Origin of the sequence: Anaerococcus sp. HMSC068A02 (assembly GCF_001811125.1) — a bacterium.
GTDB classification, from domain to species: Bacteria; Bacillota; Clostridia; order Tissierellales; family Peptoniphilaceae; genus Anaerococcus; species Anaerococcus vaginalis_C.
In genome coordinates this window covers 27601-85271 of record NZ_KV803774.1, presented here as the reverse complement: position 1 = coordinate 85271, position 57671 = coordinate 27601, and the positions used below count along the sequence as shown (strand labels likewise).

General features: G+C 29.8%; 54 protein-coding genes, 1 tRNA gene and 1 other annotated feature (1 of these 56 running past the window's edge). Of the genes, 9 read left to right on the top strand and 46 right to left on the bottom strand.

Annotated elements, in window-relative coordinates; translation table 11 throughout:
• Together typA and HMPREF2782_RS08930 are read right to left on the bottom strand one after the other, a co-directional pair.
• On the bottom strand, positions 1–1578 hold the 5' portion of the coding sequence (gene typA / locus HMPREF2782_RS08935) for a translational GTPase TypA (RefSeq protein ID WP_070642496.1). 249 nt of this gene lie to the left of the window's left edge; 1578 of the gene's 1827 nt are visible here — the first part of the coding sequence; its start codon is at positions 1576–1578; the stop codon falls past the left edge of the window.
• Positions 1579–1696: 118 nt separating this feature from the next.
• On the bottom strand, positions 1697–2095 hold the full coding sequence (locus HMPREF2782_RS08930; protein WP_070642494.1) for an ATP-binding protein: 399 nt from the start codon (positions 2093–2095) through the stop codon (positions 1697–1699).
• A gap of 135 nt (positions 2096–2230) precedes the next feature.
• Between HMPREF2782_RS08930 and rd the strand changes: the two genes are divergently transcribed.
• Together rd and HMPREF2782_RS08920 are read left to right on the top strand one after the other, a co-directional pair.
• The gene (rd, locus tag HMPREF2782_RS08925; protein ID WP_004814307.1) at positions 2231–2389 is read left to right on the top strand and encodes a rubredoxin; all 159 of its coding nucleotides are present in this window, start codon (positions 2231–2233) and stop codon (positions 2387–2389) included.
• Between the two features lie 61 nt (positions 2390–2450).
• Positions 2451–3047: a TVP38/TMEM64 family protein gene (locus HMPREF2782_RS08920; protein ID WP_070642491.1), complete on the top strand. Its 597-nt coding sequence runs from the start codon at positions 2451–2453 to the stop codon at positions 3045–3047.
• 32 nt (positions 3048–3079) lie between these two features.
• Here HMPREF2782_RS08920 and HMPREF2782_RS08915 read toward each other — a convergent pair whose 3' ends face one another.
• From HMPREF2782_RS08915 to HMPREF2782_RS08865, 12 genes are all read right to left on the bottom strand, one after another.
• On the bottom strand, positions 3080–3910 hold the full coding sequence (locus tag HMPREF2782_RS08915; protein ID WP_070642489.1) for a glycosyltransferase family 8 protein: 831 nt from the start codon (positions 3908–3910) through the stop codon (positions 3080–3082).
• A gap of 12 nt (positions 3911–3922) precedes the next feature.
• Positions 3923–4897 (bottom strand): YitT family protein, encoded by a 975-nt coding sequence (locus tag HMPREF2782_RS08910; protein ID WP_070642487.1) that lies wholly within the window; start codon positions 4895–4897, stop codon positions 3923–3925.
• Between the two features lie 56 nt (positions 4898–4953).
• Entirely contained in the window at positions 4954–6135 is a 1182-nt protein-coding gene (locus tag HMPREF2782_RS08905; protein WP_070642485.1) for a coenzyme F420-0:L-glutamate ligase, read from the bottom strand.
• A gap of 67 nt (positions 6136–6202) precedes the next feature.
• The gene (locus tag HMPREF2782_RS08900) at positions 6203–6577 is read right to left on the bottom strand and encodes a hypothetical protein (RefSeq protein WP_004838041.1); all 375 of its coding nucleotides are present in this window, start codon (positions 6575–6577) and stop codon (positions 6203–6205) included.
• A 2-nt stretch (positions 6578–6579) separates the two neighbouring features.
• A complete protein-coding gene (locus HMPREF2782_RS08895; RefSeq protein WP_070642482.1) occupies positions 6580–7317 on the bottom strand; it encodes an NAD-dependent protein deacylase in 738 nt (245 codons plus the stop codon).
• A gap of 25 nt (positions 7318–7342) precedes the next feature.
• Complete coding sequence (locus tag HMPREF2782_RS09545) at positions 7343–7507, bottom strand: hypothetical protein (protein ID WP_186821676.1); 165 nt, start codon at positions 7505–7507, stop codon at positions 7343–7345.
• A gap of 7 nt (positions 7508–7514) precedes the next feature.
• A complete protein-coding gene (locus tag HMPREF2782_RS08890) occupies positions 7515–8249 on the bottom strand; it encodes an ABC transporter permease (RefSeq protein ID WP_070642479.1) in 735 nt (244 codons plus the stop codon).
• Between the two features lie 9 nt (positions 8250–8258).
• The gene (locus tag HMPREF2782_RS08885) at positions 8259–9047 is read right to left on the bottom strand and encodes an ABC transporter permease (protein ID WP_019118246.1); all 789 of its coding nucleotides are present in this window, start codon (positions 9045–9047) and stop codon (positions 8259–8261) included.
• The gene (locus HMPREF2782_RS08880; protein WP_039920334.1) at positions 9044–9742 is read right to left on the bottom strand and encodes an ABC transporter ATP-binding protein; all 699 of its coding nucleotides are present in this window, start codon (positions 9740–9742) and stop codon (positions 9044–9046) included. Before HMPREF2782_RS08880 ends, HMPREF2782_RS08885 begins: the two co-directional genes overlap by 4 nt.
• The gene (locus HMPREF2782_RS08875) at positions 9735–10085 is read right to left on the bottom strand and encodes a hypothetical protein (protein WP_004838035.1); all 351 of its coding nucleotides are present in this window, start codon (positions 10083–10085) and stop codon (positions 9735–9737) included. Before HMPREF2782_RS08875 ends, HMPREF2782_RS08880 begins: the two co-directional genes overlap by 8 nt.
• Positions 10086–10113: 28 nt before the next feature.
• Positions 10114–10368 carry a barstar family protein gene (locus tag HMPREF2782_RS08870; protein ID WP_070642476.1) on the bottom strand — a complete coding sequence of 85 codons (255 nt, stop codon included), beginning with the start codon at positions 10366–10368 and terminating at the stop codon, positions 10114–10116.
• A complete protein-coding gene (locus tag HMPREF2782_RS08865; protein ID WP_070607260.1) occupies positions 10369–10818 on the bottom strand; it encodes a ribonuclease domain-containing protein in 450 nt (149 codons plus the stop codon). It lies immediately after the preceding gene.
• 43 nt (positions 10819–10861) lie between these two features.
• Between HMPREF2782_RS08865 and HMPREF2782_RS08860 the strand changes: the two genes are divergently transcribed.
• Positions 10862–11314, top strand: a complete 453-nt coding sequence (locus tag HMPREF2782_RS08860; protein ID WP_070642474.1) for a 2-thiouracil desulfurase family protein — start codon at positions 10862–10864, stop codon at positions 11312–11314.
• An 82-nt stretch (positions 11315–11396) separates the two neighbouring features.
• Positions 11397–11473: transfer RNA gene (locus tag HMPREF2782_RS08855), tRNA-Pro, on the top strand.
• Positions 11474–11969: 496 nt separating this feature from the next.
• Here HMPREF2782_RS08855 and HMPREF2782_RS08850 read toward each other — a convergent pair.
• From HMPREF2782_RS08850 to HMPREF2782_RS08830, 5 genes are all read right to left on the bottom strand, one after another.
• Positions 11970–12905, bottom strand: a complete 936-nt coding sequence (locus HMPREF2782_RS08850; RefSeq protein WP_070642471.1) for an ABC transporter permease — start codon at positions 12903–12905, stop codon at positions 11970–11972.
• Positions 12898–14016, bottom strand: a complete 1119-nt coding sequence (locus tag HMPREF2782_RS08845; RefSeq protein WP_070642468.1) for an ABC transporter permease — start codon at positions 14014–14016, stop codon at positions 12898–12900. The genes HMPREF2782_RS08850 and HMPREF2782_RS08845 overlap by 8 nt, the downstream gene beginning before the upstream one ends.
• Positions 14009–15532 (bottom strand): ABC transporter ATP-binding protein, encoded by a 1524-nt coding sequence (locus tag HMPREF2782_RS08840; protein ID WP_070642465.1) that lies wholly within the window; start codon positions 15530–15532, stop codon positions 14009–14011. Before HMPREF2782_RS08840 ends, HMPREF2782_RS08845 begins: the two co-directional genes overlap by 8 nt.
• Before the next feature lie 105 nt (positions 15533–15637).
• The gene (locus HMPREF2782_RS08835; RefSeq protein ID WP_070607243.1) at positions 15638–16711 is read right to left on the bottom strand and encodes a BMP family lipoprotein; all 1074 of its coding nucleotides are present in this window, start codon (positions 16709–16711) and stop codon (positions 15638–15640) included.
• Positions 16712–16809: 98 nt separating this feature from the next.
• Positions 16810–17841 carry a M42 family metallopeptidase gene (locus HMPREF2782_RS08830; RefSeq protein ID WP_070642462.1) on the bottom strand — a complete coding sequence of 344 codons (1032 nt, stop codon included), beginning with the start codon at positions 17839–17841 and terminating at the stop codon, positions 16810–16812.
• Between the two features lie 214 nt (positions 17842–18055).
• Here HMPREF2782_RS08830 and HMPREF2782_RS08825 point away from each other — a divergent pair, with 214 nt between their 5' ends.
• Together HMPREF2782_RS08825 and HMPREF2782_RS08820 are read left to right on the top strand one after the other, a co-directional pair.
• Positions 18056–18772, top strand: a complete 717-nt coding sequence (locus tag HMPREF2782_RS08825; RefSeq protein ID WP_019118256.1) for an MIP/aquaporin family protein — start codon at positions 18056–18058, stop codon at positions 18770–18772.
• A 34-nt stretch (positions 18773–18806) separates the two neighbouring features.
• Entirely contained in the window at positions 18807–20294 is a 1488-nt protein-coding gene (locus tag HMPREF2782_RS08820) for an NAD(P)/FAD-dependent oxidoreductase (RefSeq protein WP_070642461.1), read from the top strand.
• Positions 20295–20328: 34 nt separating this feature from the next.
• On the opposite strand, the gene HMPREF2782_RS08815 is transcribed toward HMPREF2782_RS08820, so the two are convergent.
• The 3 genes from HMPREF2782_RS08815 to HMPREF2782_RS08805 are packed head-to-tail and all read right to left on the bottom strand — an operon-like array spanning position 20329 to position 23351.
• Positions 20329–21657, bottom strand: a complete 1329-nt coding sequence (locus tag HMPREF2782_RS08815) for an ABC transporter permease (protein WP_070642458.1) — start codon at positions 21655–21657, stop codon at positions 20329–20331.
• Complete coding sequence (locus tag HMPREF2782_RS08810; RefSeq protein WP_070642456.1) at positions 21647–22645, bottom strand: COG1361 S-layer family protein; 999 nt, start codon at positions 22643–22645, stop codon at positions 21647–21649. Before HMPREF2782_RS08810 ends, HMPREF2782_RS08815 begins: the two co-directional genes overlap by 11 nt.
• Entirely contained in the window at positions 22635–23351 is a 717-nt protein-coding gene (locus HMPREF2782_RS08805) for an ABC transporter ATP-binding protein (protein WP_070642454.1), read from the bottom strand. The genes HMPREF2782_RS08810 and HMPREF2782_RS08805 overlap by 11 nt, the downstream gene beginning before the upstream one ends.
• 275 nt (positions 23352–23626) lie before the next feature.
• Here HMPREF2782_RS08805 and HMPREF2782_RS08800 point away from each other — a divergent pair, with 275 nt between their 5' ends.
• Positions 23627–25552, top strand: a complete 1926-nt coding sequence (locus HMPREF2782_RS08800; RefSeq protein WP_070642451.1) for a G5 domain-containing protein — start codon at positions 23627–23629, stop codon at positions 25550–25552.
• A gap of 131 nt (positions 25553–25683) precedes the next feature.
• On the opposite strand, the gene HMPREF2782_RS08795 is transcribed toward HMPREF2782_RS08800, so the two are convergent.
• From HMPREF2782_RS08795 to HMPREF2782_RS08775, 5 genes are read right to left on the bottom strand one after another with little or no spacing between them, the layout of a single operon-like run.
• Entirely contained in the window at positions 25684–27342 is a 1659-nt protein-coding gene (locus HMPREF2782_RS08795) for a peptide ABC transporter substrate-binding protein (protein WP_070642447.1), read from the bottom strand.
• Complete coding sequence (locus HMPREF2782_RS08790) at positions 27326–28327, bottom strand: ABC transporter ATP-binding protein (protein ID WP_070642444.1); 1002 nt, start codon at positions 28325–28327, stop codon at positions 27326–27328. Before HMPREF2782_RS08790 ends, HMPREF2782_RS08795 begins: the two co-directional genes overlap by 17 nt.
• Positions 28317–29324, bottom strand: coding sequence for an ABC transporter ATP-binding protein (locus HMPREF2782_RS08785; protein WP_070642442.1), 1008 nt, complete (start codon positions 29322–29324; stop codon positions 28317–28319). The genes HMPREF2782_RS08790 and HMPREF2782_RS08785 overlap by 11 nt, the downstream gene beginning before the upstream one ends.
• 7 nt (positions 29325–29331) lie before the next feature.
• Positions 29332–30357: an ABC transporter permease gene (locus tag HMPREF2782_RS08780; protein ID WP_070642439.1), complete on the bottom strand. Its 1026-nt coding sequence runs from the start codon at positions 30355–30357 to the stop codon at positions 29332–29334.
• Between the two features lies 1 nt (position 30358).
• Positions 30359–31288 carry an ABC transporter permease gene (locus HMPREF2782_RS08775; protein ID WP_070642436.1) on the bottom strand — a complete coding sequence of 310 codons (930 nt, stop codon included), beginning with the start codon at positions 31286–31288 and terminating at the stop codon, positions 30359–30361.
• Positions 31289–31626: 338 nt separating this feature from the next.
• Here HMPREF2782_RS08775 and HMPREF2782_RS08770 point away from each other — a divergent pair, with 338 nt between their 5' ends.
• Positions 31627–32067 (top strand): LytTR family DNA-binding domain-containing protein, encoded by a 441-nt coding sequence (locus HMPREF2782_RS08770; protein ID WP_070642433.1) that lies wholly within the window; start codon positions 31627–31629, stop codon positions 32065–32067.
• Between the two features lie 9 nt (positions 32068–32076).
• Positions 32077–32502 carry a DUF3021 domain-containing protein gene (locus HMPREF2782_RS08765; protein ID WP_070642430.1) on the top strand — a complete coding sequence of 142 codons (426 nt, stop codon included), beginning with the start codon at positions 32077–32079 and terminating at the stop codon, positions 32500–32502.
• A 70-nt stretch (positions 32503–32572) separates the two neighbouring features.
• On the opposite strand, the gene HMPREF2782_RS08760 is transcribed toward HMPREF2782_RS08765, so the two are convergent.
• From HMPREF2782_RS08760 to HMPREF2782_RS08670, 19 genes are all read right to left on the bottom strand, one after another.
• Positions 32573–32932 (bottom strand): DUF1667 domain-containing protein, encoded by a 360-nt coding sequence (locus HMPREF2782_RS08760; RefSeq protein WP_070642427.1) that lies wholly within the window; start codon positions 32930–32932, stop codon positions 32573–32575.
• Positions 32929–34188 carry an NAD(P)/FAD-dependent oxidoreductase gene (locus HMPREF2782_RS08755; RefSeq protein ID WP_070642424.1) on the bottom strand — a complete coding sequence of 420 codons (1260 nt, stop codon included), beginning with the start codon at positions 34186–34188 and terminating at the stop codon, positions 32929–32931. The genes HMPREF2782_RS08760 and HMPREF2782_RS08755 overlap by 4 nt, the downstream gene beginning before the upstream one ends.
• A gap of 11 nt (positions 34189–34199) precedes the next feature.
• Complete coding sequence (locus HMPREF2782_RS08750; RefSeq protein ID WP_070642422.1) at positions 34200–35621, bottom strand: NAD(P)/FAD-dependent oxidoreductase; 1422 nt, start codon at positions 35619–35621, stop codon at positions 34200–34202.
• Between the two features lie 128 nt (positions 35622–35749).
• A complete protein-coding gene (glpK, locus tag HMPREF2782_RS08745; protein WP_019118271.1) occupies positions 35750–37255 on the bottom strand; it encodes a glycerol kinase GlpK in 1506 nt (501 codons plus the stop codon).
• Positions 37256–37266: 11 nt separating this feature from the next.
• The gene (locus HMPREF2782_RS08740; protein ID WP_004838009.1) at positions 37267–37839 is read right to left on the bottom strand and encodes a glycerol-3-phosphate responsive antiterminator; all 573 of its coding nucleotides are present in this window, start codon (positions 37837–37839) and stop codon (positions 37267–37269) included.
• Positions 37840–38103: 264 nt separating this feature from the next.
• Positions 38104–38814: a pseudouridine synthase gene (locus tag HMPREF2782_RS08735; RefSeq protein WP_070642419.1), complete on the bottom strand. Its 711-nt coding sequence runs from the start codon at positions 38812–38814 to the stop codon at positions 38104–38106.
• Positions 38795–39130, bottom strand: coding sequence for a PadR family transcriptional regulator (locus HMPREF2782_RS08730; RefSeq protein ID WP_004838007.1), 336 nt, complete (start codon positions 39128–39130; stop codon positions 38795–38797). The genes HMPREF2782_RS08735 and HMPREF2782_RS08730 overlap by 20 nt, the downstream gene beginning before the upstream one ends.
• A 40-nt stretch (positions 39131–39170) precedes the next feature.
• Complete coding sequence (locus HMPREF2782_RS08725) at positions 39171–41759, bottom strand: ATP-dependent DNA helicase (protein ID WP_070642417.1); 2589 nt, start codon at positions 41757–41759, stop codon at positions 39171–39173.
• Complete coding sequence (locus tag HMPREF2782_RS08720) at positions 41756–42274, bottom strand: GNAT family N-acetyltransferase (protein WP_070642599.1); 519 nt, start codon at positions 42272–42274, stop codon at positions 41756–41758. Before HMPREF2782_RS08720 ends, HMPREF2782_RS08725 begins: the two co-directional genes overlap by 4 nt.
• A 108-nt stretch (positions 42275–42382) precedes the next feature.
• Positions 42383–43231: a MetQ/NlpA family ABC transporter substrate-binding protein gene (locus HMPREF2782_RS08715; RefSeq protein ID WP_070642414.1), complete on the bottom strand. Its 849-nt coding sequence runs from the start codon at positions 43229–43231 to the stop codon at positions 42383–42385.
• A 16-nt stretch (positions 43232–43247) separates the two neighbouring features.
• Positions 43248–44120 carry a MetQ/NlpA family ABC transporter substrate-binding protein gene (locus HMPREF2782_RS08710; RefSeq protein WP_070642411.1) on the bottom strand — a complete coding sequence of 291 codons (873 nt, stop codon included), beginning with the start codon at positions 44118–44120 and terminating at the stop codon, positions 43248–43250.
• Positions 44121–44140: 20 nt separating this feature from the next.
• Complete coding sequence (locus HMPREF2782_RS08705) at positions 44141–44806, bottom strand: methionine ABC transporter permease (protein ID WP_070642408.1); 666 nt, start codon at positions 44804–44806, stop codon at positions 44141–44143.
• Positions 44793–45821, bottom strand: coding sequence for a methionine ABC transporter ATP-binding protein (locus HMPREF2782_RS08700; protein ID WP_070642406.1), 1029 nt, complete (start codon positions 45819–45821; stop codon positions 44793–44795). Before HMPREF2782_RS08700 ends, HMPREF2782_RS08705 begins: the two co-directional genes overlap by 14 nt.
• Positions 45814–47031 carry an amidohydrolase gene (locus HMPREF2782_RS08695; RefSeq protein ID WP_070642597.1) on the bottom strand — a complete coding sequence of 406 codons (1218 nt, stop codon included), beginning with the start codon at positions 47029–47031 and terminating at the stop codon, positions 45814–45816. The genes HMPREF2782_RS08700 and HMPREF2782_RS08695 overlap by 8 nt, the downstream gene beginning before the upstream one ends.
• Positions 47032–47093: 62 nt before the next feature.
• Positions 47094–47318: a binding site (T-box leader), on the bottom strand.
• A gap of 269 nt (positions 47319–47587) precedes the next feature.
• The gene (glmS, locus tag HMPREF2782_RS08690; protein WP_070642403.1) at positions 47588–49408 is read right to left on the bottom strand and encodes a glutamine--fructose-6-phosphate transaminase (isomerizing); all 1821 of its coding nucleotides are present in this window, start codon (positions 49406–49408) and stop codon (positions 47588–47590) included.
• A 564-nt stretch (positions 49409–49972) separates the two neighbouring features.
• Complete coding sequence (nifJ, locus tag HMPREF2782_RS08685; protein WP_070642401.1) at positions 49973–53506, bottom strand: pyruvate:ferredoxin (flavodoxin) oxidoreductase; 3534 nt, start codon at positions 53504–53506, stop codon at positions 49973–49975.
• An 87-nt stretch (positions 53507–53593) separates the two neighbouring features.
• The gene (locus HMPREF2782_RS08680; protein ID WP_004837997.1) at positions 53594–54817 is read right to left on the bottom strand and encodes a dicarboxylate/amino acid:cation symporter; all 1224 of its coding nucleotides are present in this window, start codon (positions 54815–54817) and stop codon (positions 53594–53596) included.
• A gap of 316 nt (positions 54818–55133) precedes the next feature.
• Positions 55134–56657, bottom strand: a complete 1524-nt coding sequence (locus HMPREF2782_RS09375; RefSeq protein WP_083304916.1) for an ATP-binding cassette domain-containing protein — start codon at positions 56655–56657, stop codon at positions 55134–55136.
• A 240-nt stretch (positions 56658–56897) separates the two neighbouring features.
• Positions 56898–57671 (bottom strand): SHIRT domain-containing protein (locus tag HMPREF2782_RS08670; RefSeq protein WP_186821675.1); only part of this gene is annotated, 774 nt, incomplete at its 5' end.

The window sequence follows — 57671 nt, the reverse complement described above, 5'->3', positions numbered from 1 at the left end:
GACTTCTCCCTCATAAACTTCATCTTGAGGCTTTACAAAAAGTTGTCCTCTTGATTGGGCAGCGTGAAGTCCATAAGTAGTTGCTACTCCTGTTTCAAAAGAAATAAGTGAACCTGCTTGTCTTTTTGCAATATCTCCCTTATATCTTTCGTAAGAATCAAATTCTGTATTTAAAATTCCAGTTCCTTTTGTATCTGTTAAAAATTCTTGCCTATAACCTATAAGTCCTCTTGCAGGAATTTTAAATACCATTCTTGTGTATCCTGATGAATTTGGAGCCATATCCATTAGCTCTCCTTTACGAAGACCTAATTTTTCTATTATTGAACCTGTGTATTCTTGATCAACATCTATTGTTGCAAGCTCCATTGGCTCAAGTATTTTTCCATTTTCATCTTTTTTAAACATAACTTCAGGTTTTGAAACTTGGAATTCATATCCTTCTCTTCTTAAATTTTCTATCAAAACTGAAAGATGAAGCTCTCCCCTTCCAGAAACCTTAAATGCTTCTGTTGAATCTGTTGTTTCAACTCTAAGTGATACGTCCGTTTCTTTTTCTTTAAATAATCTATCTCTAATATGTCTGCTTGTTACATAATCTCCATCACGTCCTGCAAATGGTGAATTATTTACTGAAAAGGTCATTGAAAGTGTTGGCTCAGAAATTTTTGTAAATTCTATTGGCTCCATATCATCTTCAGTACAAATTGTATCTCCAATATTTATATCTTCCATTCCAGAAAGAGCTACAATTGAACCATATTCTGCTTTTTCTACTTCACTTCTTTGTAGTCCTTCAAATTCATAAATTGTAACAATTTTTGATTTTACTTTTCTATCCTTGTCATTGTAATTTACAATTATGCAAGAATCATTTTTATTTATTTGTCCACTTTCAACTTTTCCAATTGCAATTCTTCCAAGATAATTGTCATAGTCTGTCGTTGAAACCAAAACTTTAAATGGAGCATTTTCTTTTGCTTCAAAAGCTGGTGTGTAATCAATTATTGTATCCAAAAGATCTGTCATATCATTTTTTACTTCACCAAATTCTAAACTTGCCCAACCTTCTTTGGCTGATGCAAAAACAAATGGAGAATCAAGATATGATTCATCAGCTTCAAGGGAAATAAATAAATCCAAAACTTCATCCATTACTTCTTCAACTCTTTGGTCAGGTCTATCAACTTTATTTATACAAATAATTGCAGGAAGATTTAATTCGATTGCCTTTCTCAAAACAAATTTTGTTTGAGGCATTGGACCTTCACGACTATCTACAACCAAAACTACAGCTTCAGCCATATTTAAAACTCTTTCAACCTCTCCACCAAAATCGGCGTGGCCTGGAGTGTCGATTATATTTATTTTTATTCCCTTATAATTGATCGCAGTATTTTTTGAAAGAATTGTAATTCCTCTTTCTCTTTCAATAGAATTTGAATCCATAACTCTTTCATCAACTTGTTGATTTTCTCTAAAAATTCCGCTAGTTTTTAAAAGACCATCAACAAGAGTTGTCTTACCATGATCAACATGGGCGATTATCGCCACATTTCTTATATCTTCACGTTTCATTAAATCACTTCTTTCTTAACTAATATAAACTATTTATTCATCAATTTATTATATCATATGTGATAAGATTATCAATAAATAACAAAAAAAATACTTGATAAAAAAAACTTACCAAGTATTATATATATAATTTTCTCTTGGAATCTCTTTTTACAAAAGCGATTATAATATTATCTTTAATAATAAGCTCATCAGCTAAACTATAAACAAGTTTAATTCCCCTGCCGTGATCATGGAGTCCGTCATTTTCAAAAAGATAATCTATTCCTTCTCCCTCATCTTTTACTTTTATCAAACAGCAAGTATCATCCATAATAAAAGTTGTGTCAATCATCTTGTCGTACTCACACCTATTTCCATGCTCGTAGGAATTTATTATAAGTTCATCCAAAATTAATCTTATTTTAAAAATTAAATTTTCATCTATATTTTTATTTTTTAAATTTAAAACAAGCCCATCCCTAAATTTTTTTATCATTTTTAGGTCAGTAGGCATTGTGTTTCTAATAAGTTCCATCTTACCCCTCATCTCTTATTAATAAATTTATACCCAAATAAAAATTTTTTGTTAATTTTTGTCTAAAAAGTTAAAATTATTGCTTTTTTTGTTTTTGTAGTATAATGTATGTATAACAAATGAAAGGAGAATATTATGAAATACGTATGTACAGCTTGTGGATATATCTATGATCCTGCTAATGGAGATCCAGATAACGGAATCGATGCAGGAACAGAATTCAAAGACCTTCCAGAAGATTGGGTATGCCCAGTATGCGGAGTTGGCAAGGATATGTTCGAAGAACAAGAATAAGATTTTTTAAAAGGGAGGCTATCGCCTCTCTTTTTTATAAATTCGTATTCATGATTTTTTTATGAAATATTTTTTAAAAAAACATAGCAAAGAAATTAAAATCTTTATAAGCCTTGGAATTTCTATTTTATTTTTGACCTTTCTTTATAGATTGTACAAATTGGGAATACTCACAAATTCGGATAAATTATACGATTATATTGGAGCTTTTACTTATCTTGCCCCTCTAATATTTATAATCCTAAAAGTTTTGATTGGATTTGTTCCTTTTATTCCAACGACAATTTTTATAGTAATAGGCTTTGCCTTGTTCGGTCAAAAATTTGGTCTATTTTTAAATTACATAACAGGTCTTATGACTGCTGTTTTAAATTACACTTTAACTAGAATTTATGGTAAAAGATTTTTGAATTTATTTTTGCCAAAAAAAAGCCTTAAAAAATACGAAAGCGCAACAAGGCAAAGCACAAAAAGATTTAAAAAAGTTTTATTTCTAACAAGCGCTATGCCCTTTGCTCCTGACAACGCCTTATCAATGGTTGCAGGATTTAAAAAATTAAAATTTGAAGATTATTTAAAAATAATGTTTGTGGCTAAATTTATAGAAATTGTGATTATAGCATATTTAATGTATCATTTAAAATTATTTTTAGCATAAAAAAACTCCTATTTTTTAAAATTAGGAGTTTTTTATATATTCATTGCTTTTTTCCAAAAATATAAATAAAGTGATGTAAATACGCCTAGATTATTTTCTTCTAACCAAGGTTTTCTTTTTCCACAAAAATGTAAAAAGCAAGTATTTGAAATTATATAGGACAAATTATATTTTTTATCCTTCAATTTGTATGCCAAGTATCTTCTTGCATCATAATTATATTTTATTTCGTCAATTTTTATTATTTTATTTCTAAAAACTACATTCAAAAGATCTTGATCTGGCATTATAAGCCCCAAAGATTTGGTATTTTTTACATAATTTAAAACTTCTTTTTCATAGCTTTGACTATTTCTTGCAAGTTTTAGATTTATCATCAAAATTCCTGAATTAAAATAATTTTCTATATCCTTATGTCCTGATGAAATAGATAGCCTTGCTACATTTGCAGATTGAACCGTTGGAATAGTATGAGTTGCTGCTGCAAAATAATTATTCCCTAAATCCATATTGTAAAGTTTTTCGCAAGAATTTAAAACTAAAACGTCAGGATCTAAATATAAAATCCTATCCAAATTTTCTGGCAAATATTTATAAGCCAAAAGCCTATAATACATTTCTTCTGTATAATAAAAAGTTGTTTTTGCATTAGAAAAAAGATTGGTAACTTTTATCGGATTTAATTTTGCCCTTTTTGAGCTTGCTTTTATTACAAATTTTTCAATTTCTTCTATTTTTTCATCTCTTATGTCTTTGTGAATCAAATAAATTTCAAAATTTGTATCATTACTTTCAAATAATGAATATAGCATAGTTTTTAGAGGATTTAAATAATTTTCATCACATGAAACCAATATATTCATAGTTTTCCCTTTCTATTGAAGGTCTGTAGTATAAAAACCCTTGCCTATTATTGATGATGTATCTAGGACTGTTATAAAACAACGAGGGTCAATTTCTCTTATATATTTTCTAAATAAAACAGCCTCATAATCATTAGTTACACACAAAAACACTGATTGGTCTTTTTTATAATAAAGTCCTGTTCCATCCAAAACTGTAGCCGACCTATTTAATTTATCTCTAATAAATACACTTATTTCTTCTTGCTTGGATGTAATAATTAAAAATAGTTTTGCTGTATTAAATGATGATATAAATTGATTTACTACAACTCCTTTCATCAAAAGACCTAGACAAGATAAAAGTCCAATTTCTATTCCAAATATTTTGATTGATAAAATTGTTAGAATAGAATCTCCCATCAAAAGTGATTTTCCAATATTTAAATTTGTGTATTTATTTATAATCATAGCGATTATATCTGTCCCGCCACTTGATGCGGATAAATTAAATAAAATTGATGAGCCAAGAGCTGGTATTAAAACTGCACAAAATAATTCTAATAATTTATTATCTGTAAATGGAGTTGTGTGAGGTAAGACTTTACTTAGAGCAAGGGCCGTTAAGGAATTTAATATGGATACATAGCCAGTCTTTAAAACAAAATTTTTACCCAAAATAAAATACGCCAAAACTAACAAAGTAACATTTAAAATCAAAGTTATAAAGGCAGGAGATAAGGCAAGACTATTTGAAAGCAGTATGGACGCCCCCTCTACTCCTCCAATTACAAAATGATTTGGATATTTAAAAAAATGTGTTCCATTTGCCATAAGTATGGCGGCAAAGCTCATAAGTAAAAATTTCTTTTTTTCACTCAAGGGCTTGTGGGCAAATTTATCTTTTTTTCTATCTTTTCTAAGTATTTTTATTGCAGCATTTCTATCAAGAATATGTTTAATTTTTTCCTTGTCGGAATAATTATTAGGATCTATATTTTCATTCATTTTTGTTTATTTTTTTATCCTCCAACTTTATAAAAAAAAAGCCTAACGGCTTTTTTTTAGTCATTCGAATAATTATCAAAATATCCTTGTATAAGAACAACAGGAGTTCCCTTATCACCTGAGCCTGATGTCAAATCGCAAAGTGAGCCTAAAAGATCTGTGATTTGTCTAGGAGTTGTTCCTAAGGTTTCATTTGTTCCTTTTAAATCAGCTGCTTTTTGTGAAATTCTTTCTCTCATTTTTGCAGTTCTTTCATCTATTGATAAGTCTTTTAATTCTGTATCAGCTATATATTTTATTTTCAATTCATTTGGTGTTCCAGAAAGTCCTTTTGTATAAGCTGGAGATACAACAGGATCTGCAAGCTCCCAAATTTTTCCAACTGGATCTTTGAATGCTCCGTCACCGTAGATCATCACTTCAACTTCTTTATTATATTTTTCAATAAATTTTTCTTGAAGTTCGTCTACAAATGTTTGACCATCTCTTGGGAATAATTTTACAACATCTTCTGTTGAAAGATTTGAACCAAGTAAACCGTAATCTTCATTATATCCTGAGCCATCAACTGATTTTGTCATTATTTCATCTAGACCATAAATTTCTTCAGCACCAGATTTTTCTAGAAGTTTTTTAGTTAAATCTCTTGTGTGGATTTGGCAAACTAAAACACTTTTTGTAAATTTTAGTACATCTTTTGGATTGTTGAAGAAATGTACTTCGCTGTTTTTTGCCATTTCTTTGTAAAGAGAAATATAATCAACTCCAGTAAATTGATGTTTATAATCTCCTGCAAGTTTTCTAAATTCTTCTTCTGACAAAATATCTGAATAAGGATTTACATCACTTTCAAATAAATCCATTCTGTCCATAATGTAGTTTCCTACCTCATCTTGTGGATAAGATAAGCAAATGTGAAGTTTTTTTCCACTCAAAGCAAAAGCTTTTAGCATTATTGAAAATCTATTTCTGCTTAAAATTGGAAACAATATTGCTATTTCGTCAGATTTAAATTTATCATTTATATCTTTAGCAATTTGTTCACAACTTGCGTAGTTTCCTTGAGCTCTTGCTACAAGGGATTCTGTAATGCAAACTACATCCTTATCATTTATTTCGATATTTTTTGATTCAACAGCCTTGTTTACACTATCAAATACAATATCTACTAAGTTATCTCCTGTCTCAATAATAGGTGTCCTAACACCCATTGATACTGTTCCTATTAATCTATCCATACATGCTCCTTCCTCACGTATTATACATTAATTTTTTTAAAAAATAAAGTTAAAATTTTATTTTTTTTTATGATTTTACTTTTTGTTTAGTCTTGCATTTTGGACATTTTACGATTATTTTTCCTTTGCCTTTAGGAATACGTAATTCTTGTCCACATGATTTACATTTAATATACTTATATTTTTTATCTCCAAATATTTTCCTTTTAATACTCCTATATTTTTTTTGAATAGGATTTAAAAATTTTAATTTGAAAATATAATTTTCGCTGTTTCTTTTTATTTCGTTTGTTGATATAGTCCTAAATATAGCATAAAAAACTATCACAAGTGGCATTGCTTGTAAAAAATTAATTTTTAAAAAATAATTTATAAGCATTAAGCCAATTGCAAACCATACAAGTCCTATAGATAGCTCGTCAATTCCATGTCTTTTTTTCAAAATTAAACACCTTCTACTAATTCTTTCATTATTTTTGATATATCTCCTTTCAAAAGATAATCTGCTTTATTATCTTTTGGGGTAGGATCCCTATTAATTACTATAAGTTTGTTTCCCCTATAAAAATCTATTAAACCTGCTGCAGGATAAACAACTAAACTTGTTCCCCCGACAATTAATGCATCTGCTTCGCTAATTAATTTTACCGCATAGCTAATGTTATCATTGTTCAAACTTTCTCCATACAAAACAATATCAGGTCTAACAACTGAGCCACACTCATCACACTTAACTACATTTTTAAATTTTTTAACATAAGCTAGGTCAAAATTTTTACCGCAAGATGTGCAATAATAATCTCTTAAATTTCCGTGAAGCTCAATAACATTTTTACTTTTTGCTTCTTGATGGAGAGAATCTATATTTTGGGTAATAATTCCCTTTAGCTTTCCTTCTTTTTCAAGTTTTGTTAAAGCAAGATGACAATCATTTGGTTTTATCCCTTCAATCATCAAATTTTCTTTTGCGTATTCCATAAATTCATCAGGATGGTTTACAAAAAATTCATGGCTAAGCATATATTCAGGTGAATATGATGAATTATTTTCTCTATTATAAAGTCCGGTTGCAGATCTAAAATCTGGAACTCCAGATGCTGTTGATACTCCTGCCCCTCCAAAAAATACAATATTATTTGATTCTTTTATGATTTTTTTAACTTCATTAATTTTATTATCCATAATATCTCCTTACTATGACTATACCCTACTTAGATTTTTTAAATTTATTATCAATGCTTGCTCCAAAAAATGCGCCTATTACTGCACAGACTACTGCAACCATTTCTTTGTTTGGAAAATTGTAGGCATTATTTAAAATTATTGAAATAATTACTCCTCCTACAATTCCTAAATACATATTTTTGTTCATAAATCCCTCACGATAAGTCTAAATCTTTTCTTAATATTTTTGCATTTATCCAAAATAATCCTAGAAATATCAAAATATAATAAATAAATCCTGTCAAATTTATATATGATTCTCCCTTGTATTTTATATAAGAATAAACAAAAGCCATATAATTATAATTTTTCAAAATAATCTTATTGTGTAAAAGTAAAAAATTTTTATTTATGAAAAACGCAAGAGCAAATATGGCTGTTGTCATTATAAAAATTAAAAATACAGAAATTTTTCTTTTAAACAAATACCTATCCATTTGCATATATAAAAATACTAAAAGAGCACTTATATTTATCAAAATCATTATAAATACCAAAGATAAAAGTGTTTTTGTATTTAAATATGTTCCTACTATATAAAATAAAAACAATGACAAAAACACCAAAAGCCAATAGAAAATATTTATTACTATTAGTTTTGACAAAATAAATTCTCTTGCACTTATTGGTAAGGAAAATGTAAGTATTGACCTGTTTGTGTAAAGGTCTTTGTAAAAACTATTTATAATAAAATAAGAAATTGTTAGGATAAAAACTACAACTACAATTATTTCTATTGAATTTATGGCTGAATTTATTTCTAGCGTTCTTGAAAATGCTCCAATTGTTTTGATTGACATCATTGAGATTAAAAGAATTACAAAACTTGCAATTGTTGATATGAAAAATTTCATATTCGATTTTGCATCATATTTTAAATATTTTCTCATAATAATCTCCTAAAAATCAATCTTCTCTTCTATCAAAAATACATTATAAAAAAATGTAACTGCTATTATCAAAATAGAAAATGTCAACATCCAAATATTTATTCCCAAAACTTTTCCGTCAACTCCATTGTAAAGCATGGAAATATCTACTCCATTTATATTTATTATCCTTTGGATAGCAAAGTCTTTAAATCTTAAAATCACAGGACTTATTGTGTAAATATTTCTTAAAAGCCAAACTATTATTGTAAATAAAACAATGGACAAAACCACCGACACAAATGAATAATATCTTCTAAAAATTTGTACTTTTGAAAGGGTTATTCCAAAAACCAAAAGAAGATAGGCAATTGAATAATAGATTTCTAAAACAAAAATATATACCATAAGAACCTTTATGGATATATTTATTAAATCATCATAAATCCCCAAAAATTTTGAGCTTATAATTAAAGATCCTACAAAAACAACAAGGCTTAAAAAGCCTATCACAAGACTTGCCAAAAATTTTGCAAAAATAATCTTAGCTACAGAAATATTTATGGTAAAAGTTATGTAAGATGACTTGTCAAAAATATCTCTTTTGTATCTAATGGTAAAAAATATCAAACAAACTGACAAAATTATAAGGGCAAGAGCTATAAGGAGAATAAAAAATGAAGTGTTTTTATTTTCCAACTCAAAGCTATTTAATTTATAAAATATTCCAACAAGACCTTGAGAAAGTATGGCAAATAATGCCATCAAAAGAAAAAATCCCCTTGATCTTTTTAATTCATATTTCAAAAATCTAATCATATTACAAAAATTTCCTTATACAAATCTACCATTTGTTTTTTATACTTATCTCTCAAATCTTCGGCGTCTTCTTCCAAAAGAATTTGTCCTCTTTGGATAAAAGCTGCCCTATCAAAAAGATTTTCCAAATCTCCAATTTGATGAGTTGTAATAATAATTGTCCTACCAATATCTACAGTTTTTATAATTGCAGATAAAATCATATCCTTTGCAATAGGATCAACTCCCTCAATCGGCTCATCCAAAATATATAATTTTGTATCACGAGAAAGAGTCAACGCCAAAAGAAGTCTTTCTTTCATTCCCTTTGATAATTTATCAGAATAACCTTCCTTTGGAATTTTCATAAATTCAAAAAGTTCCTTGCAAACTCTCATATTAAAATCATCATAAAAATCCTTGTAAAGATTTACCGTATCTTCAATAGTCAAATTATCATAAAGATGGTAGGCATCAGGCAAATATGAGATGATTTTTTTAGTTTCAACTCCAACTTTTTTCCCATCAATTAAAATTTCTCCATCATTAGGCTTGATAAGGCCCATAATACATTTTAAAAGAGTAGTTTTTCCTGAACCATTTGGACCCATAAGTCCTAAAATTTTCCCTCTTTCAAGTTTTAAATCAATCCCATCAAGCACATTTTTTTTGCCATAAGTTTTTTTCAAATTTTTTATTTCTAATATATTATCCATTAGCATTCATCCTCAAAGATACAAAATCATAAACTCCCTCATTTGTAATTCCTATTGAATTCATATTTTTCAAAAATTCATTCAAATATCCATTTGCAAATTCCACAATTAGGGCATTTCTTTTGTTTTCATCAATTTTCATATAATAATAATCACTTTTTGCCTCAATCAAATCCTCATCCAAAAGTCTTTGGTAAGTTTTATCCACATAAGAAGGATTTACCCTAAATTTATTAATAAGAAATTCCTTATCATAAAACTTATCCCCATTTTTTAGAAAATTATTTATAATATTTTTGGCAACAAAGTTTCTAATTTCATTATTTACTGACCTATCTTCCATATTAGCTCCTTTTCTTTACTATATTAATCTATGATAGAAAATCAATTTCCAAATCAAAACAAAGACTTGCCTTCATAAAACAAGACAAAAGCCTATCCCCATAATCATTCAAATTTTTATAAATATGAGGATAATTTTTAATAACAATTTTCTCATCAAGCATAGAAAGTTCATCAAAAAGCCCATCAAGATTATTTACTTCATATTCAAAATCAATTTTTTCATTCAAATAAGAAAAGGCCTCATCCCTTGACTTAAATTTATTTCCATCCAAACAAATCATCTAATTCTCCTTGGTAAAACTTTTGTAATGGTCTTTGGTGTAAAAAATATTAAAATCCTCATCATAAATAAGTCTTTCGCCACCACGTCTTCCACCAAAATAATTTACATCACATTCCTTGTAATTTGCATCAGGTAAATTTTTTTCAAAATTCCCAAAATAATCTCCGCCAATTACACCCTTATCAGTAACTTCCCATAAATTTCCCTTTTTAGGAATCCAACCAAGTTTTTTAGCCTCTTTTTTTGTCAAAAAATTTGGAGGAAGTTTTTTATAAGCTTTAATATAATCAACTACATCATCTTTTTTATAATAAGCCTTATCTTCAAGAAGACTTGTACATTCAACTTCTTCATTAGAATTAATATTTTCATGCTTTACACATCCAGTAAAAGCAAAAATAAGAAAAAAACTTAAAATAAATTTATAAAAAAAGTTTTTAATTTTCATTTAATTACTCCTTTGCTATAATTATATCAGAAAGGATAAAAATATGAATGTATTAATATCAAGATGTCTTTTGGGAATAAATTGTCGCTATGATGGAAAAAATAACGAAATAAAAAATTTAAAAGAAAAATTTCCCCAAGTAAATTTTATAGATGTATGCCCAGAAGTAGATTCAGGAATGAAAACACCAAGAAAGCCATGTGAAATAAAAAATACTAAAGTTATAAATGTTGATGGAGTAGATTTTACAAAAAATTTCAAAAAAGGTGGACAAATCGCCCTAGAAATTTGTAAGAAAAATAATATAAAAATCGCCCTCTTAAAAGCAAAATCTCCATCTTGCGGAAAAGATTTGATTTATGATGGAAATTTTAGTAAAAATTTAATAAAAGGCGATGGAATAACTTGCCAAATTTTAAAGAAAAATGATATAATAATTTTTACCGAAAAGGAAATTGAAGAATTTTATTTTTACCTAAAAGCTGAAATTAGCTAATCTTAAAATTTTAAAAAATTTTTAAAAAAATATTTGACAAATATTTTTAAAGCTGGTATATTATATATTGTCGTTAGGACATCGGGGTGTGGCGCAGCTTGGTAGCGCGCGTGGTTTGGGACCATGAGGCCGAAGGTTCGAATCCTTTCACCCCGACCATTTTTTTGCAAGCTAAAGCTTGCTTTTTTAGTTGTAATACGTAAATTTTCCCTTTTAAAATTGCACCGAGCGGTGCTTTTTTTATGCCTATTTTTAAAAATAAATTCTTTTGCAATAAAAAAGAAAAACAACTCATAGCAAATTTTATAAATAGATCTCTCCACTCCCTCATACTAAAACATGTTTGTTTCACAAACTCTCCAGTGCTACCACACTTTGTTTTAGGGATAAATATTCCAAATCAAGGCATATTTACCCGATCGAGATGGGTTACAGTTCCTTTTATTTTATTGCTAAAGTTTATATATGGAATCTTTTCTGGTTATACAATTTTTTTAAATTAAATTTAAAAATCATTCTACTCTTTCATTAGTAATTAACTGAAAACAAAAATAACCCATCTCGACCTTGTGGAGAGATCTCATTTATTAAATCTATCTATGAGTCCTCTTTTGATTCTGCGATCGAGATGGGTTATTTTTATATTCTGTTATTTTTAAATATCTTCTGTCAAATATGGCTTACCACTTGCTTTTGGTGCATTTGATTTTTTATTAAATAAAATTAAGAAAATCAAAATTGAAATGTATGGAATCATTGAAATAAATTCCATTGGAAGGCTTATGGTTGTTCCTGTTAAATAAGTTGCTATAGCTTGGGTTAATCCAAAAAATAATGAACCTATCAAAACTCCTTGTGGTTTCCAATTTCCAAATATTACACAAACGAGTGCAATGTATCCTTGACCTGCAATTAAGGTTGGAGAAAATACACTTACTACTGCAAGTGACATAGAAGCTCCTCCAAGTCCTCCCATAAATCCTGAAAACATTACTGCAAGATACCTAATTTTTCCTACAGAAATATCTAAAGTTTCAGCTGCTTTTGGATGTTCCCCCACTGCAATTAACCTTAGTCCCCATTTTGTTTTATATAAAAATACATAAAGCAAAATTACAGATATTAAAGCAATATAAACTGTTGCATATTGAGAAAAAATATTTTTTAAGGCTTGATTTGTAATCAAACCGTCAAATAATCTAGGAATTTTATTTTCCAAAGCAATTGATGGAGTTTGAGTTGCGCCATCAAAAAATAATCTTGCTAAAAACAAAGCCAAACCTGGTGCTAATGTATTTATAGCAATACCAGAAATTGTTTGATCTCCTGCAAATGTAACTGAAACAAGTGCATGGATTAGTCCAAAAAACATTCCAGCAAGACCTCCTGCCAAAAATCCTAACCATGGATTTCCTACATAATATCCTACTGTCGCTGCTACTAAAGCACCTATTGTCATCATTCCTTCAAGTCCAATATTTACAACTCCAGATTTTTCTGAAATCATTCCACCAAGGCCAGTCAATAATACTGGTGTAGCATTTGAAAGTGTATTTCCAATTATTAATCCTAAAACTGCCAAATTAAGCATTATTTCCCGCCTTTCTATTTTTCTTTCTGTTTACTTTTGCTTTTATAATTCTAAATATCAAAGGAATAGCAGTAAATAAAATTATTGTTCCTATAATTATAGAAATTAATTCACTAGGAACTCCCATTGTTCTTTGTAAATTACTTCCTGCATATTTTAATGAGCCCAAAAATAAGCCTGAGAAAATACATCCTATTGGATTGTTAGATGCCAAAAGTGAAACTGCAAGTCCATCAAATCCAAAATTTTCCATAGCTGATAATAAAGGAAGTGAATAAGTGTAACCCATTACTTGAGTTACGCCTGCAAGCGAACACAAACATCCAGAAATTGCCATTGATTGGATTATTTTTTTATTTGCATCAATTCCACCGTACTCACTTGCTTCTCTGTTTAATCCTACGGCTTTTAATTTATAACCAAGACTTGTTTTTTCAAGAATAAACCAAATAATAATTACGCTAACAATAGCAAGAATTATTCCTAAATGAATTGGTGCTCTAAAAAATTTTCCAAAAAATCCATCAAATTTTTGGCTAGCGTTTGTAACTAGAGTAACTTTTGCTGAATCATTTATATCAAATGTTCCCATAGAATTTGGTTTTTGATAGCGATAAACTATAAAATTTTGAAAATAAAATGCTACCCAGTTAAGCATTATAGTAGAAATTACTTCGTGAATTCCAAATTTTGCTTTTATAAATCCTGCAAGTCCTCCATACAAAAATCCTGCCAAAAGTGCAACAATTATTGTAACAATAACATGGATTAATGGTGGAAGTTTTAGTAAGTAGCCCATCAAAAATCCTACAGTTGAACCAATTATAAATTGTCCTTCTGCTCCCATATTAAAAAGTCCTGTTTGAAAAGCAAAACATACGCCAAGACCTGTAAGAATAATTGGTGTTGAATTTACAAGAGCCCAGCCGATATTTCTTGGGGATTTAAAAATTCCTTCTACTAATTTTCCATAAGCTTCAAGAGGATGGTAACCTGTAAGGGATAAAACTATAGCTCCTACCAAAAGTCCCAAGATTATTGATACAAGAGTAAATAATAATTTTGAATTTGAAAAAGAATTTTTTCTTTTTGTTTTTGCTTTCTTATTCATGATCTCCTCCTGCCATTAATCTTCCTACTTCGTATTCATCAGTTTCTTTTGGATCAAGCTCTCCTACAATTTGTCCATCATAAATTACGCAAATTCTATCAGATAAATCCATTACTTCATCTAATTGAAAACTTATTAATAAAACTGCCTTACCTTGATTTCTAAGCTCTACCAAATATTGGTGGATAAATTCTATTGCTCCAACGTCAAGTCCTCTTGTTGGTTGAGCAGCTATTAATAAATCCGGATCATTTGTAATCTCTCTTGCGATAATTACTTTTTGTTGGTTTCCACCTGAAAGACTTCCTGCTTTTTCGTTTATATCATTTGGTCTTATATCAAATTTTTCAATCAGATCATTTGCATTTTCTTCTATTTTTTTGAAATTCAAAATTCCATTTTTTGAAAAGTCTTTATCTATATTCTCCAAAATCAAATTATCTTTAATTGGATATTCTAAAACCAGACCTCTTTTTTGCCTATCTTCTGGAATTTGGTTCATGCCAAGGTCAATTATATTTCTAGGAGCTTTATTAGTAATATCTTCTCCTTTTAAAATAACTTTGCCTTTTTGAGCTTTTCTCATTCCAGAAATGGCATCTATTAATTCTGTTTGACCGTTTCCATCAACTCCTGCAATTCCTAGAATTTCTCCTTTTCTTATCGAAAGATTTAAGCCTTTTACCTTGTCAACTTTTCTGTTGTCCTTAACCCAAAGATCTTCTATCTTAAATATTTCTTCGCCAAGGTCAATTTTTTCTTTTTTTACATTAAAGCTTACATCACGGCCTACCATTTTTTCAGCAAGATCAGCCTCACTTACGTCTTTTACATTAACTTTGTCGATGTATTCTCCCCTTCTAATTATGGTACAAGTATCTGCCATAGCTTTAATTTCTTTTAATTTGTGGGTAATTATTATAACTGATTTTCCAAGTTCAGTTAATTTTTCAACTATTTCTATAAATTCATTTATTTCTTGAGGAGTTAAAACTGCTGTTGGCTCATCAAAAATCAAAATATCTGCTCCATGATATAAAGCTTTTAAAATTTCAACTCTTTGTTGTTGTCCAACAGATATATCCGCAACTTTGCTGTCTGGATCTATAATAAGTCCATATTCTTGGCTTAATTTAACAACTTCTTTTTTTGCCTTAGCTCTATCAATGAAGGAATTTTTTCCTTCATAACCTAATATTATATTTTCTGTTACTGTAAAGGGTTCTATCAGCATAAAATGTTGGTGAACCATTCCTATGCCCATGCTAATTGCTTTTTTTGGTGAATTATTTATAATTTCTTCGCCTTTTATGTAAATGTTTCCTTCAGTTTGAGGAAACATTCCATATAAAATATTCATAAGAGTAGTTTTACCAGCTCCATTTTCTCCAAGCAGAGCGTGTACTTCACATTTGTGAAGGTCAAAATCTACGCCTTTTAAAACTTTCTTGTCGCCAAAGCTTTTATGAATATTTTTTAATGAAACAACTGGGCTTTCATTTAAATACTTATCCATAATACCTCACTATTAATTTAGAATTTTCTAAATATTTTTGTAAAAAAAAGAGTAGTTTTTCTTCCTACTCTTTTAATTACTTATTTTTTCTTAGTAGATTTTTACTTATTTGTCGTAACCCATTGATTTAAATTCTTCTTCGTTTTGTGGAACTTTAATTTTTCCATCAACGATTTGATTTCTTAAATCTTCAACCTTGTCTTTAACTTTTTGGTCTACTAGGTCATTATCTCCATAAGCTATATCCAAAGCTTCTCCATCTTTAAGTGAGAATGCTCTTGTTTCTCCACCTTTGAATTTTCCATCTTTGTAATCATCAAGTGTTAATTGAACAGCTTTACCTACGCCTTTAACTGTTGAAGCCAAAATATTATCTGGAGCTTCTTCTTTTTGGTCACGGTCAACGCCGATTACGTATTTGTTATTTTCTTTTGCTGCTTCAAATACTCCAATTCCTGTACCACCAGCTGCATGGAAGATTACATCTGCACCTTTTTGATACATTTGGTTAGCAATATTTTTTCCTTTTGCTTGGTCAGCATAAGAATTTGCGTATTGAACTTGAACTTCTATGTCTTTTCCTTTTTCTTTTGCTGCTTGTTTTACACCAGCTCTAAATCCATATTCAAATCTATCGATTACTGCTGATTCCATTCCACCTACAAATCCAACATTGTTAGATTCTGTTTTCATTCCTGCAATATATCCAACTAAAAATGAGTTTTCATTATCTGCAAATGTTATTCCTAAAAGATTTTCAATTTTATCAGGATTTGCGTTGTCGATTATTGCATAATTTTGATCTGGATTATCTTTTGCAGCCTTGCTTGTTGCATCATAAAGAGCGTATCCTACTGTAAAAATCAAATCTGATTCACTATCAAGTGCTGATTCAAGGTTTGGTTGATAATCAGAATCTTTGTGTGATTCAATATAATCAAATTTAATTTTTCCATCTTTTTCGTAAGCTTTTAATCCTTCATAAGCAGATTGGTTAAATGATTTATCATTTATTCCGCCTTGGTCAGTTACCATTGTAGCTGATACTTTTGCTCCATTTGCGTTAGAAGCTGTAGAAGCCATTGAACCGTTATCAGAATCTTTTTTTGATCCACAAGCTGTAATGCTTAGTGAAAGTGCTAGAGTTAGAGCTCCAGCCATAATTTTTTTAATTTTCATCTCTCCCCCTTAAATTAAGAAATTGTTTTTTTGTGTAATACTATTTTATATGAAATTTATCTTTCTGTCTAGCTATTTTACAATAATAAAATTATTTTTCATTTTAATATATAAGTTTTTAATAAATCAAACAAATTCATCAAGGCATTTTCGTGACATCTTTCATAGCCATGAGATGCTGAAATTCCACAACCTACAAGGGCGTGCCTATAATCATAAAATGAGCTCATAGCAGCAGATGCATCTGAACCATAAAATGGATAAATATCAATTGCAAAATCAATTCCAATTTTTTTGGCTATATTTATTAAATCATTTGTTAAATCAAAATTGTAAGGACCTGATGAATCTTTTGCACAAATTGAAACCAATCTATCATTTGTTTTTAAATCATCAAAAACAACACCCATATCTACTGCAATCATGTCCTTTATTCCAGATGGATGGCCCGAACTTGCTCCATGTCCTACTTCTTCATAAGTTGTAAACATCATATAAATATTTCTATTAAATTTTATATTTTCTTCTTTAATTTCTTTTGCAAGGGCAAGCAAAACTCCACTTGATGCCTTATCATCAAGATGACGTGATTTTACAAAACCATTTGAATATCTAAATCTTGAATCAAGAGCAATAAAATCTCCAGGATTTATTCCAAGTTTTTTTACATCCTCATCACTTTCAACAAGCTCATCGATAACAACTTCCATTTCATCAAAATTTCTTTTTGAAATTTTTGGTGTATCTGAGCCATGAACTGAAGGCTCATTTAATCTAAAGACTCCTTCAAATTCTTTTCCATCTCTTGTAAAAATTTTTACATTTTCAAATTCTGCATAATTTAATGGAAAGCCACCAAGAGTTGTAACTTGAATTCCTCCATTTTCTTTTATACTTCTTACCATAAGACCAAGTGTGTCGATATGAGCTGATAATAAAAGTCCATCATCTTTATTTTTTTCATCTACATAAATTGGAACGATTACATTTCCCTTGTTGTTTTGGTAAGGCTTGTATCCTAAATTTTTAAATTCTTCCATCAAATATTTTTCGCATTTTTTTGTAAAACCAGTTGGTGATGGTCTTGTGCATAATTCTTTTATATAAGTTATTATTGTATTTTTGTCCATTTTTACTCCTTTATTTTCTTATAATTTAATTATAAATTAAAAATTTTTCCTTGTAAATTTAAAAATAAAATAAATATTTGTATTCTAAAAATATATGTGCTATAATATGAGTGTAAACATTTTCACAGCTAAATATAAAAAGAGACTTTGCAACAAATTTATCCCATTATTTTTGTTGCTTTTTTTATATTTAGTAATAAAACAGGAGGTTATTATGAGAGACATAATACTAGGTGAATTTTTTGGAACAATGTTACTTATTTTATTAGGAGATGGAGTTGTTGCAAACGTTCTATTGAATAAGAGTGGACAAAAAGGTGCAGGTCCTGTTCAAATTACATTTGCTTGGGGTCTTGCAGTTATGATTCCAGCTTGTATTTTTGGTGCATTAACAGGTGCTCATTTTAATCCAGCCCTATCAATTGCCCTTGCATTTAATGGTGGAATCGAATGGAATACAGTTCCTTCTTACATAATTGGACAAATGCTTGGAGCATTTTGCGGAGCTATTTTAGTTTATATTTTATTCAAAGATCATTATGATGCAACAAGCGATGATCCATTAACAGTTAGAGCTACTTTCTGCACAGCTCCAACTATACCAAATACTTTTAGAAACCTATTATCAGAAATTATTGGAACTTTTGTTTTAGTATTTGCTATTTTAGGATTTGGTAATGTAGCTGGCGCTGGAATGGGCGGCGTTGACAAATTATATGTATTTGGTCTTATCGTTTCAATTGGTATGAGTTTAGGTGGACTAACAGGTTATGCAATTAATCCTGCAAGAGATTTGGGACCAAGAATTGCTTATGCAGTATTACCTTTCAAAAACAAAGTAGATCCAAACTGGGGATATTCATGGATTCCTGTTGTTGGACCAATAATTGGTGGTATCTTAGCAGTTCCAGTTTTTAATTTTATATTTTAATTATTTATAAATTTTAAGAAAAGAGAAGAATAAAATGTATGATGTAATAGTAATCGGTGCTGGTGTAACTGGTGCATCAATTGCAAGAAGACTTTCCAGGTATAAATTAAATATTTTAATTTTAGAAAAAGAAATTGATGTGTCTATGGGAGCAAGCAAGGCAAATTCTGCAATAGTTCACGGTGGTTATGCTGAAAGTCACGATGAGCTAAGAGGAAGAATTTGTTACAAGGGAAGAGTGGAATTTAATAAGTTAAACCAAGAGCTAAACTTCGGATTTTTGGAAAACGGATCTTTGGTTTTAGCTTTTGATGAAGACGATGAAAAAGAACTTAATAAACTCTACAAAATGGGTCTTGAAAATAATCTTGATGATATTGAAATAATTAATCAAGAAAAACTTAGACAAATTGAGCCAAATGTATCCGATGATGCAATATCCGCTCTTTATTGCAAAGGAGCTGGTGTTTGTTCTCCATACGAATACGTTATTGCCCTTGTAGAAAATGCCATAGAAAACGGTGCTGAATTAAAACTTCAAAGTGAAGTTGTTGATATAAAAAAACAAGAAGATATTTTTAAAGTAAAAACTTCTGATGACAATATTTATGAAGGAAAATTTGTAATAAATGCTTCTGGATTAAATGGAGCAAAAATTTCAAGTATGATTACAGAAACTGATTTTACAATCCATCCAAGAAGTGGCGAATATTTACTTATGCAAAAAGGAACTGGCGAGAAAATAAAGCAAGTTTTATTCCAAACGCCATCTAAAAAATCAAAAGGAATTCTTGTAACAAGAACCTACCACAACAATCTTCTTTTGGGCCCTGATGCCATTGATGAAGAAGAAATTGATCTTGGAACACACATTGAAAGGCTTGCAGAAATTTACAAGCTTGGATTAAAATCTGTAAAAGATGATGTAATTGATTTAAAAAAATTTATCCGCTCCTTTGCAGGACTTAGACCTGCTTCATCAACGGGAGATTTTATAATAGAAAATACCAAAACTTCTGGTTTTATAAATGTTGTAGGAATCCAATCTCCAGGTATAACTTCTTCTCCAGAAGTTGCCAAAATTGTTGAAAATATTTTAAAAGATTTAAATTTAAAATTAGAAGATGATCCTTCCTACAATCCTTATAGAAAACCTATTATAGAATACAAAGAGCTTGAAGATTTTAATAAGGTAAAAGATAAAATTGATTTGCCACTTGGAAATCCTGAAAGACTTGTATGCAGATGCGAGCAAGTTAGCGAAAAGACAATAAGAGATGCAATGAACAGGGGTATCCCTTGTCTTACATTTGACGCAATAAAAAGACGTACAAGAAGTGGAATGGGATTTTGCCAAGGAAATTTCTGTAGGCAAAGAGTTCTAGAAGTTATGGAAGACGAAACAGGAGAAAAAATTTTAAACAGAAAATTCGACAGCGAACATTCCGGAATTTCTAGAATAAATAAAAAAGATATTAATAATTTCATAAAAGAATTAGAAGAAAAAAATTTAGAAGAATAATATAAAACCACAGGCTCCATGCCTGTGGTTTTTTTTAATTGCTTCTTAATGTTTCTATTGCTGATAATTTTGTTGCTCTTATTGCTGGTAGATAGCCTGCTAGGATTCCTATAAATGATGAAAAAATCACCGCCATAACTCCTAGCCAAATTGGGATATTAAATTCCAAAGCTGTATCCATGGCCTGGGCGAATCCTGCTAGCAAAAATTTATTTGCTATAAATCCTAACAAATAAGAAATAAGTAAGCCTACAAGCCCTCCAAAAAATCCTATAAATCCTGATTCTAATAAAAACATAGTCTTTATATCTGAAACGCTTGCGCCAATTACTTTCATAAGACCAATTTCTTTTTGCCTTTCGTATATGCTCATAAGCATTGTATTTATTATTCCTATTGCGGCTACAATAAAGGCAATTGAACCTATTCCTGCAAGTATGAGCATTATTGTTTTTGTGGATTTATTTATCTCTTCTATCATATCTATTGATGATGATGTTTGATAACCCATCGACTTTACTTCATCTTCTACTGCTTTTACATTTTCATATTCATCACATACAAGGGTAATATTTTCGTACAAATAATTTGATTTTTTCCCTCCATTTTCGCTCATATCATCAAGGCTTGGGCTTTGCAATTTTTTATCTTCTTTTTGCAAAGTTTTATAAGTTTTTTCATTTATATACATTCTACTTTTTTCTAAAAAACTTGATTCATTCATTATCCCCTTAACTTTTATTTCAAGATCTGTGAAAGTTGGCTTGGAATTTCCTTCTTCGTCTGTGGGATTATTTTCCATATCTTCATAGCCTAATCTTAACATAAATTTTTCTTTTAAAATATTTAAGCCTTCAACGTCTTCTTGTTCAAAGGATTCACCTTGTTTTTTCATCTTGTATAAGTGATAGTCTGAACCCAAAATCATATACAAATCATCTGATGGATTTAAATTTGATCCTGAATCAAGCATGTCAGATTTTATTTGAGCAAAGACCTTATCAGGTATAAGGCTTATTCCATTATTTGCTTCAAGTTTTGTATCTTTATTCTTTTTCAAAAAAATTTCTGTATATAAATCCTTATGAGGAATTACATATTTTACATGTTTTATTTTTTTAAACTTGCCTATGCTACTTTGATTTATAGAAGTTTGTGCTTTGTCAGAACTTATTTCTATATTTTCCAATCCTCCAAAAGATTCAACCATATCTCTTTGTTGTTTTGCCATTGCCAAACTCAAGGAAATCATCATTATTATTGACACTGTTCCAATCAAAACTGAAAGTATGGTAAGAATAGTTCTAGATTTTCTTCTCAAAAGATTTCTAAAGGCAATATCTATCCTATCTTTAATTTTCATCTAAATCTAATTCCTTATTTTTTTTCTTTTTACTCCTTTTTCTTATAAAATAAATCAATAAAACTATTAGAAAAATAGAGCCGATTCCTATAACAGGTGCCATATTAAAATCTTGTTCTACCTGTTCGGTAGATTCTATTGGCTTGCCATTTTCATCCACATTTTCATTTTGGGACATTTGAACTTGTTTTTTAAAAGTTTTTTCTTCCTTGTGAACCTCTCCCTTGGAATCTTCATAAGTTAAAATTATTTTTCCCTTTAAAGGACCTTCTTTTTTAGGATTCATATTAAAAGAAAAAGATTCGCTCGCTCCTTGTGCAAAATTTCCAATAAAATGACTATTTTCATCTACATCAAAGCCTTCTCCTTCGACTTTGCACATAAAATTTGTCAAATTATCCTTGCCAGTATTGTAAATATTCATAGAAACATTTGTATCTTCTCCAACAAATAGTTCATCTATATTTATATCACTTGTACTTATTGCTGCAGTTGCTACAACAGGTATTCCTATACTTTCTGTGGTTTGATATTGATTGCCAAGATAATCTTCATATTCAAAATTAACGCTCATTTGATAATTGCCAGCTTTTGTATTAGGCAAAACATTCATTTTTATAGTTTCTGTTGAATAATTCCAAGGATAAATTGCAGACCTATAAAAAGTATTTGACCTTTCAACTGGTGTAAAAACGGATCCCTCATTCCCATAAGCAGTCGTCCCCGAACCTGCTTGATTATTTCCAGAAACTTGCTCAGTTGAAGATGATTGGTCAAGAGAAACTTTCAAATTAAATATAGCATTTTGTGCATTCGTGTTATACAAAGTTAAAATTATATCAAAATCTTTTCCAGCTTCAACCATTTTTGGTTGGATTTTATATGAAGAAATAATTAATTTTGGTTTATTTCTTATTTGAGCTTGCTCATTGGCAGAATCATCTTGTTTATTAAAATTTGTATTGTTTTCAACTTGATTATTTTCCATTTTTTAACACCTCATCTATACTTAATTTTTCATGTATTTTTTCTATAAGTCCATCTCTCATAAAAAGGGTTCTATCAGCAAATTCTGTCATTTCCTCATCATGAGTTACCATAATAAGAGTTTGATTATTTTTTCTAACAATCGATTTTATCAATTCCATAATTTCAAAAGAAGTTTTTGTATCAAGATTTCCCGTAGGCTCATCAGCAAAAATAATATTTGGATTTCCCACAAAAGCACGTGCAATGGAAACTCTTTGTTGTTGTCCACCAGAAAGCTCGTTTGGTTTATTGTAAACTCTTTTAGAAAGTCCCATGTCTTTTAAAATTTGGTAGGCTTTCTCTTCCCTTTCTTTTTTACTTTCGCCTTTAAAAATTAAAGGCAAAGCCACATTTTCTATAGCAGTAAGATAAGGCATAAGATTATATGATTGAAAAACAAAACCAATATTTAAGTTTCTAAATCTAGTTATATCTTCCTCACTCAAAGAATTTAAAGAAATATTTTTGTATAAAACATCTCCAAAAGAAGGTCTTTCAAGACCTGCAAGAATATTTAACAAGGTCGATTTGCCAGAGCCAGAAGTCCCAAGCAAAGCAATAAATTCGCCCTTATCAATTGTTAAATCAATTCCATCCAAGGCTTTAATAATATTTGATCCCAGCCTATAATATTTTTTTACATTTTGTATTTTAATAAAAGTCATAAAACTCCCTTTTAATAAGCGTATCTAAAACCATAAATTGTTTTTCTTATTATATAATTTTTATAAAAAAACAATCAATAGTTAATTTAAAAATTTTCAAATTAAATAAGTATTTATATAAATTTATAAGTTGATTTAATTATTATTTAGTTTTTTTAAATTATAATAATTTTAGATTTTTTTAATTATTCAAGTATAGTTTATATGTGAATGGAAAACAGATTTTGTTATTAGTAATAACAAAAAAAGTCAAAAAACATTAAAAAGGAGAACACATGAAAAAAGATAGAAGAAAGATAAGCACTCCAATTTTTGCAGCAGCCCTATCATTAACAATGATTCTTCAAGCTCCAGCAACAGCTTTTGCAGAAAATGAAAAAGCTTCTGAAAGTCAAAACCAAAGTATTGTAGAAATATCTACAAAAAATGAAGAAGTAAATAATCAAAAAGTACAAAATGAACAAAAAGCCTTTAATTTTAGCGAAAATAATATAAATAGCCTAAAAAATGCAGGATACTCTTTAGAAGAAATTTCAGTATTTGAAAATCAAATTAGAGAATCTTTGAAAAGTAATCCAGCTTTTAAAGTTGAAAATTTTGTGAATGAAAAAATAGGACAAAAAGCTAAAGAAAATAAAGTTGAAGAAAATAAAAATCCTGAGAAAAAAATTCAACCATCTCAAAATATAATCAATGACGAAAATAAGGACAAAACCAATAAGTCTAATGATGCATTAGAAATTAATAATGAAAACAAGCCGGAAAATAGTAGAGTAAATGCTTTCGCAAAACATGAGAATGTGAAAGTAAGAATAGGCTGGAAATATAGTGATAGTAAAGGATATTACAACCAAGCCGATGAGGGTAAACCTGTATCCTTTAATTACTCTATAAGAATTCAATATATCGGAGAGAACGGCAAAAAAAATTATACATCTGTTACGAAGCGTTTTGATGGTAAAATAGGAACACCTTTAGAATTTGATATCAAAACAGATGAAATAAAAGATGATAACGATCAAATTATTAAGGATTTTAATGTTGAAAGTATTGATATAAAACCTGATGATGAAAATTATATATATCAAATTTCAAATCAAAATCAACCTAATAAAGGCATAATAGGTGGTTATATTACACAAAACATGAACACTTCTCTTGTGGGAATAAAAGATCCCAATGCTATTATCTTAGATGAAGATAAAGAAAGTCTAAATATTGAATTTACAATAACACAAATTCATAATGGGCAAATAACAGAAAAACTTACAAATAGAAGAAAACTAATTTCTTCTAACAGAAAATTCCAAGAAGGTGAATTTAAATTATATAATGATAGGTCCTTTAAAAGAGCTCTTATTCAAAACTCACTTAATTTATATAGTCACTCTTCAGAAAAATTTAAAGATTTTATACTAAAAGCAGAATTTACAGGCGATAATGCTGAACGTTTAAGAAAGCTTTATTCTTTAGATATGCAAGGAAATGACCTAGATGGTTGGAACCTAACTCTTAAATCCAAAATCCTAAAGGAAGATAAAAGAGAGGAATCAGAAATAAAATATAAGACTGTCTATGAAGATGATCCTACACTAGAAGAAGGAAAAACAAAAGTAAAACAAGAAGGTGTAAACGGACTAAGTGTTACCTATACTCCTTATTACTACGTTATAAACGAAGACGGAACTAAAGAAATTATAAAAGAATTAACTGATGAAAAAGTAGAAAAAGTAGAAAAAAAACCAGTAGATAAAATCATCCTAAGAGGAACAAAAAAAGTCGAAAAAAATAAAGCTCCAATTCTTGAGGTTAAACCATCAAAAGAAATTGATCTTGGAGAAAAATTAGATTTAAAGAAATTAATACTAAAGGCTTTTGATCCTGAAGATGGAGAAATGATTGACAAAGTTGTAATCGATAAGGGAAATTTTGATAACAATAAAGCTGGTGAGTACAAAATAAAATTCACTCTTACTGATAAAGACGGATTAACAACAACAGCTTTATCAACTATAACAGTAAAAGAATATAAAATAGAAAAAGAAAAAGAAAAAGATGAAAAGAAACCTATAGTTTCTAAAATTGTATCTAACAAAAATAACAATAATAATGTTAAAACAGGAGTAGGTTCAATTTCAAGTCTTCTTGCCCTATTGGGAATGGCAAGCGGCGGACTATTTGTTTCTAAAAAAAGAAAATAAATTGAATGATTAAATTTTAAAGATTTTAAAGTAATAATTTAGAAAATCTTAATAAAAAAGGTGATGAATCAGAATTATATTCTGAATCATCACCTTTTTATTTTTAAATTTCCCTACTTACTATAATTTTTTTAGAATCCTGTTGCTGATTTAAAGAAGAAATATCCAAGTGGTGTGTAGTACATTCCTTTGATATTTGGTTTCATCATGTATGGATTTACATAGAAATAAATTGGAGCTACTACTGAATCATCTTTTATTAATATGTCTTCAGCCTTGTGCATATTTTCCATTCTTTCTTTTTGATCTGATGTTGCTTTAGCTGCTTTTACATATTTATCAAATTCTTCATTTTTATATTGAGCGTCGTTATTTCCACCGCCTGTTAACCACATATCGATAAAGCTCATTGGATCGTTGTAGTCAGCAATCCATCCGTGTCTTGCTATATTGTAGTTTCCTTCTTTTCTTTCTTTCAAGAATACATTCCAATCTTGGTTTTGAAGATTAACTTGAACGCCTAGATTTTCTTGCCACATATTTTGTAAAGCTTCTGCTATAGCCTTGTGGTTATCGTCTGTATTGTATAGATAATCAATTTGTGGGAAGCCCTTGCCGTCTTTAAATCCAGCTTCTTCCATAAGTTTTTTGGCTTCTTTAATATTTTTTTCATAATCGTCAGATTTTATTGAATAATAATCTCCACCAACTGTTCTAAAGTCATCGCCTTTAGCTCCATCTGCATCATAAACTCCTGCTGGTACAAAACCGCTAGCAGCTTTTTCTCCTCTTCCTGTAACTTGATCAACTATAAAGTTTCTATCAATTGCAAGTGAGAATGCTTTTCTAACTTTTGGATCGTCAAATGGTTTCTTTTCTGTATTGAAACATACAAAATATGTTCCTACGTATGGAAGAGTCTTTAATTCTTTTGTATCTAGAAGTTTTTTAATTTCTTCTTGTGGTGCTGAGTTTACAAAATCCAAATCTCCTGATCTATAAGCAGCATAGATTGCGTTTTGATCATCTTGTAAATGGAAAGATAATTTTTCAGCCTTAACTGATTTTGCATCATAATATTCTGGGTTTTTAACCATTGTAAGTGTTTGGTTGTGTTCCCATTTTTCAAGTTTGTAAGGTCCAGATGATACTAATGTATCTGGGGAAGTTGTCCAAGTTTCATTTTTCTCAACTATATCTTTTCTTACTGGCATTACTGCTGGGAAAGCACAAATTTCTTCAAAGTATGGACATTTTACACCTAAATTTACTACGAATGTTTTATCATCTGGTGCAGAAATATCTAATTTTTTATCGTCATATCCTTTTACCATATCAAGCATATATTCATAATCTGCTCCAGTTTTTGGATCAACAAGTCTGTTCCAAGCATATACAAAATCATTTGCAGTAATTGGTTTTCCATCTGACCATTTTGCATCTCTTAATTTAAAAGTCCATGTCAAACCATCTTCAGATACATCCCATTTTTCTGCAAGACCTGGTTTTAAAACTGCGTTTCCTTTTCCATCGTCATCCCATCTGATTAAAGATTCAAACAAATGAGAAATCATCAAGCCACCATCAGCTGATGTATTTAATTGTGGATCTATTGTTTCTGGTTCTGATGCAATATTTATATCCAATACTCCATCTTTTTTGCCTTCTTCTTCGTTTGTTGCAACATTAGAATTGCTACTATCATTGCTTTTAGAATTGTTTCCTCCACATCCTGTAAATAGCATTGATAAACTCAACAAGCCTACTAATAATTTAGCCTTCATTTTCATTTTTATTACCTCCTAAATTGTGACAACTTACATAGTGTCCTTCTTCTACTTCTCTAAACTCCGGCTCTTCCTTTTTACAAATTTCTGTCGCATACGGACATCTTTCATGAAACCTACAACCTTTTGGCGGATTAATCGCCGATGGAACTTCTCCTTCTAGCTTTATTCTTTTTAACGATCTAGTAAGTTTGGGATCTGGAACTGGTATAGCTGTTAATAGAGATTGGGTGTAAGGATGTAATGGGTTTTCATAAAGTCTTTCGGCATCAACAAGTTCAACCATTTTTCCCAAATACATTACTCCAATCCTATCTGAAATATGTTTTACAACTGACAGGTCGTGAGCTATAAATAAATATGTAAGCCCCATTTCATTTTGCATATCTTCAAGCATATTTACAATTTGAGCTTGAATGGAAACATCCAAGGCTGAAATCGGCTCATCACAAACAATAAATTCTGGCTCAACTGCAAGTGCTCTTGCAATTCCTATCCTTTGTTGTTGTCCTCCTGAAAATTCGTGAGGATACCTATTTGAGTGTTCTTCGTTTAATCCTACTGTTCTTAAAAGTTCATTTATTCTTTCTTGCCTATTTTTTTTGTATAGACCGTGAATGTCTAAAGCCTCTCCAACAATTTCTTGAACTGTCATTCTTGGATCAAGGGATGCTGATGGATCTTGAAAAATTATTTGCATTTTTCTTCTTAATTTATACATTTCTGGGCGAATATTTTTTTCGCTATCAAAAATTGTTTCTCCATCATAGATTATTTTTCCACTTGTCGGTTCGTGTAATCTTAGAATTGTTCTTCCGAGTGTTGTTTTTCCACAACCAGATTCTCCTACAATTCCAAGTGTTTCTCCTTTTCTTATAAAAAAGGATACATTATCTACTGCATGAACTTTGCTTACTTTATTAAAGGAAGATTGAACTTCAAAATGTTTTACTATATTTTCACATATTAATAATTTATTATCTTCCATTTATTGACTCCTTTATGTGTAGGAAACATTTTGATCTGTGTCCATTTCCCATTTCAAGCATTGGTGGTTCTTTTTTTAGACAAATATTCATGCAATGTTCGCATCTTGTCGAAAATCCACATCCTTCTGGTGGATTTAGCATATCCACAGGAGTTCCTTTTATACTTTCAAGCCTTACTTGTTCTTTTGAATCAATTCTTGGCATTGATTTTAAAAGCCCCTTGGTGTAAGGATGTTTAGGATTGTAAAATATTTCTTCTACACTTCCTTGTTCTACAATTCTTCCTGCATACATTACACTAACTGTATCACAAATTTGTGCAACTACTGCAAGGTTGTGAGTGATAAAAATTACACTCATTTTTGATTTATTTTGAAATTCTTTTATTAATTCAAGAATTTGCGCTTGAATTGTTACGTCAATAGCTGTTGTCGGCTCATCTGCTATCAAAATATCTGGTTCGCAAATAAGGCCCATCCCAATCATTACCCTTTGCCTCATTCCTCCTGATAATTCGTGAGGATATTGTTTCATACGTCTTTTGGGATTGGAAATTCCAACGCTATCAAGCATTTCAACGGCCTTTTGGTAGGCCTCATCTTTTGAGCATTTTTTGTGTACCAATAAAGCTTCCATAAGTTGGTTTCCAATTGTATAAACTGGATTTAGGCAAGTCATTGGATTTTGAAAAATCATGGAGCATTTTGCTCCCCTAAACTCACTCATTTTATTTTTGTCATAATCAAGAACATTTTCTCCCTTATAGAGAATTTTTCCTGATTTTACCTTACCTGGCTCTTGTAAAAGTCCCATTATGCCATAACTTTCTACAGATTTTCCAGAGCCAGATTCTCCAACTATTCCCATAATTTCATTTTCGTGTAGGGTATAATTTATTGAATCAACCGCCTTAACTTCTCCAACAGGTGTGTAAAATGATATGCTTAAATCTTCAATTTTTAAAACTTCTTTTTTATTTTCTTTTATATTTTCCATAAGCCACCTATTTTTTCAACCTTGGATCTAAGGCATCTCTTAGTCCGTCTGCAAATAAATTCAATGATAAAATCATCAAACTTAATAGTAAAGAAGGAATTATTAATCTATAAGCGTAGGAATAAATTCCTCCAAGAGCATCTGCTGCCAAAGCACCAAGGGATGTCATAGGTGCTGAAACTCCAATTCCCAAAAATGATAAAAATGATTCTAGAAATATTGCTGATGGTATTTGCATGGCAGTCATAACTATTACTTGTCCTATACAATTTGGAAATAAGTGCCTTCTAATTATTCTTTTTTTAGAACCACCCAAAGCTTCAACTGCTGTAACAAATTCTTGTTTTTTTAGCATTAAAACTTGTCCTCTTATAATTCTTGCCATTCCTACCCAATAAAGTAGACCAAAGGCAATAAATATTGAAATAAGAGCAGGTCCTAGGACACCAATTTTTTTTGCAAATTCTGATGATGAGGAATTTACAAAAGATTTCATAGGTTGTGATATACCAATTGATAATAAAATTACTACAAGTACATCTGGAATTGAATAAATCAAATCCAAAATTCTCATCATTATAGCATCTACCCTTCCACCAAAATATCCAGAAATTGCTCCATAAATTGTTCCTATTATCAAAACAATAAATGATGCAAAAATTCCAACTATAAGTGAAACTCTAGTTCCATACATTGTACGAACCATCAAATCTCTTCCTAATTTATCAGTTCCAAAAGGATACCTAAGACAAGGAAATAAATTTTCATCGCCTCTGTATTGAGTTGTGTAATCTCCTTTTACCAAAAATGGTCCGATAAAAGCAAAGATACAAACAACAATCAAAAATCCAATAGAAACCATTGCAACTTTATTTTCTTTTAGCCTTCGTAAGGCATCTTGAAGATAGGAAGTTGGAGGAGTTTTGGTCATGAAATTTTCTTTTGAGCTTTCAGATGCAAGCTCAAAATCATCAGATGAAAATTCATATTCCTCTAATTTTAATTTTGAATTTAAATTAAATAAATCTTCCATACTAATCTCCTTTAGTTAAGTCTATTCTTGGATCTATAAATCTGTATAAAATATCAACAACCATATTCATAACAATTACCATAAAGGCAAAAAAAAGTGTTGTCGCCATTATTATTGGATAATCTCTATTTAAAACTGAGTTAATAAAATATCTACCAAGTCCTTGAACAGAAAAAACTGATTCAACTACCATAGATCCTGTAATAATTCCAGCAGTAAGTGGTCCAAGATAAGTTAAAACTGGAATAAAAGCATTTTTTAGGGCGTGTTTAAATAAAATTTTTCCTTCAGAAACTCCCTTTGCTCTTGCAGTTCTAATGTAATCTTGACCAATTGCATCAAGCATTGATGATCTTGACAACCTTGCTATGTAGCACATAGGATAAAATCCTAAAGAAAAACATGGCATAAAATAAGAGCCAACAGTGTTAAGTCCCATTGTTGGAAAAATTTTTAATTTTACACCAAAAAATAAAAGTAGGAGAGTTGCTACTACAAAGCCAGGAGCGGAAATTCCTATGGTTGTCAAAACCCTCAAAAATGAATCCAACTTTTCGCCTCTGTGATAAGCTGCGAGAGCACCCAAAGGAACTCCCACCAAAGTCGCCCACAAAAGTGCGATAAGTCCAAGTTTTACACTTGTTGGAAGCATTTCTTTTATAATATCGATAACTGGTCTGTTTTTTTGCATTTTTAAAGATACGCCAAATTCTCCGTGAAGAGCATTTACAATAAATTTTTTTAGTTGCACAGAATAAGGTTGGTCTAATCCATATTTTTTATTTAAAGCCTCTAGCACCTCAGGCGATTGAGATTTTTCACTTGCAAAAGGTGAACCAGGCACGAGCTTCATGAGAAAAAAAGTAATACAAGTTACCAAAAGCAAAACTGCTATTGCTTGTAAAATTCTCTTTATTATGTACTTAATCATATTTCCTCCTTGTTTTATCTAATTATATACTTTATCAAGATAAATTGCAAGTACGGTAAATTGTTAATGTGATAACGTTATAAACCTAGCTTTATCAATACTTTTCGCCGATTTCAAAAAATGAAAATTTAAAATATTTTTTCAAAAAAATTTATTTTTTTTAATTTTTTTCTTATAAAAACTAGATTTTAAATATAGTTTTAATATTTATTTATTCTACACTTATTTCCTTCAAATTTTTTGATAAAAACCGCTTATAACTTTTTAGTAACCGCTTGTCCAAATTTTGTAGTCAAGGCAAAAATTTTTATGTATTATATAAACACAAGGAGGATTTAATGAAAGTCGAATTAATAATTGATGAAAGTTTAGATGAAAGTCTTGTAAAAATTTATGCTCCTTCATATAACGAAGATATTGAAAATATAAAAAGAAGTCTTGAAACTACAAATATTGATAAGATTCTTGTTTTTAAAGATGAAGAAATTTATCTTTTGGAATATGAAGAAATTATTAGGTGTATTACTAAGGATAAAAATGTATTTATTGAAAGCAAAAACGGTGAGTATAAATCAAGAATAAGACTTTACGAGCTTTACGAAAGGCTAAATAAAAATAAATTTATAAAAATATCAAGATATGAAATTATAAATCTTGATTATGTAAAAAAACTAGACCTTTCATTTAAAGGAACAATAGCAGTGGAATTTAAAAACGGAAGCATTTCCTATGTTTCTAGAAGATATTTAAAAGAATTTAAAAAAGCCTTAGGATTTTAGGAGGAAATTATGAAATATTTAAAAAATTTATTAGCATCATTTTTGGTAGGAGTTGGCATTGGAAGTGTCATAGAAATATTTATCTCCCTTGCTATAGGAAAAATCACTTTGGGAGTTCCAGAATTTTTAAATGGACAAGACTCACTTTTAAAGGCAAGAATTATTGAGATAATCTTATATGGTGGTTTTGGAATAGTGTCTTTTATTGGAGATAAAATAATAAAAGAAGATAATTTGTTAAAGGCAAGTCTTTTACATTTTTCAATTTTAGCCATATATTTTATAATAGTAGGATTTTATCTAAAATGGCTACCAAATATACAATCTGCTGTTATTTCTTTAGTATTTTTTATCATTATTTACTTGATTATTTGGACAGTAATATATTTTTCAACAAAATCTGATATTGAAAAATTAAATAAAAAATTTAAGTAAAAGAAAAGTGATGAGCTAAAATTTTTTTATGCTCATCACTTTTTCTTAGTTAATGCTATTTAATTTGCTTTTACTTTCTGTTTGCTGTAGCTATTAATGAAATTCCAGTATCTGCTATATTTTCTATAACTACATCTCCAACATGAACTGGGGCTTTTATTTTTGCCTTATTTATTTCATCCATCGCCTCATTCATTTTGTTTTTTGGAATTGCATCGGCAGTTTTTACTGAAACTGAATATTCTTTTCCACCATCAAGTTTTACAGTTGATGTAACAACCCTTACTGGATTTTTTACTTCGTTTCTAGCGTAAACTTCTCCTCTTTTACAGGTATTTCCTGTAACATCGGTTATATTTCCTTCTTCATCCATTGTTACTGTCACAAGGCAGCCTAGAGGACAATTTATACAAGTTAAATCCTTTTTCATATTTCCTCCAATTTTATTTCTATTTCTTTTGTATCTTCATTTATATCTTTTTTCTTTAAAATTAAGTTTTCCATCTCTCCTGGAGCATAAACTAATTTTCTTTTCTTTGTTACTTCTTTTCCGTCAACAAACATTTTTAAAATTCTATTTTGATAAACATTGTTTACCCTAAACCTAATTATAGCTTCATCTTGCATGGTGTCTGGATTTATATATTGTGGTAGTGTATAAGAAATTCCATCTCCTGCCTTTAAATAAATTGGCTCTTTTTGAGATTTTTGGAAATTATCTTTAATATAATCTGCTGCATTTTTAGCTGCAAGTTCACTTTCTTCTGTTACATAATCTACCAAATCATGAACGTGCAATACATTTCCTGCTGCAAATACTCCATCAACATTTGTCATTAGCCTATCTGAAACTACTGCTCCTTTTGTTTTAGGATCAATTTCAATTTTTGCTTGTTTTGTAAGTTCATTTTCTGGCAAAAGTCCTACTGAAAGTAAAATTGTATCGCAGTCAAAATGTTTTTCTGTTCCAGGAATTACTTTCATATTTTCATCTACTTGTGAAAGAGTACAACCTGTAACTCTTTCATCTCCTTCAATTGATGAAATTGTTGTATTGAAATAAAGTGGAATTCCAAAATCGTCTAGACATTGAACTATATTTCTTTTTAATCCTCCAGAAAATGGCATAATTTCAGCAACACATTGAACATCTGCTCCCTCTAGGGTCATTCTTCTTGCCATAATTAAACCAATATCTCCAGATCCCAAAATTACTACTTTTTTTCCTGGCATATAGCCTTCAAGATTTATCATTCTTTGAGCTGTTCCTGCTGAAAATACTCCTGCGGGTCTGCTTCCCGGAATATTTAACGCTCCTCTTGGTCTTTCCCTACAACCCATAGCAAGGATAACTGCTTTTGGTTTTAAAGTAAACATTCCATTTTCTTCATTCATCAAGGTTATAGTTTTATCATTTGCAAAATCTATTACAATTGTATTTAATAAAACATCAATATCTCTTTTTTCAACTTCATCAATAAATCTTTGAGCATATTCTGGACCTGTAAGTTCCTCATTAAATCTGTGTAAACCAAAACCATTGTGGATACATTGATTTAAAATTCCTCCAAGCATTTCATCTCTTTCAACTATAAGTATGTTTTCAATTCCTTCATCATAGGCACGAGCAGCAGCTCCAAGTCCTGCAGGACCTCCACCTATTATTACTAAATCATAATTTTTCATTTAAATGCTCCTTACTTTACATGTCCTTTTATGTAGTAAGAATCTTTTCCATTTTTTACTACATCGTCATAGTCTTCGCCCAATTCTCTTGCAAGTATTTCCATAACTCTTGGCAAACAGAATCCTCCTTGGCATCTTCCTGCTGTAGCTCTTACTCTTCTTTTGATTCCATCAACAGTTGTAGCACCAAGAGGACGATTGATTGCATCTACAATTTCGCCTTCTGTTATAGATTCACACCTACAAATAATTTTTCCGTATCTCTTGTCTTTTTTAATTAATGCGTCGTGTTCTTCAAGACTTAATTCGCTAGTTTTTGGAGTAGGTTTTCTATCATAAGTAAAATCTTTATTTTCTTCAAGATTTAATTTTTCGCTTACAAGATTTGCCATATATTCTCCAATAGCTGGAGCTGATGTAAGACCAGGGGACTCAATTCCTACACAGTCAAAAAATCCATCAAGACTTTCTTTTAAAATAAAATCTCCACCTACTTCATGAGCTCTGTTTCCAGAAAATGAAGTTATAACCATTCTTACAGGAACATTTTTTACAGTATGATTTGATTTTTCTATAACTTCTTCAATGTGTTCTCTTGTTGAACGTCTATCATGTTTATCATCAATAAAATCAGAAGTTGGTCCTACAAGAGTATTGTTATCAATTGTTGGAGATACCAAAATTCCCTTACCTTTTTCAGTAGGAAGGTTAAACATAACGTGATTTACAAATCCTTTTGTATCCTTATCCAAAAGTAAATATTCTCCACGTCTTGCTTTTATTTCAAATTTTTCATCTGAAACAGCATTGTGGATTTCATCTGAATATACTCCAGCAGCATTTATAACTGCTTTTGTTTGATATGTATTATTCTCAGTAGAAACTTCCCAATATCCGTCTTTTTTTTCAGTTTTTATAACTTTTTCGTAAAATTTATAGGAAACACCATTTATATTTGAAACTTCTGCAAAGGCAATATTCATCAAAAATGGATCAACAATTCCTGCCTCTTTTGCATACAAAGCAGCCACAACATCGTCTGTTATATTTGGTTCCATTTTCAAAACTTCTTCTCTGTTTAAAATTTCCATTCCAGAAACGCCATTTTCAATTCCTTGATCATAGAGTGTTTGTAATTTTGGCATATCTTCTTCGCTGTGACAAAGAACAAAAGTTCCAATTTTTTTGTAAGGGAAAGATAATTTTTTGGCTTCATCTTCCATCATGTGATTTCCTCTTACATTCATTTTTGCCTTCATTGTTCCAGGCTCTGCATCATAACCACCATGGCAGATAGCAGAATTTGCTTTTGAAGTTTCTGTGCACACATCTTCATTTTTTTCTAAAACTAGAAATTTTCCTTTTTTCTTTGATAGTTGGTAGGCAATAGAAGTACCCGTTACTCCTGCTCCTATAATTATTGCATCAAACATATTTCTTCCTTTCAAATAAATTTAAATGAAAAAAAAGCAAGTTAAAATAGGGCCTACTTTAACTCGCTTTCTCATCGTCTTATTTTATTGTTAATTTTATTATATTATATTATATAATCTTTGTAAAATTATTCTTCGTAATGATTTGCCCAACCAAAGGCTCTTTGCATAGCTCTTTGCCAGTTTCTATCTTTTTTATCTCTTTCTTCAACAGAAATTTCTGGAGTAAATTCTCTATCAACAAGTCTGTTTTCTTTAATTTCTTCAAGATCTTGATAGAATCCTACAGCAAGTCCTGCCAAATAACAAGCACCTAGAGCTGTTGTTTCAAGAGTTTCTGGTCTTTCTACTTTTGTTTGAATCATATCAGATTGGAATTGCATTAAGAAATTATTTGCACTTGCTCCACCATCAACTTTTAATTCTTTAAGTGGCGCACCAGAGTCTTTTGCCATTGCTGTTAATACATCGTTTGTTAAATATGCAAGGGACTCAAGAGTTGCTCTTACAATATGGTATTTGCTAGTTCCTCTTGTAATTCCTACGATTGCTCCTCTTGCATAAGCATCCCAATATGGAGCACCAAGTCCTGTGAAAGCTGGAACTACATAACATCCATTTGTATCATCAACTTTTGTAGCCATATATTCAGTATCATCAGCTGCATCAACAATTCTTAATTGATCTCTTAACCATTGAATTGCAGAACCTGCAACAAAGATTGAACCTTCAAGAGCATAATTTACTTTTCCTTCTTCAAGTCCCCAAGCAATTGTTGTTACAAGTCCATTGTCAGATTTTACAGCTTCTTCGCCAGTATTCATAAGTAAGAATGCGCCTGTTCCATAAGTATTTTTTGCATCCCCTTTGTTAAAACATGTTTGTCCAAACAAAGCTGCTTGTTGGTCACCTGCGATTCCTGCTATAGGAATTTCGCCATCAAAATATCCAGCAAAAGTATTTCCATAAACATAGCTTGATGGTTTAACTTCTGGAAGCATACATTTTGGAATATTTAAAATTTCTAGAAGTTCATCATCCCATTCAAGAGTATGAATATTAAATATCATAGTTCTTGATGCGTTTGTATAATCTGTTACGTGAACTTTTCCACGAGTTAAGTTATAAATTAACCATGTATCAACAGTACCAAATAAAAGCTCTCCGTTTTCTGCTCTTTCTTGTCCATTTTCAATATGGTCTAAAATCCATCTAATTTTTGTTGCTGAAAAATATGGATCAACTACAAGTCCAGTTTTATTTTGAATTGTTTCTCTGTAACCATCTTCTACTAATTTGTCAGCCATATCAGCTGTTCTTCTACATTGCCAAACGATTGCATTATAAACTGGTTTTCCTGTAGCTTTTTCCCAAACTATTGTTGTTTCTCTTTGGTTTGTAATTCCTATAGCTTCAATGTCTTTTGATTCAATACCTAATTTTGCAATTGCTTCAGTACAAACTCCAAGTTGAGTAGACCAAATTTCTGTAGCATCATGTTCAACCCAACCAGGGTGTGGGAAAAATTGAGTAAATTCTTTTTGAGCAACAGACATTATTTCGCCTTTTTTGTTAAAAATAATCGCTCTGTTACTTGTAGTTCCAGCATCCAACGCCATAATATACTTTGTCATACAAACTCCTTTTACATTTTCCAAACATTATAATTTGATGATGATACAGCAATCGCCTTTGAATTTAGGGCATCAAAAACATCTTTTTTATCTCTAATAAGCCCTCCAGCAATAATTGGGATAGATGTTCTTTTTTCTATATCATCTAGTATTTTTGGCATAATACCAGGAAGTATTTCAACAAGATCACAATTTGCTTTTTTTAAAGTTTCTTTTACATTTTTATAGGACAAGGAATCAAGTACAAAAAATCTTAGTATGGATAAAAGTCCTATTCTTCTTGCATAAGCCGCATTTTGACTTCTTGTTGTAATAATTCCATCGGCATTTGTGTATTTTTTTATAAATGATGAAGATAGAGATGATGAAGAAAGTCCCTCAATAAGGTCTTCATGAACAAAAACAATCTTGTCATGGTCTTTTAATTTTTCAACAATATTGGTTATATTTTCAATATTTCCATAAAGAACGAAAACTATTTTGTTATTCTTGTAATCATCTTTAATACATTCTTTCAAATCCGTATTATCTTTTATTGCCATAATACAAGGATTATCAAAAAGCAAATCCACTATATCAATCATTTTTCCTCCAAATACACAAAGCGAGCCCTATAAAAAATAAGTGCTCGCTTCTCCAAATATATTTATTACACCCTCATTGTAGCACATAAAATTTATAAATGCAAACAATTTCATCTAATATTTTTTATTTTTTTAAATTTTTCTCTTATTATTGTAAATTCAAAGAATTTTTTTATTTTTTAATTGTTATTTTTTAAAATATAATTTTGAAATCATTTTAAATTTTAAAATTTTCAAATAAAAAAAGATGGAAATAATCCATCTTTATTGTTCTTTTGTAAATAATTCTTTTTCTTCTTGTGTAAGTTCTCTGTAATCTCCTGGATTTAAGGTATTATCTAATCGCAATTTTCCTATTGCAAGTCTTTTTAGTTTTACTACTTCGTTATCGTTATTTGAAAATAATCTTTTTACTAAATGAAATTTTCCTTCTGTTACGTAAACGTAGGCTTTTTTATCTTCAATTATTTTAAGCTTTGCACTTCTTGCGTAATAATCATCTTCTTTTATATATACGCCTTCTTTAAAAATTTCTACTAGGGCAGGTTCGATTTTTTTTGATGTTTCTACTTCGTATTTTTTCCAAATATTTGAATTTGGACTTATTACTCTGTGGATAAATTTTCCATCGGTTGACATTAACAAAAGTCCTGTTGTATCTTTATCAAGACGACCTGCTATTGCCAAATCTAAATTTAAATAAAATTCATCCAAGTCACTCATTACAGTTCCATCAAGTTCGTTTGATTGGCAAATTAATCCTTCTCTTTTGTTCATCATTATATAAATATTTTCAAAATAATCTACAAGCTCTCCCATATAGATTACTTCGTCAATATTTGGATCAACTTTTACTGATGAATCTTTTATAATTTCTCCGTTTATTACAAGCCCGCCTTTTTTTGCATTTTTCTTTATATTTTTTCTAGTATCAAGATTGGCGTTTCCAATCATTTTATCTACTCTCATTATCATTTTTAACTCCTAAAATATTTCTTACATTTTCTTCTAATTCTAGGAAATCTTCTATAAATCCTAATAAATATTCTTCGCCTTTTGCTGTTATATAATAATATTTTCTTTTTGGCCCAACTTTTGATTTTTCTTTTGAAGAAAATATAAGACCTTTTTTCGATAATCTTTGCAAAATAGGATAGACTGTAGATTCGGTCATATTATAAAAACCGTTAAGTCTTAGGGTTTCTACAATCTCATATCCATAAGTTTCTTTGTCTTTGATTATTTTTAGAATTACCCCTTCGATAACTCCTTTTAACATTTGAGATTTCATTTTATCACCTTAAAAAATTGTATTGCTTAGTAGGACTTAATCAAGTTCTTTTGCAAAAATATGCCATAGGGCAAAATTTGCATTGTCTTTTATCTTGTGTTTTTATTTCAATATTTTTTTCTACTATATTCTTTCCTATTTCGTCTATATTTTTCATATCAAAATCCAATTTTTCTACTTCTATAAGTTTATCTTCTTCAATAAAATATAAGATCATCTTGTTTACTTTTTTATTATTATAAACTAACAAATTGTAGTAAGTAAGTAGTTGGTTTTTGTAGGAAATTAAATTATTTTCATCTGCCTTTCCAGTTTTTATATCGATAATTGTTCCATCTTCAAGGATTATATCAATATTTCCTTGCAAAATATAGGAAAATCTATCAAGTTTGATGTTCATTTCCGAATATTTTATCGGAAAATTTCTATTTACAAAATTTTCAATTGGTTTTTGAAATTCTTTGTTTTCCTTTATAAAGTCATTTATTGCATGGTAAGAAAGATTTTCTTTTTTTAAATTTGTAAGATATTCAGCAAGGCTGTGAACTTTTGAACCAAATTCCAAAGATTTTGATTTTTCTTTTTTAAAATCCAAAACTCTTATAAATTTATATTTTAATGGACAAGATTTGTAAATTGAAATATCCGTTGTATATGCCAAAATTTCTTTTTTTACAATATCTTCTTTGAATTTAAAATCTATGGTTTTTAATATTGAAGACGAATTTAATGAAAAGGCAAAATTTTTAAGGTAGGAATTTTTGGAATTATCCAATAAAACCAAAAGATTTTTTGCTCTGGTAAAGGCTGTATAATACTTCCTATAATAATTTTTTAAAAAATCACTTTCTTTTTTCGCCTCAAGTTTTGGACTAAATGCACGCATATCTTTTCTTGGATTATCATTTAAACTTGATACAAAAACCACATCATACTCAAGTCCTTTTGCTTGATGAATTGTAGAAAATATTACAGAATTTTTTGGAGCATCAAAATTTTCAAATTCGCTTACGGCTGAATTTTTGAAAAGATAAAAAATATATCCATAAATTAAATCCACTGATTTTTTGTAATAATTTATATCATAGCCACAAAGATTTGTAAAATCCGATAAAATTGATGTAAATTTTCCAATATTTGAAAGCTCTCTTATTGAATTTAATTTGTCGATTTTTTTATCCAAAATCTCCCTAAAAATTTCAAGTCCAAAAGCTTTGTATAAAATGTCTGTGTAAGATTTATTTTCTTTAATATTTAATTTTTCTTCCTTTATATAAGCATTTAATTCTTCGTTTTTTGTAAATTCTTTATCATCGAAAATGCTAACAAGATATTTTTTGAAATTTGTTTCTTGAGTCCACTTGTACTTATCTGGGTTTGAACCTGTAAGTTTTTTGGGTTTTTTTGAAAAAATTGAAATAAGAACATAAAGGCAAAGTCTAATTTCTCTTCTTTTGAAAAACAATTTTGAAGATTTATTTAAAACATTTATTCCGTGATTTTCAAAATAAGTTTGCAAAGATTTTGGATAATCACTATTTAAAGACGGAAACAAAAATGCTATTTGGTTCAAATTTATTTTTTTGTTCAAAAATTTTACTATATTTTCAATATTTTCATATTCATTTGCCCTAGCCCTTACAACAGAATTTTCATTTTTTTCGCCATCATTAGCTCTAAGATTTTTTATTTTTTCAAGGTCAAAAGCTTTAGAATTTACAAGAAACTCTCTAGATTTGTCAATTATTTCCTGATTAGACCTGTAATTAATATCAAGATGATAAAAATTCGCCTTTCTTTTCATCTTCATCTTGCAAGTTTTATCAAAATCTCTCAAATTTTTAGGACTTGCTCCCCTAAATGAATAAAGAGCCTGATCATCATCTCCAAAAACCATAAGGTTTTTGCCCTTACAAAGGCTAAAAGAAATTTCTTCTTGAATAGTATTTGTGTCTTGGTATTCATCAATTATTACAAAATCAATCCTATCCCTAATTTTTTTTCCATAAAAAGGATCTTTTAAAAGATCATAAAATTTTTTTAAAATCAATTGATAATTTATAAGGTCATTTTCATCAAGAAAATTTGCCCAAGCCAAATAAATTTCCAAAGCCAAAATGTCACGAGGATTATTAGAATTACGAAGTTCATCCAAGTCGACCAAATTATTGGTAATATTCGCAAAAATCCCCTGAATTTGTCCGACCTCATTATAAGAAATAAATTTTGAAAAATTCGGAATATTTTCAAAAATATCCATATTTTTTTCAATCAAATATCCTTCAATATGAGAGTCGATAACCAAAGGATCAAAAATTTTATTCGTAAAGGATTTATATTCTTTCAAAAAAGAAAGAGCCAGAGAATGAAAATTTCCAATCAACATATTTGAAGTATCAGCATAAATATTCTCTTTTTTAAGACCTGACTCTACCCTTTCAATAAGCTCATTCGCTGCCTTTTTTGTAAAAGTAGTCACAAGGATTTTGTTAGGACTAATCCCGTCATTTTTTATTAAAGAAATAATTTTTTGAACAATTGTGAAAGTTTTTCCCGTACCAGGCCCTGCCAAAACTGCACAAGGATATTTTGCATCTTCCACAATCAATTTTTGTTTTTCATTTATCATAAAATCAACTCATACACAAATCTTTTAGACCTCTTAATTTTGTCATCAACAGTACAAATTCCAATTTTTTCAAAAGAAAATTTTTTAATTAAACTTTGCATTTTATAATTATCAGGATGGGTGTCAATCCTAATCGACTCCATTTTTGAAATTTTTCCATAAGAAATAATTTCTTCAAAAAATCTATTAGCAAGACCTTTACCTTTTGCACTTTCCTTCACACTCAATCTGTGAATAGTAAAAAATGGCCCGTGATTTTTGAAATCATTTTCAATATTTTTGTAATCTTCTTCGTAAGATTTTTTCAAAAAAGCAAAAGATAAAATTTCTCCATTTTCCTCATAAACAAAACTTTCTCCCGTAAAAATATTTTCCAAAATCCCCTTTCTATCAGGAAGTCCATTTTGCCATTGATTAACTCCATCTTTTTTCAAGGCTTTTTTCCCATCATTTATTATTACCATTATTTCATCTAAATCTTTAATTTCTGCTATTCTCATACAATCATTATACATTAAAAAATTTTTTATTAAATTCTCAAAATTTCTTTTGGTTTTGAAAATAAAAAAGCTATGAGCAAAACTCATAGCCTATATATATTTAAGGGGGTCTTATTTAATTTTTTACCAAGCAGGAATCCATGCTCCTCCTGTTAATTTTTCGTAGTCTTTTTTGGTTTGGTTTGTTTGGTAATAATTTTTCACAAAATCATTTAAAACTTTGTCATCTTTTCTTTCTTTTTTGGCTGTAAATACATTTACGTATGGATTAGTGTCATCTGCTTTTGATTCTTCAAATTTTAAAGCTGGATATTCGGTTGCAATTTTTGAATCTAGAGCGAATGTATCATTTACTATTGCAAGGGCAGCCGAATCGAGATTTCTTGCTGTTTGTGCTGCATCAACTTCTGTGATTTTTAAATTTTTTATATTTTCTTTAATATCTTCAACTGTTACTGGATCGCCTTTTTCTCCTTTTACTTTTATAAGTCCTGCATCTTGTAATAAAAACAAGGCTCTTGCTCCGTTTGATGCATCGTTTGGAATTACTATTTCATCATTTTCTTTTACTTCATCTAGTGATTTATATTTTTTGGAATAAATTCCAAGTGGAGCAAGCATTGTATTTCCTATTGAAACAAGTTCTGTCTTGTGGTCTTTGTTATATTCTTCTAGAAATTTTTTGTGTTGGTAGGCATTTAAATCAATATCACCAGATTCTAGTGCTTCGTTTGGTTGGTTGTAGTCTGAAAATACTACAAGTTCAACTTTATTTTCTGTTTTATCTTCGTATCTTTTTATAACCTCATTTAATACGTCATTATATTCTCCAACAACTCCGATTTTTATACTTTGTTTTTCTTTTGGATTTTCATTTGAATTTGATGTAACTTTTTTATCTTCCTTATTTCCACATGAGCTAAGTCCCACAAGTAGGGCAAGTCCTAAAGCAATTTTTCCTATTTTTTTCATTTTTTATCTCCTTTTTTTATTTCCAAGCTGGGATTTCTGATCCCTTTGTTTCTTTTTCTATTAATTTTTTAGTTTCTTCTGTTTGATAATAATTTTTCACAAAATTTTCTAATGTTTTTGAATCTTTGTCTTCTTTTCTTGCTGCAAATATATTTACATAAATTGCTTTTGCTGGATCGTCTTTATCTTCTAAATAAATTGAATCTTCTGTCGGAATAAATCCAGCATCTACTGCCATTCCAGAATTTATAACTGATGCAGCGACTTCTGTAAGATTTCTTGCTGTTTGGCTTGCATCAAGTTCAATTATTTCCAATTTTTTTGGATTTTTCTTGATATTATCAAGAGTAATTGCATCTCCTTCTTTTCCTTCAACTTCTATTAATCCTGCTGATTGTAAAAGAAAAAGTGCTCTTGCTCCATTTGTTGGATCGTTTGGAATTGCGATTTTATCCCCATCTTTTATTTCTTTTACATCTTTTATTTTGTCAGAATATATTCCCATTGGTGCAAGCAAGGTATCTCCAACTGAAACTATATCTGTTTTGTGTGATTTATTATAATCTTCCAAGAATTTTTTGTGTTGGAAGGAATTTATATCAATATCTCCAGAATTTAACGCTTCATTTGGTTGGTTATAATCTGAAAATGGTACGATTTTTATTTTCTTTCCCGTATCTTTTTCAAATCTTTTTGCCACATCTTCTAAAACTTCATTTTTTTCGCCACAAACTCCTATTTTAATTTCTTTTGCATCGGCAAATCTGTCTTCACTTTTTGCTTGATTTGATGCAGAAGAATTTGAATTTGTATCTTCCTTTTTATTTCCACATCCTGTTAAAGTTAGTACAAGTGATAAGCCAAGGGCAATTTTCTTTAAATTTTTCATCATTTTCCTCCTAATATTTTTTAATGTGATGTCTTTTTTATAATTAAATTGGCGATGCCTTGGATGGCATAGACAATTATCAAAATAACTATTACCGATATAATAACTACGTCGTTTTTGTATCTGTTGTATCCGACTGCTATTGCAAGATTTCCTATTCCTCCTGCTCCAATTGTTCCAGCCATTGCTGTAAGTCCCAAAAGCGAAATCAAAGTTATTGATGAAGCTCTTACAAGTGATGGAAGTCCTTCTCTTAAATAAACTGCTGTTATAATTTCAAAGGGAGAATTTCCCATAGCTTCCGCCGCCTCTATTACTCCTGGATCAACTTCTGCCAAAGCTTGCTCAACTTGCTTGGCAAAAAATGGCACGCAAGAAAAAACTAAAGGAACTATTGCAGCTGTCGGTCCAATCCTCGTTCTTACAATTAAATTTGTTATAGGACTAATTACTGCAAGTAAAATTATGAAAGGAACTGCACGAAAAAGATTTGTTATCTTATCCAAAATGCTATAAATTTTTTTGTTTTCTAAAATTCCTCCATCATTTGTAACTACAAGTATTACTCCTATTATTAAGCCAAAAATTCCTGAAAATATGGCTGATAAAAATAGCATATAAAAAGTAAGACCAATATCTTCAAAAATTCTATCTTTTATTGAAAGTGCATAATCAAAGTATCCCATTACTATCTCCTAAAAGTTGTACATTTGTTCCGCAGGCTATTAAATATTCAATCGCCTTGTCGATATTTTCTCTTTCTGCCTTAAAAGTTACTATAAGATTTCCGACTGGAACATTTGTAATAAATTCTATATTTCCTGCCAAAACATTGGTTTTGACTTTAAATTTTTCATAAATTTCATTTATAACCGGCTGAGTTGTAGCTTCTCCAACATAGGAAAGTTTTACTAAAAATTCATCCTTTTTCAAAACTCCCAGATTATTTTTTACCTCTTCTAGAGTTTGATTTACATTTGTTGAAGTTTCTACAAAATCTTTTGTGAGTTTGTGTCTTGGATTTGAAAAAATTTCAAGAGTTGTGCCTTTTTCAATCACTTTCCCATCTTGCATTACCGCAACCTTGTTGCAAAGATCTTTTACAACTTCCATTTGATGAGTGATTATTACAATTGTTATTCCAATTTTTTCTTTAATTTCTCCCAAAAGTTTTAAAATTTGCTTGGTTGTTTTTGGATCAAGGGCACTTGTTGCCTCATCGCAAAGTAAAATTTCTGGATCTGATGCAAGGGCTCTTGCTATGGCACACCTTTGTTTTTGACCTCCAGACAATTCTCTTGGAAAAGATTTTGCCTTATCTCCAATCCCAACCAAATCTAAAAGCTTTTTTGCTTTTTGAATTTTTTCTTCTTTTGTAATTTTTTCCTTTCTTATTGGAAAAATTACATTATCCATTACCGAAAGATTGTTCAAAAGATTAAAGTGTTGGAAAATCATACCAATTTTTTTACGTCTTTTTCTCAAATCTTTTTCAGATAAGTTCAAAAGATTTTCTCCTTTTATCAAAACTTCTCCATCAGATGGTTTTTGCAAAAGATTTATGCACCTTACAAGAGTTGATTTTCCAGCTCCAGAAAAGCCAACTATACCAAAGGCATCGGCCTTTTCAATTTTAAGATTAACTCCATCAACGGCTTTAAAACCATCAAAGTCTACGCTTATATTTTTTAGTTCAATCATTATCTCTCTCTTTTCTATCAAAATTTATCAAAAAATTTAAAGCACAAGCTAGTCCATAATAAAGACCGTCGTTGTCTACATCAAATTTTTCAGTGTGAGCTCCCGCTCCACATCCTTTTTCTTCATTTTTTACTCCAATTTTTACAAAAACACTTGGAGCAATTTTCCCATAGCCATAAAATGATTCAGAGCCAAAAGAAATTTCTTCATCAACTCTTGCATTTGGAAAAATTTCATCCAAAGAAACTCTTGCAAAATCAGAAAGTTTTTCATCATTTATAACTGGATAGGCAACTACTCTTGTGTAATCATTAAATTTAACCTTGCAATCATAAATACTTGCAGTTTTTTCTGCAATATCTTTTAATTTTTCCAAGGCTTTTTCTCCAACCTCATCTTCAAAAAATCTCAAGGTAGCCTTTAAATTCGCCTTATCAGGAATTACATTTGAAGCAAACCCTGCATTTATCGACCCAATTCCCAAAGTTACAATTTCATTTGGATCAAGTCCACTCGCCCAAGTTTGGTTTAGGTTATTTATAATTGCAACAAGGGCATTTATTGGAGAAATTAATAAATCAGGTCTTGAGCCGTGACCGCCTTTGCCGATTACATCAAAATCAACCCCTGCACATCCTGCATAAACTTTTCCTTTGGAAATGGCAAATTTTCCTGTAGGAATTTCTGTATCAATATGATTTCCATAAATTGCATCAAATTTTATATTTTTTAAAGATTCGATCATAGGATGGATTCCAGCTCCCGTTTCCTCGCCTTCTTCAAAAATAAAATAAATTTTTCCATTTAAGCTATTTTTTATTTTTGAAATAATTTTTGCACTTGTAAGGGCAAGAGCCATGTGAAAATCGTGGCCGCAAGCGTGCATCACGCCAGGATTTTTTGATACAACTTCTTTTTTTCCCTTTAAATTTTCTTCATTTTCAAAAATTGGAAGAGCATCTATATCAGTTCTAAGTCCCAAAATTTCACCTTGTCTTTTTGTATCAAGAATTGCCACAAAGCCTGTAGAATTTTCTACTTCTTCAACTTCCAATCCAAGTTTTTTGCACTCATTTATTAAAAATTTGCGAGTTTCAAATTCCTTGCTTGAAAGCTCTGGATTTTCGTGTAAATAATTTTTGATTTTTTTTGCAAAATCCAAATTTTCCTTTACCAAATTTTTAATCTCTTTTGCACTTATATTTGTCATTTCCAAAACCTTTCCTTTCTAAATTTATGCAAAATAAAAAGTCCTTACTGTAGATAAACTACAATAAGGACGAAAATTTTCCGCGTTACCACCTTTTTTGCACTAAAAAAATGCCTCTTCAGATACTAGCATATCCTAACTCTATAACGGGAGTTCCCGTATAAGTCTAAATATCGACTTATCCCATCTGAGACCATCTTCATCACACTTTTTATTCACCCCTCTCAGCTAAACAGGGCTCTCTGTACAATAATCCATACGACTACTCTTCTCTTTATCTGGTTTTTAAAATCTATTTGATAAGTCAATAATACTATCATTAAAAAATCCTGTCAAGTCTTTTTTTAATTTTTATTAATTAATTTAGGATATTATAAATAAAAATACCGTAATTTCAAGCTTTTCTTTATAAAGATTAAAAATAATTTATCGGTCTTTTTATATAAAAATCGAAATTAAAAAATATTTTAAAATAAAAAAAGAAGCCCTAAGGCTTCTCATGGTTTTGGTAAAATAAATTCATTTATAATATACTGTATTTAATTATTTGTGCAAGTTATTCTACTGTTACTGATTTAGCTAAATTTCTAGGCTTATCCACATCAAGTCCTTTTGCACATGAAACATAATATGCCAAAATTTGTTGAGGAATAACTGACAAAACTGGATAAAGGGGGTCAATTGTCTTTGGCAATTCAAAAGTAAAATTAGAAATTTCTTTTAAATGATCATCTTTTCTTGAAATCGAAAAAATATTTGCTCCTCTTGAAATGATTTCTTTCACATTTGATATGGTTTTTTCAATTATATTTTCTTGACTTGCCACTACTACAACCGGTGTTCCTTCTTCAATCAAAGCTATTGTTCCATGTTTTAACTCCCCTGCAGCCAAAGCCTCAGAGTGAATATAAGAAACTTCTTTTAATTTCAAAGAACCTTCAACTACAGATTTATAATCAAGACCACGTCCTATATAAAACATAGAATCAAAATCTTTTATCTCATTCGCGTAAGTTTTTATTTTTTCACTATCATCCAAAATTTCTTTTATTTTTTCAGGAATTTTTTTCATTTCTGAAATTATTTCCTTGTATTTTTCTTCATCAATTGTTCCAAGTTTTAAAGAAAAATCTAAGGCAAGCATATAAAGAGAAATTATTTGTGTTGTATAAGCCTTGGTTGATGCTACTGCAATTTCCGGACCTGCATAACAATAAATGGTTTTATAAGCTTCCCTATCAAGAGATGATGCAACTACATTTGTCAAAACCAAAGTCTTTGCTCCCTTAATCTTTCCAAGCCTTAAAGCTGCAAGAGTATCGGCAGTTTCTCCAGACTGGCTTACCAAAATCATCAAAGTATTTTCGTCAATAAATGGGTCATTATACCTAAATTCACTTGCAAGATCACAAATTACAGGAATTTTTGCAAATTTTTCCAAAGCATAGGCCCCAACAAGACCTGCATGATAAGCTGTTCCGCAAGCAACTATATAAATTTTATTGAAATTTTCAATTTCTTTTTTGCTAAAGGCATTTTCTTTAAAATCAATCATTTCATCAGTCATTTTGAATCTTATTGTATCAGAAATCGCCTTTGGTTGGTCAAATATTTCTTTAATCATAAAATGATCAAAGCCTTCCTTGGTTGAATCTTCAAAAGAAAAATCAACTTTTGAGATTTTTCTTTGGATTTTTTGGAAATTTCTATCATAAATTGTAAAAGATTCGCCCTTAATATCAACCAAATCTCCATTTTCAAGATAAATTACATCTTTTGTATATTTTATAATTGAAGGAAGGTCGCTTGCTGCAATGATTCCATCATTAGTTTTTCCCAAAACAAGTGGGCTTTCTTCTCTTAAAACTATAAGTCTATCGCTTTCATCTTGGCACAAAATTCCAAGAGCAAAAGATCCTCTCAAGTCATTTTTTGCTTTTTTTACAGCTTCTAAAATATCATCTTCATAATATTTTTCAATCAAAACTGCAACAACTTCTGTGTCAGTATCAGACTTAAAGCTATATCCTTCCTTTTTTAGATTTTCTTTTAGCTCATTATAATTTTCAATGATTCCATTATGAACTACAGAAATTTTCCCATTATTTGAAAGATGTGGATGAGAATTTATATCTGAAGGACCACCGTGAGTTGCCCATCTAATATGACCAATACCGATATTCCCATAAATAGGATTTTTTGAAAGCTCATCTTTTAAAACTTTAACCTTGCCGCTTTTTTTGACAGTTTTAAGTAAACTGCCATCAATAAGGGAGATTCCCGCCGAATCATATCCCCTATATTCAAGCCTTTCAAGACCATCCATAATAACTTCTCTGGCATTTAGCCTTCCCTTATAACATACTATTCCGCACATAGTATCCTCCTAATATTAAATTTTAGAGGTATCACTTTATTTTCTTTGTCATAAGAATTGCTTCTTATTTTTGTAAAATACTGAGCCTGTGAAAGCTATGGAGCACCCGCCGAATTTTCGATAACTCCATTCCTCGTCATCCCAAAAGGATCTGGCGCTTGTTATATTTTTACCTCGTTTTTTAATTATACACTAAAATTATGAGTTAAAAAAGTGCCACAAAATTAATTATTTTTAAAATTTTCAAATAAAATTTTAAAAAATAAAAAAATTTAATTTTTTGGAAGTCTAAAAATATCCATACGCTAAAAATGCTATTTAATAAAAGCAAAAATAATACAATTTCTTAATTTTTTTACCTACACAAAAGGATTTAAACTTCTTAATTTTTTAAAATTTCAAAAATTAAACACCAAAAATTAAGCAGAAAATAATTTTAAAAATTAAATAGCAAATGATTTAAAAATTTAAATAGAAAATAATATAAAAAAATAAACCAGACTTTTGAAAGTCTGGTTTATTAAAACACTTAGTGATTCATATACTATTTTTAGGATTTAATTTTTATTTATTTTCCATTTTTTTGTAAGATTCTAATCTTTCCTTTGCAGCTTCTTCAGCTTCTGCATATAATCTATCTGCATCTTCTGGGAAGGCTTTTTTAAGAGAAGCGTATCTTACTTCGCCTTGTAGGAATTCTTGGAATGATTCTGTAGGATCTTTTGAATCTAAGCTAAATGGATTCTTGCCTTCTTCTTTAAGAAGTGGATTAAATCTCCATAAGTGCCAATATCCACTTGCTACAGCTTCTTTTTCTCTTCTTTGAGTCTTGCCCATTCCTGCTTTTAGTCCGTGGTTAATACATGGAGCATAAGCAATTATTAATGATGGACCATGATAGCTTTCTGCTTCTTTTATTGCTTTTAATGTTTGTGCTTGGTTTGCTCCCATTGCAACTTGTGCAACATAAACATAACCATAAGTTGTCATCATTAAACCAAGGTCTTTCTTTCTAACTTTTTTACCACTTGCTGCAAATTTTGCTACTGCTGCAAGAGGAGTTGCCTTTGAGCTTTGTCCACCTGTATTTGAATAAACTTCTGTATCAAATACGATTATATTGATGTCATCGCCACTTGCTAGAACATGGTCTACTCCTGAGAATCCTATATCATAAGCCCAACCATCTCCACCGTAAATCCAAACTGATTTTTTAACTAAATAATCTTTTAGTGATTTAATTCTTTCGATAATTTTATTTGCTTCTTCATTATCAGTTCCGTTTGCGATTAATGATTCAATTTTTATAGCTGCTTTTTTGCTTTCTTCAAAGTCATCGTTATTTTCTAACCATTCGTTAAATGCATCGTTTAATGGTGTAGAAACTTTTAATTCTAAGAATTTTTTCATCAAAGTTTCTAGTAAGAATTTGTTTGATTTTGTTGCAAGCAACATTCCATATCCATATTCAGCTGCATCTTCGAATAATGATGATGCCCAAGCTGGTCCTTCGCCATTATTATTTGTACAATATGGCATTGATGGAACTGATGAACCCCAAATTGATGAACATCCTGTTGCGTTTGAAATAATTTGATGATCACCATATAATTGAGTGATTAATTTAGCATAAGGAGTTTCTCCACAGCCTGCACATGCACCTGAGAATTCAAGCAATGGTTGGCTAAATTGAGAATTTTTAACATTTGTTGGAGCTATTTCATCATTTCTATATCCAACTTCTCCATGAGCGTATTCCCAATTTTCTGCTTGTTTTTCGATTTGTTCATCTATTGGTTTCATAGCCAAAGCTTTCTTTGGAGCAGGACATACGTCAACGCAGTTTCCACATCCCATACAATCGTATGGAGAAACTTGAATTCTAAATTCGTAACCTTCTAGTCCTTTTCCTATAGCTTTTTTGGTTTCAAATCCTTCTGGAGCCTTTGCTTTTTGTTCTTCATCTAATAAGAATGGTCTAATTGTTGCGTGTGGGCAGATATATGAACATTGGTTACATTGGATACAATTATCTATATTCCATTCTGGAACAAATAATGCTATACCACGTTTTTCATATCTTGAAGTTCCTGCCATATATTGACCGTCATCGTATGGAAGATATGTTGAAACTGGAAGATCATCTTCTTCTAGATTTATTATTGGTCTTACCATGTTTTTGATAAAGTCTGGTTCATTTTCATTTGCGCCTTCTCTATCTTCGCCAAGGTTTTTCCATTCTTCTTTAACTTTTATTTCTTGTAATTCTTCACTTGCACGGTCAACTGCCTTGTTGTTCATATCAACAATATCTTGACCTTTCATTCCATAAGATTTTTCTATAGAATCTTTTAGATATTTTATAGCATCTTCAATTGGTAAAACTTCTGAAAGAATGAAGAAAGCTGTTTGGATAACCATGTTTGTTCTATGTCCAAGTCCAACTTCTTGAGCAATTTTTGATGCGTTTACTGTGTAGAATTTAATATTTTTATCTGCTATTTCTTTTAATAAATAATTTGGTATATGTTCTTCAAGTTCTTCTTCTGACCAAATTGTATTTAATAAGAAAATTCCACCTTCTTTAAGATTTTTAACAAGGTCATATTGTCTTACATAAGCTTGAGGAGAACATGATACAAAGTCAGCTTCATCTATAAAGTAAGCTGCATGAATTGGGTTTGGAGAAAATCTCAAGTGGGACATTGTTAAACCATTAGATTTTTTAGCATCATAGTCAAAATATCCTTGAGCAAACATATCTGTATTGTCGCCTATAATTTTTATAGCGTTTTTATTTGCTCCAACAGTACCATCTCCACCATTTCCCCAGAAGATACAACGTGTTGTTTGTCCATCAGAAATTACAAAACTATTGTCAACTTCAAGGGATGTATTAGTTACATCATCAATAATTCCAACTGTAAAGTGATTTTTTGGTTCATCTTTAGCTAAATTATCGAATACTGATTTTATATGAGCAGGTCTTGTATCTTTTTGTCCAAGTCCATATCTTCCTGCTATTATTTTTGGATTTCTATCTGAATCTGAGAAAGATTCTAATACATCTAAGTATAGAGGTTCTCCAGCAGAACCTTTTTCTTTTGTTCTATCTAAAACTGCAATTCTTTCAACTGTTTTTGGAATTGCTTCTAGTAAATGTTTAGTTGAGAATGGTCTATAAAGATGTACTTTTACAAGTCCAACTTTTCTTCCTTCTTTATTTAATTCTTCTACTGTTTGTTGAATTGTATCAGTTCCAGAGCCCATAGCTATGATTATATCTGTAGCATCTTCTGCACCTTCATAATTAAATAATGAATAATTTGTTCCAATTTTTTCATTAATTTTATTCATATAATCAAGAACTATTTCTGGAAGTCCATTGTATGCTTTGTTTTGAGCTTCAGTTCTTTGGAAATATCCACTCTTTTCAAATACACCACGCATAGTTGGTCTGTGTGGATTTAATGAATCATTTTTAAAATCATCAATTGCTTTCCAATCAACCATATCTTCAAATTGGTCATAATCCCAAACGTCGATTTTTTGAATTTCATGGCTTGTTCTAAATCCATCAAAGAAATTTACAAATGGAACTCTAGCTTTTATAGCTGAAAGATGAGCTACTGGAGAAAGATCCATAATTTCTTGAACAGAACCTGATGCAAGCATAGCAAAACCTGTTGCTCTTGCTGCCATAACGTCTTGATGGTCGCCATACATATTGATTGAGCATGTTGATAATGAACGTGCTGCTACGTGAAAAACTGCAGGAAGTCTTTCGCCGGCAATTTTGTACATATCAGGAATCATTAATAGAAGTCCTTGACTTGCTGTGTATGTAGATGTAAGTGCTCCTGCTGCAAGTGATCCGTGAACTGCTCCTGCTGCTCCTGCTTCATGTTGCATTTCTGTAACTGAAACTGGATTTCCATATAAATTTAATCTTCCATTTGCTGCCCATTTGTCTATAAATTCTGGCATTGGTGAAGATGGAGTTATAGGATATATAGCTGAAACTTCACTAAAAGCGTAAGATACGTGAGCTGCTGCTGTGTTACCGTCCATGGTAACTTTTCTTCTCTTTATCGTCATAAAAATTACTCCTTTTTAATAAATTTTCATAATTAATTGTCTTAAGATCATAAGCTCAAAAATAGAACTCAAAAGAGTTCTATTTTTTTATTGCTTAACTAGTTCATCAATGTATTCTGCATTAGCTTCTGGATCTAATTTGAATCCTGAAATTTTATTTACTATACAAGCTATTGCAGCATCGCCTGTGATATTACATGCTGTACCAAATGAATCTTGAGCAACATATAATGCAATAATTAATGCTGTCATAGGTTCTGTAAATCCTAGCATTGATTGAAGAATACCTAGTGCTGCCATTACTGCTCCTCCTGGAACTCCAGGTGCTGCTACCATTGTAACACCTAGCATAAGGATGAATGGGAACATGTGTTGGAATCCTACATCTGATCCATTAAGCATAAGAATTGATAATGAACAAGATGTTAATGTGATTGTTGAACCTGATAAGTGAATTGTTGCACAAAGTGGAATTACAAAGTCTGCTATACCTTTGTTTACACCTAATTTATAAGTTTGGTTAAGTGTAACTGGGATTGTTGCTGCAGATGATTGTGTTCCTATAGCTGTCATGTAAGCTGGAATCATAGTCTTGATTTTTGAGAATGGATTTCCACCTGACATTGAACTTGCAATTGTAAATTGTGCAGTAATTGTTAGATAGTGTAGTATCAATACCATGATAAATACTCTTGCGAATACTGATAATACTACTGCTACAGTTCCTTCATAAGCCATGTTAGCAAAAATACCACAAATGTGGAATGGCAATAATGGAATTACAACATTTGATATTAATTTTGTAATAATATCAGAGAATTCATGAACTGCTTTTTTAAGAACTTCAGCTTTAGCTGCTGCTATACCAACACCTAGTATAAATGAAATGATAAGTGCTGTTGTAACAGAAAATACTGGATCCATTGGTGATTCAAATATTTTTTCTAGAGCTTTTCCTGAGTTTTTCTCTGGATCAAATGAGATTGCTCCCTTTTTAATAAAGTTAGGAAGAACAACGCTGCCTACAAAATATGTAATAGTTCCAAAGATAATTGTTGACAAATATGCAATACCTGCTGTGATTGCTAGTGTCTTTCCTGCTGAATCTCCAAGATCTGCTATACCTGGAATTACAAATCCCATAATAATTAGTGGAATAACAAATCCTAAGAAGTTGCCAAATAGACCATTAAAAGTAATTAGTATTCTAACTAAGATTTTTAAAACGTCAACTTTTTGACCTGCAAGCCCAATTAGAATACCTAGAATGATTGCAATAATTAGTCTTGGCAATAAACCTAGTTTCTTCATTTCTATTTCTCCTCCTTGAAATGAATAATATTGATCTTAAGATCAACTAAATGATATCAGTTTTACGTTTTCATGTCAACTTTATTTATAATTTTAAAAATATATTTTTATTCTTTGAGATTTTTTCAAAAAATATTTCAAATATTGTAAGTTCAAAGATTATAAAATTTATATTTATTTAAAATAAAGGACATTTTTTAAATTTTATAAAAAATTTACAGTTAATTATATAGTGATATAGTTTTCCCACTGTACCTAGATAAAATAAAAGGATTTGTCGAAATAAATTCGCAAATCCTTAAAAAATATTATAAATTTATATATCAATTATTTCATCAAATTTTTCCAAATCTTCTTTTGTCATTTTATGGGAGATAATTATTACAGTTTGCTTTAAAGATAATAATCTTTCTATGATAATCTTTGAATTATAATCATCCAAGCTTGCTATAGGTTCATCATATATCATTATGTCCCTAGGATCCAATAACGACCTTAACAAACTTATTCTCATCATTTCTCCGCCAGATATTCCATCATTTGCACTCACTTTGTCACTTAATTTTTTATTTATATTAAATAAATTCAAATCAATCTTGTTATCCAATTTATTTCTATAAAATTTAATATTATCTTCCAAATTTCCATCTATTATTGTTGGTTTTTGGTCAACATATAGAATATAGTCCCTAAAGTCAAAATCTTTTATATCTAAACCATTCAACAAAATTTCTCCCTTATCAGGAGAAATCTCCCCACAAAGAATTTTTGCCAAAGTAGACTTACCCTTACCAGATTTTCCCTTAATCAAATATTTCTTTCCATAATAAAATTCATAATTAAAATCTTCTATTATTTTTTTATCTTCGTATGCAAAAGATATATTTTTTGCAAAAAGATTTATTGGATATGTTAAGCCAAAAGCTTTTTTACCCTTTTCTTTTTCATCTAGAAATTTTTTAATATTTTCATAAATAGGTCTAGATTCATTATACAAAGAAATAAGAGAAGATAATGCAATAACAGGATCTACTATATAATTCATAAGCTGTACTACCGAAATTATAGAACCAACTTCAATTTCTCCTTTAAAAGCAAGATATCCGCCAAAAATAAAAATCAAAATATATGAAATCGAACCCAAAGCTTGGGAAGATATATTGGAAAAATTATTTATATTTTTTAAATCTTTTCTGTTTTTTTCATGGTCAAATTCTATCTTACTTTTTTCTTCAATTAGTTTATCTTCAACCTTATATCTCAAATATTCATTTTTTTGCCCTAACTTTTTGCCAATGTATTTTTGATAAAAATCATAAAATTCATTAAATTTTTGAGATTTTCTTTGAATTTTTTTACCTAAGAGCAAAGGAATTAAAAGTGGTAAACTTGCTCCAATTATTGCAACAGGAAGGAGTTTATAATTAATATATACAATAGATATAACTGCAAAAAACATGGTCAAGGCTAAATTTATTGCATTTATTTTTACCATAAACCTATTAGCATATAAATTTTCAATATTTGTCGTGTAATTTGCAATATTTATTTCTCCAGTATTTTCCAAATCCTTTTTAAAAAGCTCATTTTTTAGATAAATGAATTTTTCCATACCAAGCCTATAATTAAGTCTAAACGCCAAATTTGAAGAAAGAAAATTTACCAAAACTAATGTGGCTAATTTTATAAGATTTGATTTAAATTGTCCCATATCTAAATTTGAAATAGCAGTTACAACTTTTCCCATAAATATTCCTATTAATGAAAGACTTGAAGAAGTAATAACTAACATTAATATTATTAGTAGATAAGTTGTAAAGGTTTTTGATTTATTTTTCATAACTTTTTCCTTTTTATTTGATTTTTTATTCAATATATCTAATGTGATTTTACCTCACAATTTATTATTATCATTATCAATTTTAAAATTCAACTATCTGAATCTAAATTTTTATATGACTTAATTTATATTAATTTCATAAATTTTTTTAAAAAAAGACGAGGATTTTTCTTCCTCGTCTTTTATTAGCTAGAAAATATTGTAAAATATCTCTTGCTTTATTCCTTATTAATAAATATTTTAATATTTATTTTTTTTATTTTTGTATAGAGCAAATGCTGATCCAATTAAGACAAATATAAGATTAGAAGAACCCTCTATTCCAGTCTTAACATTTGATTTGCTTCTAGAATTTGTTCCAGTTGAAACTTTTATCTTGCCTGTTTTGTTTGGAACAAATTTCCATTTTCCTGTGAAATTTACATCCTTATTACTAACTACGCTACTATCTTTATCATATCCTTCAAATACCCAAGTACCATCTTTTACTTTAACTTCTAATTTAGAAGGTTTTGTAGGAGAAACTTTTCTACCATTTTCTATTCCATCTTGATTTTTTGGAAGAAGGTCTAAAATTTCTTTTGGTAGAGATTTACCTGGTGTAGATGATTCAAATTTGTGAGTTACTTTATATTTATTTTCTGCAGATGAAGATTTTTTCTTGTAGATATGTTTTGTATTGCCTTTTTCATCTTTTTCGGTTCTTACAAATTCATATCCATCAATATCTTTATTAGGTTGTTTACCATCTTCCTTAGGGGCTATAGTCTTACCATTTTCATCGACATATTCTGTAACTACTTTTGTTGAATCAGGTTTCTTTCTATAAACATAGATTATATTTCCCTTCTCATCTGATTTTGTAGTTATTATTTCATATCCTTCGATATTTTTGCTTGGATGTTTTCCTTTTTGAGTGTCAGCAATTTCATTTCCATTTTCATCAACATACTTAGTTACAACATCTGGTGTAAGAACTTTCTTCTTGTAAACATGAATTGTATTACCATTATT

Coding starts and splice junctions, on each gene's coding strand:
- HMPREF2782_RS08875 (WP_004838035.1), bottom strand. CDS start 10,085: ATGGAAGATAGGTCAGTAAATAATGAAATTAGAAACTTTGTTGCCAAA.
- HMPREF2782_RS08700 (WP_070642406.1), bottom strand. CDS start 45,821: ATGATTGAACTAAAAAATATAAGCGTAGACTTTGATGGTTTTAAAGCC.
- HMPREF2782_RS08880 (WP_039920334.1), bottom strand. CDS start 9,742: ATGGATAATATATTAGAAATAAAAAATTTGAAAAAAACTTATGGCAAA.
- HMPREF2782_RS08735 (WP_070642419.1), bottom strand. CDS start 38,814: ATGATAATGAGAGTAGATAAAATGATTGGAAACGCCAATCTTGATACT.
- HMPREF2782_RS08890 (WP_070642479.1), bottom strand. CDS start 8,249: ATGAGAAAATATTTAAAATATGATGCAAAATCGAATATGAAATTTTTC.
- HMPREF2782_RS08910 (WP_070642487.1), bottom strand. CDS start 4,897: ATGAATGAAAATATAGATCCTAATAATTATTCCGACAAGGAAAAAATT.
- HMPREF2782_RS08785 (WP_070642442.1), bottom strand. CDS start 29,324: ATGGAAAATATAAAAGAAAATAAAAAAGAAGTTTTAAAAATTGAAGAT.
- HMPREF2782_RS08770 (WP_070642433.1), top strand. CDS start 31,627: ATGAAAGTCGAATTAATAATTGATGAAAGTTTAGATGAAAGTCTTGTA.
- rd (WP_004814307.1), top strand. CDS start 2,231: ATGAAATACGTATGTACAGCTTGTGGATATATCTATGATCCTGCTAAT.
- HMPREF2782_RS08810 (WP_070642456.1), bottom strand. CDS start 22,645: ATGGAAAATAATCAAGTTGAAAACAATACAAATTTTAATAAACAAGAT.
- HMPREF2782_RS08930 (WP_070642494.1), bottom strand. CDS start 2,095: ATGGAACTTATTAGAAACACAATGCCTACTGACCTAAAAATGATAAAA.
- glpK (WP_019118271.1), bottom strand. CDS start 37,255: ATGACAAAGTATATTATGGCGTTGGATGCTGGAACTACAAGTAACAGA.
- HMPREF2782_RS08850 (WP_070642471.1), bottom strand. CDS start 12,905: ATGCTTAATTTGGCAGTTTTAGGATTAATAATTGGAAATACACTTTCA.
- HMPREF2782_RS08845 (WP_070642468.1), bottom strand. CDS start 14,016: ATGAATAAGAAAGCAAAAACAAAAAGAAAAAATTCTTTTTCAAATTCA.
- HMPREF2782_RS08730 (WP_004838007.1), bottom strand. CDS start 39,130: ATGAAATCTCAAATGTTAAAAGGAGTTATCGAAGGGGTAATTCTAAAA.
- HMPREF2782_RS08905 (WP_070642485.1), bottom strand. CDS start 6,135: ATGGATAGATTAATAGGAACAGTATCAATGGGTGTTAGGACACCTATT.
- HMPREF2782_RS08760 (WP_070642427.1), bottom strand. CDS start 32,932: ATGAAAAAGGATTTAACTTGTATAAATTGTCCTCTAGGCTGCCTTGTG.
- HMPREF2782_RS08740 (WP_004838009.1), bottom strand. CDS start 37,839: ATGATTGATATAGTGGATTTGCTTTTTGATAATCCTTGTATTATGGCA.
- HMPREF2782_RS08695 (WP_070642597.1), bottom strand. CDS start 47,031: ATGACAAATATAAGTGCAAAAGAGATTAAAAATTTGGTAAAGGAAAAT.
- HMPREF2782_RS08775 (WP_070642436.1), bottom strand. CDS start 31,288: ATGATTAAGTACATAATAAAGAGAATTTTACAAGCAATAGCAGTTTTG.
- nifJ (WP_070642401.1), bottom strand. CDS start 53,506: ATGACGATAAAGAGAAGAAAAGTTACCATGGACGGTAACACAGCAGCA.
- HMPREF2782_RS08915 (WP_070642489.1), bottom strand. CDS start 3,910: ATGAATATATTGGTTTCATGTGATGAAAATTATTTAAATCCTCTAAAA.
- HMPREF2782_RS08790 (WP_070642444.1), bottom strand. CDS start 28,327: ATGGAAGATAATAAATTATTAATATGTGAAAATATAGTAAAACATTTT.
- HMPREF2782_RS08805 (WP_070642454.1), bottom strand. CDS start 23,351: ATGACTTTTATTAAAATACAAAATGTAAAAAAATATTATAGGCTGGGA.
- HMPREF2782_RS08865 (WP_070607260.1), bottom strand. CDS start 10,818: ATGAAAATTAAAAACTTTTTTTATAAATTTATTTTAAGTTTTTTTCTT.
- HMPREF2782_RS08780 (WP_070642439.1), bottom strand. CDS start 30,357: ATGGAAGATTTATTTAATTTAAATTCAAAATTAAAATTAGAGGAATAT.
- HMPREF2782_RS08755 (WP_070642424.1), bottom strand. CDS start 34,188: ATGAAAAATTATGATTTAGTAATAATAGGTGGAGGTCCTGCAGGACTT.
- HMPREF2782_RS08820 (WP_070642461.1), top strand. CDS start 18,807: ATGTATGATGTAATAGTAATCGGTGCTGGTGTAACTGGTGCATCAATT.
- HMPREF2782_RS08765 (WP_070642430.1), top strand. CDS start 32,077: ATGAAATATTTAAAAAATTTATTAGCATCATTTTTGGTAGGAGTTGGC.
- HMPREF2782_RS08860 (WP_070642474.1), top strand. CDS start 10,862: ATGAATGTATTAATATCAAGATGTCTTTTGGGAATAAATTGTCGCTAT.
- HMPREF2782_RS08710 (WP_070642411.1), bottom strand. CDS start 44,120: ATGAAAAATTTAAAGAAAATTGCCCTTGGCTTATCACTTGTACTAACT.
- HMPREF2782_RS08680 (WP_004837997.1), bottom strand. CDS start 54,817: ATGAAGAAACTAGGTTTATTGCCAAGACTAATTATTGCAATCATTCTA.
- HMPREF2782_RS08750 (WP_070642422.1), bottom strand. CDS start 35,621: ATGTTTGATGCAATAATTATAGGAGCAGGAGTAACGGGTACTTCTATT.
- HMPREF2782_RS08705 (WP_070642408.1), bottom strand. CDS start 44,806: ATGGGATACTTTGATTATGCACTTTCAATAAAAGATAGAATTTTTGAA.
- HMPREF2782_RS08715 (WP_070642414.1), bottom strand. CDS start 43,231: ATGAAAAAAATAGGAAAAATTGCTTTAGGACTTGCCCTACTTGTGGGA.
- HMPREF2782_RS09375 (WP_083304916.1), bottom strand. CDS start 56,657: ATGAAAAATAAATCAAAAACCTTTACAACTTATCTACTAATAATATTA.
- HMPREF2782_RS08830 (WP_070642462.1), bottom strand. CDS start 17,841: ATGGACAAAAATACAATAATAACTTATATAAAAGAATTATGCACAAGA.
- HMPREF2782_RS08920 (WP_070642491.1), top strand. CDS start 2,451: ATGAAATATTTTTTAAAAAAACATAGCAAAGAAATTAAAATCTTTATA.
- HMPREF2782_RS08800 (WP_070642451.1), top strand. CDS start 23,627: ATGAAAAAAGATAGAAGAAAGATAAGCACTCCAATTTTTGCAGCAGCC.
- HMPREF2782_RS09545 (WP_186821676.1), bottom strand. CDS start 7,507: ATGAACAAAAATATGTATTTAGGAATTGTAGGAGGAGTAATTATTTCA.
- HMPREF2782_RS08895 (WP_070642482.1), bottom strand. CDS start 7,317: ATGGATAATAAAATTAATGAAGTTAAAAAAATCATAAAAGAATCAAAT.
- HMPREF2782_RS08840 (WP_070642465.1), bottom strand. CDS start 15,532: ATGGATAAGTATTTAAATGAAAGCCCAGTTGTTTCATTAAAAAATATT.
- HMPREF2782_RS08725 (WP_070642417.1), bottom strand. CDS start 41,759: ATGATAAATGAAAAACAAAAATTGATTGTGGAAGATGCAAAATATCCT.
- HMPREF2782_RS08835 (WP_070607243.1), bottom strand. CDS start 16,711: ATGAAAATTAAAAAAATTATGGCTGGAGCTCTAACTCTAGCACTTTCA.
- HMPREF2782_RS08825 (WP_019118256.1), top strand. CDS start 18,056: ATGAGAGACATAATACTAGGTGAATTTTTTGGAACAATGTTACTTATT.
- HMPREF2782_RS08815 (WP_070642458.1), bottom strand. CDS start 21,657: ATGAAAATTAAAGATAGGATAGATATTGCCTTTAGAAATCTTTTGAGA.
- HMPREF2782_RS08885 (WP_019118246.1), bottom strand. CDS start 9,047: ATGATTAGATTTTTGAAATATGAATTAAAAAGATCAAGGGGATTTTTT.
- HMPREF2782_RS08870 (WP_070642476.1), bottom strand. CDS start 10,368: ATGATTTGTTTGGATGGAAATAAATTTAAGTCAAGGGATGAGGCCTTT.
- glmS (WP_070642403.1), bottom strand. CDS start 49,408: ATGTGCGGAATAGTATGTTATAAGGGAAGGCTAAATGCCAGAGAAGTT.
- HMPREF2782_RS08720 (WP_070642599.1), bottom strand. CDS start 42,274: ATGTATAATGATTGTATGAGAATAGCAGAAATTAAAGATTTAGATGAA.
- HMPREF2782_RS08795 (WP_070642447.1), bottom strand. CDS start 27,342: ATGAAAATGAAGGCTAAATTATTAGTAGGCTTGTTGAGTTTATCAATG.